The organism is Enterobacter cloacae complex sp. IR5458 (genome assembly GCF_049238025.1).
Lineage (GTDB): Bacteria > Pseudomonadota > Gammaproteobacteria > Enterobacterales > Enterobacteriaceae > Enterobacter > Enterobacter kobei.
Genome location: NZ_JBMKIF010000009.1, coordinates 111956 through 167322, shown reverse-complemented (window position 1 = coordinate 167322; position 55367 = coordinate 111956). Strand labels below are relative to the sequence as shown.

Annotated in this window: 58 protein-coding genes (2 of these 58 running past the window's edge); 26 read left to right on the top strand and 32 right to left on the bottom strand. The window is 55.4% G+C overall.

Annotation, left to right across the window (positions count from 1 at the left end; genetic code table 11):
- Positions 1-452 carry the 5' portion of a MarC family NAAT transporter gene (locus tag ACOTYN_RS10345; protein ID WP_014883826.1) on the bottom strand. The gene continues 214 nt to the left of window position 1, outside the view, so only the first 452 of its 666 coding nucleotides appear in the window; the start codon lies at positions 450-452; its stop codon lies off the left edge, out of view.
- 256 nt (positions 453-708) lie between these two features.
- Between ACOTYN_RS10345 and marR the strand changes: the two genes are divergently transcribed.
- The 3 genes from marR to marB are packed head-to-tail and all read left to right on the top strand — an operon-like array spanning position 709 to position 1795.
- Positions 709-1143, top strand: coding sequence for a multiple antibiotic resistance transcriptional regulator MarR (marR, locus tag ACOTYN_RS10340; RefSeq protein WP_014883825.1), 435 nt, complete (start codon positions 709-711; stop codon positions 1141-1143).
- A gap of 19 nt (positions 1144-1162) precedes the next feature.
- On the top strand, positions 1163-1543 hold the full coding sequence (gene marA, locus ACOTYN_RS10335) for an MDR efflux pump AcrAB transcriptional activator MarA (RefSeq protein WP_008502237.1): 381 nt from the start codon (positions 1163-1165) through the stop codon (positions 1541-1543).
- A 33-nt stretch (positions 1544-1576) separates the two neighbouring features.
- A complete protein-coding gene (gene marB, locus ACOTYN_RS10330) occupies positions 1577-1795 on the top strand; it encodes a multiple antibiotic resistance protein MarB (protein ID WP_014883824.1) in 219 nt (72 codons plus the stop codon).
- 38 nt (positions 1796-1833) lie between these two features.
- On the opposite strand, the gene eamA is transcribed toward marB, so the two are convergent.
- A complete protein-coding gene (eamA, locus tag ACOTYN_RS10325; protein ID WP_332957505.1) occupies positions 1834-2733 on the bottom strand; it encodes an O-acetylserine/cysteine exporter in 900 nt (299 codons plus the stop codon).
- 194 nt (positions 2734-2927) lie between these two features.
- Here eamA and ydeE point away from each other — a divergent pair, with 194 nt between their 5' ends.
- A complete protein-coding gene (ydeE, locus tag ACOTYN_RS10320; RefSeq protein ID WP_063434401.1) occupies positions 2928-4121 on the top strand; it encodes an efflux MFS transporter YdeE in 1194 nt (397 codons plus the stop codon).
- Positions 4122-4168: 47 nt separating this feature from the next.
- On the opposite strand, the gene zinT is transcribed toward ydeE, so the two are convergent.
- From zinT to ACOTYN_RS10280, 8 genes are all read right to left on the bottom strand, one after another.
- Positions 4169-4810, bottom strand: a complete 642-nt coding sequence (zinT, locus tag ACOTYN_RS10315) for a metal-binding protein ZinT (protein ID WP_071922243.1) — start codon at positions 4808-4810, stop codon at positions 4169-4171.
- A 52-nt stretch (positions 4811-4862) separates the two neighbouring features.
- Entirely contained in the window at positions 4863-5561 is a 699-nt protein-coding gene (gene urtE, locus ACOTYN_RS10310) for an urea ABC transporter ATP-binding subunit UrtE (RefSeq protein ID WP_332957509.1), read from the bottom strand.
- 9 nt (positions 5562-5570) lie between these two features.
- Entirely contained in the window at positions 5571-6368 is a 798-nt protein-coding gene (gene urtD, locus ACOTYN_RS10305; protein WP_023330407.1) for an urea ABC transporter ATP-binding protein UrtD, read from the bottom strand.
- On the bottom strand, positions 6368-7441 hold the full coding sequence (urtC, locus tag ACOTYN_RS10300; RefSeq protein WP_023337281.1) for an urea ABC transporter permease subunit UrtC: 1074 nt from the start codon (positions 7439-7441) through the stop codon (positions 6368-6370). The genes urtD and urtC overlap by 1 nt, the downstream gene beginning before the upstream one ends.
- Complete coding sequence (urtB, locus tag ACOTYN_RS10295; protein ID WP_047344234.1) at positions 7441-9015, bottom strand: urea ABC transporter permease subunit UrtB; 1575 nt, start codon at positions 9013-9015, stop codon at positions 7441-7443. The genes urtC and urtB overlap by 1 nt, the downstream gene beginning before the upstream one ends.
- A 24-nt stretch (positions 9016-9039) precedes the next feature.
- On the bottom strand, positions 9040-10311 hold the full coding sequence (gene urtA, locus ACOTYN_RS10290) for an urea ABC transporter substrate-binding protein (protein WP_014883816.1): 1272 nt from the start codon (positions 10309-10311) through the stop codon (positions 9040-9042).
- A 202-nt stretch (positions 10312-10513) separates the two neighbouring features.
- Complete coding sequence (locus ACOTYN_RS10285) at positions 10514-11617, bottom strand: cobalamin-independent methionine synthase II family protein (RefSeq protein ID WP_063614274.1); 1104 nt, start codon at positions 11615-11617, stop codon at positions 10514-10516.
- Positions 11618-11773: 156 nt separating this feature from the next.
- Positions 11774-12187 carry a rhodanese-like domain-containing protein gene (locus ACOTYN_RS10280; protein ID WP_014883814.1) on the bottom strand — a complete coding sequence of 138 codons (414 nt, stop codon included), beginning with the start codon at positions 12185-12187 and terminating at the stop codon, positions 11774-11776.
- A 73-nt stretch (positions 12188-12260) separates the two neighbouring features.
- Between ACOTYN_RS10280 and ftrA the strand changes: the two genes are divergently transcribed.
- Entirely contained in the window at positions 12261-13268 is a 1008-nt protein-coding gene (ftrA, locus tag ACOTYN_RS10275; RefSeq protein ID WP_071922244.1) for a transcriptional regulator FtrA, read from the top strand.
- Between the two features lie 228 nt (positions 13269-13496).
- Here the strand turns inward: ftrA and ACOTYN_RS10270 are convergent, their stop codons facing one another.
- On the bottom strand, positions 13497-13859 hold the full coding sequence (locus ACOTYN_RS10270) for a hypothetical protein (RefSeq protein ID WP_023330401.1): 363 nt from the start codon (positions 13857-13859) through the stop codon (positions 13497-13499).
- Between the two features lie 243 nt (positions 13860-14102).
- On the opposite strand from ACOTYN_RS10270, the gene ACOTYN_RS10265 reads away from it, so the two are divergent.
- Complete coding sequence (locus ACOTYN_RS10265; protein ID WP_063943331.1) at positions 14103-14333, top strand: DUF2554 family protein; 231 nt, start codon at positions 14103-14105, stop codon at positions 14331-14333.
- Here ACOTYN_RS10265 and ACOTYN_RS10260 read toward each other — a convergent pair whose 3' ends face one another.
- The gene (locus ACOTYN_RS10260) at positions 14334-16298 is read right to left on the bottom strand and encodes a U32 family peptidase (protein ID WP_332957517.1); all 1965 of its coding nucleotides are present in this window, start codon (positions 16296-16298) and stop codon (positions 14334-14336) included.
- Positions 16299-16378: 80 nt separating this feature from the next.
- Positions 16379-16906: a helix-turn-helix domain-containing protein gene (locus ACOTYN_RS10255; RefSeq protein WP_014883809.1), complete on the bottom strand. Its 528-nt coding sequence runs from the start codon at positions 16904-16906 to the stop codon at positions 16379-16381.
- Positions 16907-16998: 92 nt separating this feature from the next.
- Here ACOTYN_RS10255 and ACOTYN_RS10250 point away from each other — a divergent pair, with 92 nt between their 5' ends.
- Positions 16999-18255: a benzoate/H(+) symporter BenE family transporter gene (locus tag ACOTYN_RS10250; RefSeq protein WP_332957519.1), complete on the top strand. Its 1257-nt coding sequence runs from the start codon at positions 16999-17001 to the stop codon at positions 18253-18255.
- Here the strand turns inward: ACOTYN_RS10250 and ACOTYN_RS10245 are convergent.
- Positions 18145-19017: a helix-turn-helix transcriptional regulator gene (locus ACOTYN_RS10245; RefSeq protein ID WP_014883807.1), complete on the bottom strand. Its 873-nt coding sequence runs from the start codon at positions 19015-19017 to the stop codon at positions 18145-18147. The two genes, ACOTYN_RS10250 and ACOTYN_RS10245, sit on opposite strands and share 111 nt — an antisense overlap.
- A 174-nt stretch (positions 19018-19191) precedes the next feature.
- On the opposite strand from ACOTYN_RS10245, the gene ACOTYN_RS10240 reads away from it, so the two are divergent.
- Positions 19192-20088 carry a DMT family transporter gene (locus ACOTYN_RS10240; RefSeq protein ID WP_014883806.1) on the top strand — a complete coding sequence of 299 codons (897 nt, stop codon included), beginning with the start codon at positions 19192-19194 and terminating at the stop codon, positions 20086-20088.
- Positions 20089-20122: 34 nt separating this feature from the next.
- Here ACOTYN_RS10240 and ACOTYN_RS10235 read toward each other — a convergent pair whose 3' ends face one another.
- Complete coding sequence (locus tag ACOTYN_RS10235) at positions 20123-20797, bottom strand: DUF3313 domain-containing protein (protein ID WP_023330395.1); 675 nt, start codon at positions 20795-20797, stop codon at positions 20123-20125.
- A 135-nt stretch (positions 20798-20932) separates the two neighbouring features.
- Positions 20933-22528 carry an ABC transporter substrate-binding protein gene (locus tag ACOTYN_RS10230; protein WP_071922247.1) on the bottom strand — a complete coding sequence of 532 codons (1596 nt, stop codon included), beginning with the start codon at positions 22526-22528 and terminating at the stop codon, positions 20933-20935.
- Positions 22529-22639: 111 nt separating this feature from the next.
- Here ACOTYN_RS10230 and pepT point away from each other — a divergent pair, with 111 nt between their 5' ends.
- Positions 22640-23869 (top strand): peptidase T, encoded by a 1230-nt coding sequence (gene pepT / locus ACOTYN_RS10225; protein WP_332957521.1) that lies wholly within the window; start codon positions 22640-22642, stop codon positions 23867-23869.
- On the opposite strand, the gene tehB is transcribed toward pepT, so the two are convergent.
- Entirely contained in the window at positions 23866-24459 is a 594-nt protein-coding gene (gene tehB / locus ACOTYN_RS10220) for a tellurite resistance methyltransferase TehB (protein ID WP_045268131.1), read from the bottom strand. The two genes, pepT and tehB, sit on opposite strands and share 4 nt — an antisense overlap.
- Complete coding sequence (gene tehA / locus ACOTYN_RS10215) at positions 24459-25460, bottom strand: dicarboxylate transporter/tellurite-resistance protein TehA (RefSeq protein WP_071922248.1); 1002 nt, start codon at positions 25458-25460, stop codon at positions 24459-24461. Before tehA ends, tehB begins: the two co-directional genes overlap by 1 nt.
- A 122-nt stretch (positions 25461-25582) precedes the next feature.
- Here tehA and ydcK point away from each other — a divergent pair, with 122 nt between their 5' ends.
- The gene (ydcK, locus tag ACOTYN_RS10210) at positions 25583-26563 is read left to right on the top strand and encodes a YdcK family protein (RefSeq protein ID WP_023330392.1); all 981 of its coding nucleotides are present in this window, start codon (positions 25583-25585) and stop codon (positions 26561-26563) included.
- Here the strand turns inward: ydcK and rimL are convergent.
- The 4 genes from rimL to ACOTYN_RS10190 form a co-directional block, all read right to left on the bottom strand.
- Positions 26558-27097 carry a 50S ribosomal protein L7/L12-serine acetyltransferase gene (gene rimL, locus ACOTYN_RS10205; protein ID WP_045134045.1) on the bottom strand — a complete coding sequence of 180 codons (540 nt, stop codon included), beginning with the start codon at positions 27095-27097 and terminating at the stop codon, positions 26558-26560. The two genes, ydcK and rimL, sit on opposite strands and share 6 nt — an antisense overlap.
- Before the next feature lie 105 nt (positions 27098-27202).
- Complete coding sequence (locus tag ACOTYN_RS10200) at positions 27203-28858, bottom strand: glucan biosynthesis protein D (protein ID WP_014883798.1); 1656 nt, start codon at positions 28856-28858, stop codon at positions 27203-27205.
- 242 nt (positions 28859-29100) lie between these two features.
- On the bottom strand, positions 29101-29874 hold the full coding sequence (locus ACOTYN_RS10195; protein ID WP_023330389.1) for a transporter substrate-binding domain-containing protein: 774 nt from the start codon (positions 29872-29874) through the stop codon (positions 29101-29103).
- Between the two features lie 10 nt (positions 29875-29884).
- Entirely contained in the window at positions 29885-31054 is a 1170-nt protein-coding gene (locus tag ACOTYN_RS10190) for a pyridoxal phosphate-dependent aminotransferase (RefSeq protein WP_063434409.1), read from the bottom strand.
- A 114-nt stretch (positions 31055-31168) separates the two neighbouring features.
- Between ACOTYN_RS10190 and ACOTYN_RS10185 the strand changes: the two genes are divergently transcribed.
- On the top strand, positions 31169-32011 hold the full coding sequence (locus ACOTYN_RS10185) for a LysR family transcriptional regulator (protein ID WP_023330388.1): 843 nt from the start codon (positions 31169-31171) through the stop codon (positions 32009-32011).
- Here the strand turns inward: ACOTYN_RS10185 and ACOTYN_RS10180 are convergent.
- Complete coding sequence (locus ACOTYN_RS10180; protein WP_063434410.1) at positions 31998-33503, bottom strand: carboxylesterase/lipase family protein; 1506 nt, start codon at positions 33501-33503, stop codon at positions 31998-32000. The genes ACOTYN_RS10185 and ACOTYN_RS10180 overlap by 14 nt on opposite strands.
- A gap of 43 nt (positions 33504-33546) precedes the next feature.
- Entirely contained in the window at positions 33547-34890 is a 1344-nt protein-coding gene (gene hglS, locus ACOTYN_RS10175; RefSeq protein ID WP_071922250.1) for a 2-oxoadipate dioxygenase/decarboxylase HglS, read from the bottom strand.
- A gap of 527 nt (positions 34891-35417) precedes the next feature.
- Between hglS and ACOTYN_RS10170 the strand changes: the two genes are divergently transcribed.
- From ACOTYN_RS10170 to ACOTYN_RS10135, 8 genes are all read left to right on the top strand, one after another.
- Entirely contained in the window at positions 35418-35603 is a 186-nt protein-coding gene (locus ACOTYN_RS10170; RefSeq protein ID WP_014883792.1) for a general stress protein, read from the top strand.
- 94 nt (positions 35604-35697) lie between these two features.
- Positions 35698-36192: a ferritin-like domain-containing protein gene (locus ACOTYN_RS10165; RefSeq protein ID WP_023337266.1), complete on the top strand. Its 495-nt coding sequence runs from the start codon at positions 35698-35700 to the stop codon at positions 36190-36192.
- A gap of 23 nt (positions 36193-36215) precedes the next feature.
- Positions 36216-36419, top strand: coding sequence for a hypothetical protein (locus ACOTYN_RS10160; protein ID WP_023335667.1), 204 nt, complete (start codon positions 36216-36218; stop codon positions 36417-36419).
- A gap of 24 nt (positions 36420-36443) precedes the next feature.
- Positions 36444-36950 carry a ferritin-like domain-containing protein gene (locus tag ACOTYN_RS10155; RefSeq protein ID WP_014883791.1) on the top strand — a complete coding sequence of 169 codons (507 nt, stop codon included), beginning with the start codon at positions 36444-36446 and terminating at the stop codon, positions 36948-36950.
- Between the two features lie 15 nt (positions 36951-36965).
- Positions 36966-37838, top strand: coding sequence for a manganese catalase family protein (locus ACOTYN_RS10150; RefSeq protein WP_008502274.1), 873 nt, complete (start codon positions 36966-36968; stop codon positions 37836-37838).
- A 68-nt stretch (positions 37839-37906) separates the two neighbouring features.
- Positions 37907-39310 (top strand): cytochrome ubiquinol oxidase subunit I, encoded by a 1404-nt coding sequence (locus ACOTYN_RS10145; RefSeq protein WP_014883789.1) that lies wholly within the window; start codon positions 37907-37909, stop codon positions 39308-39310.
- Positions 39310-40320, top strand: coding sequence for a cytochrome d ubiquinol oxidase subunit II (cydB, locus tag ACOTYN_RS10140; protein ID WP_014883788.1), 1011 nt, complete (start codon positions 39310-39312; stop codon positions 40318-40320). The genes ACOTYN_RS10145 and cydB overlap by 1 nt, the downstream gene beginning before the upstream one ends.
- 8 nt (positions 40321-40328) lie before the next feature.
- Complete coding sequence (locus tag ACOTYN_RS10135) at positions 40329-41954, top strand: alpha-amylase family protein (protein WP_087529312.1); 1626 nt, start codon at positions 40329-40331, stop codon at positions 41952-41954.
- Here the strand turns inward: ACOTYN_RS10135 and ACOTYN_RS10130 are convergent, their stop codons facing one another.
- The 4 genes from ACOTYN_RS10130 to ACOTYN_RS10115 are packed head-to-tail and all read right to left on the bottom strand — an operon-like array spanning position 41955 to position 44448.
- Complete coding sequence (locus ACOTYN_RS10130; protein ID WP_014883787.1) at positions 41955-42941, bottom strand: SDR family oxidoreductase; 987 nt, start codon at positions 42939-42941, stop codon at positions 41955-41957.
- A 17-nt stretch (positions 42942-42958) separates the two neighbouring features.
- Entirely contained in the window at positions 42959-43477 is a 519-nt protein-coding gene (locus tag ACOTYN_RS10125; protein ID WP_014883786.1) for a 2-oxo-tetronate isomerase, read from the bottom strand.
- A gap of 11 nt (positions 43478-43488) precedes the next feature.
- Positions 43489-43935, bottom strand: coding sequence for a DUF421 domain-containing protein (locus tag ACOTYN_RS10120; RefSeq protein ID WP_014883785.1), 447 nt, complete (start codon positions 43933-43935; stop codon positions 43489-43491).
- Between the two features lie 9 nt (positions 43936-43944).
- The gene (locus ACOTYN_RS10115) at positions 43945-44448 is read right to left on the bottom strand and encodes a hypothetical protein (protein ID WP_014883784.1); all 504 of its coding nucleotides are present in this window, start codon (positions 44446-44448) and stop codon (positions 43945-43947) included.
- Positions 44449-44587: 139 nt separating this feature from the next.
- On the opposite strand from ACOTYN_RS10115, the gene ACOTYN_RS10110 reads away from it, so the two are divergent.
- The 4 genes from ACOTYN_RS10110 (at position 44588) to ACOTYN_RS10095 (ending at position 49664) form a co-directional block, all read left to right on the top strand.
- Positions 44588-44977 carry a YdeI family stress tolerance OB fold protein gene (locus tag ACOTYN_RS10110; protein ID WP_014883783.1) on the top strand — a complete coding sequence of 130 codons (390 nt, stop codon included), beginning with the start codon at positions 44588-44590 and terminating at the stop codon, positions 44975-44977.
- Between the two features lie 64 nt (positions 44978-45041).
- Positions 45042-45926 (top strand): SDR family oxidoreductase, encoded by an 885-nt coding sequence (locus ACOTYN_RS10105; RefSeq protein ID WP_014883782.1) that lies wholly within the window; start codon positions 45042-45044, stop codon positions 45924-45926.
- Positions 45927-46108: 182 nt separating this feature from the next.
- A complete protein-coding gene (locus tag ACOTYN_RS10100) occupies positions 46109-47032 on the top strand; it encodes a LysR substrate-binding domain-containing protein (RefSeq protein ID WP_014883781.1) in 924 nt (307 codons plus the stop codon).
- A 250-nt stretch (positions 47033-47282) separates the two neighbouring features.
- Complete coding sequence (locus ACOTYN_RS10095) at positions 47283-49664, top strand: glucose/quinate/shikimate family membrane-bound PQQ-dependent dehydrogenase (RefSeq protein ID WP_047027361.1); 2382 nt, start codon at positions 47283-47285, stop codon at positions 49662-49664.
- An 89-nt stretch (positions 49665-49753) separates the two neighbouring features.
- Here the strand turns inward: ACOTYN_RS10095 and ACOTYN_RS10090 are convergent, their stop codons facing one another.
- The 3 genes from ACOTYN_RS10090 to ACOTYN_RS10080 all read right to left on the bottom strand — a co-directional run bounded on the left by ACOTYN_RS10090 (position 49754) and on the right by ACOTYN_RS10080 (position 53030).
- A complete protein-coding gene (locus tag ACOTYN_RS10090; RefSeq protein ID WP_045282085.1) occupies positions 49754-51445 on the bottom strand; it encodes a methyl-accepting chemotaxis protein in 1692 nt (563 codons plus the stop codon).
- Between the two features lie 160 nt (positions 51446-51605).
- Positions 51606-52724: an S-(hydroxymethyl)glutathione dehydrogenase/class III alcohol dehydrogenase gene (locus tag ACOTYN_RS10085; protein ID WP_014883778.1), complete on the bottom strand. Its 1119-nt coding sequence runs from the start codon at positions 52722-52724 to the stop codon at positions 51606-51608.
- A 30-nt stretch (positions 52725-52754) separates the two neighbouring features.
- Positions 52755-53030 (bottom strand): metal/formaldehyde-sensitive transcriptional repressor, encoded by a 276-nt coding sequence (locus ACOTYN_RS10080; protein ID WP_003857256.1) that lies wholly within the window; start codon positions 53028-53030, stop codon positions 52755-52757.
- A 145-nt stretch (positions 53031-53175) separates the two neighbouring features.
- On the opposite strand from ACOTYN_RS10080, the gene ACOTYN_RS10075 reads away from it, so the two are divergent.
- Positions 53176-53466, top strand: coding sequence for a hypothetical protein (locus tag ACOTYN_RS10075; protein WP_023330379.1), 291 nt, complete (start codon positions 53176-53178; stop codon positions 53464-53466).
- 88 nt (positions 53467-53554) lie between these two features.
- On the opposite strand, the gene gcvA is transcribed toward ACOTYN_RS10075, so the two are convergent.
- Complete coding sequence (gcvA, locus tag ACOTYN_RS10070) at positions 53555-54454, bottom strand: transcriptional regulator GcvA (protein WP_071922255.1); 900 nt, start codon at positions 54452-54454, stop codon at positions 53555-53557.
- 119 nt (positions 54455-54573) lie between these two features.
- Here gcvA and ACOTYN_RS10065 point away from each other — a divergent pair, with 119 nt between their 5' ends.
- Together ACOTYN_RS10065 and ACOTYN_RS10060 are read left to right on the top strand one after the other, a co-directional pair.
- Positions 54574-54900 carry a gamma-glutamylcyclotransferase family protein gene (locus ACOTYN_RS10065; protein ID WP_071922256.1) on the top strand — a complete coding sequence of 109 codons (327 nt, stop codon included), beginning with the start codon at positions 54574-54576 and terminating at the stop codon, positions 54898-54900.
- A gap of 120 nt (positions 54901-55020) precedes the next feature.
- Positions 55021-55367, top strand: the beginning of a protein-coding gene (locus ACOTYN_RS10060; protein WP_014883776.1) for an AraC family transcriptional regulator. The gene runs 520 nt beyond the window's last position; only the first 347 of its 867 coding nucleotides appear in the window; its start codon is at positions 55021-55023; its stop codon lies off the right edge, out of view.

The following is a 55367-nucleotide window of genomic DNA, read 5'->3' as shown; positions in this document are numbered from 1 at the left end:
AAGGTGGCGCTATCACGTACCGTAGAGGCGGAACTGATGATCATCGCGATGGTACCCGGCCCCGCCGTGCTCGGCATAGCCAGCGGCACAAAGGCAATATTTGCACTCGGTTCGCTTTCCAGCTCTTCGGATTTGCTTTTGGCCTCCGGCGACTCATGCGCTTTCTGCGCCGGGAACAGCATGCGGAAACCGATAAAGGCGACAATGAGTCCCCCGGCGATGCGCAGGCCAGGGATGGAAATCCCGAAGGTGTTCATCACCACCTGTCCCGCATAGTAAGCCACCATCATGATGGCAAACACATAGACGGAAGCCATCATTGACTGATGGTTACGCTCGGCGCTGTTCATATTCCCTGCCAGCCCGAGGAAAAGCGCAACAGTCGTTAACGGGTTTGCCAACGGCAGCAGCACCACCAGCCCAAGACTCACTGCTTTAATTAAATCCAACATAATGCATCGTCGTCCTTATCCATATTCATCCCCGCAAGTATAGGGGGAAAGTGTGACGTTAAGCCATCTGCGCAACGTAACGATTATTTTCCGTAAGTAAGGATAACCCTGAGTTATCTATATGATTTGAAAGCGTTCAAAAAAAGTTCATGAAACGTTTTAGCAATACGTGGCATCGGCTGATTCATTCAGTTGACTTATACTTGCCTGAGCAATAATATCTGCCGTGACTAAACTACTTGCCAGGGCAACCATTGTGAAAAGCACCAGTGATATCTTTAACGACGTTGTTCCGCTGGGTCGTCTTATTCATATGGTTAACCAGAAAAAAGATCGCCTGCTCAATGACTATCTGTCACCGCTGGATATCACCGCAACACAGTTCAAAGTGCTGTGTTCCATTCGCTGCGAAGTGTGTATCACGCCGGTTGAGCTGAAAAAGGTGCTCTCTGTCGATCTGGGTGCGTTAACCCGCATGCTGGATCGTCTCGTCTGCAAAGGATGGGTAGAACGAAGCCCTAACCCGAATGACAAACGCGGCGTGCTGGTCAAGCTCACCTGCGATGGCGCGGCCATGTGCGAGCAATGTCATCAATTAGTAGGACAAACACTGCATCAGGAACTAACAAAAAACTTAACGGCAGATGAAGTGGCAACCCTTGAGCTTTTGCTGAAGAAAATACTGCCGTAAACAGAAAAGAGGTATGACGATGTCCAGACGCAATACTGACGCTATCACCATTCATAGCATTTTGGACTGGATCGAAGATAACCTGGAATCGCCGCTCTCCCTTGAAAAAGTGTCAGAGCGTTCAGGTTACTCCAAATGGCACCTGCAACGGATGTTCAAAAAAGAGACCGGCCATTCACTAGGTCAATATATTCGCAGTCGCAAGCTGACGGAAATTGCCCAGAAACTGAAAGAAAGCAATGAGCCGATCCTTTATCTGGCAGAGCGTTACGGATTTGAATCACAGCAAACCCTGACGCGTACGTTTAAGAACTATTTTGACGTGCCGCCTCATAAGTACCGAATCACCAGCGTACCCGGAGAATCCCGATACCTGTATCCGTTAAAACATTGTAGTTAATCATCGCCTGTAAAAGACGTAACCGAGGAAATCATGAAAGTTATCGCCTCCGCCGCCCTCGCCTTGCTGGTGCTGTTTTCCAGCCAGACCTTCGCGGAGCAAACCCCAGGTGCAACGCAGCAAAATAATCGTGGCACGATGATTTTGCCGTCAGCACATGACCAGTCACCCTATGATTTCAACCACATGGGGACTGGTAGCGACAAATCCGACGAATTAGGCGTGCCTTATTATAATCAGCACGGCTTCTGATTCGTTTTTGCCCCGCCACTGCGGGGCTTTTTTATGCTCTAGCCTCTGACGCGCGCCGCCCGCCGTACCCGCAAGCCAAACACGTTGATATACAGCCCCGCCATAATCAGCACGGCCCCCAGCAACTGCTGCGCGCTCAGCGTTTCATCCAGCAATAGCGCCGCACTGGCGAGCCCAACCACCGGCACCAGCAGAGACAGGGGCGCCACGCGCCAGGTTTCATAACGCCCCAGCAGCGAACCCCAGATCCCATAGCCCACAATCGTGGCGACAAAGGCCAGATAAATCAGAGAAAGGATCGTGGTCAAATCGATATCGACCAGGCTTCTCAGCATCACATCCGGACCATCCAGAATAAACGACGCCGCCAGAAACGGGATGACCGGAATTAACGCGCTCCAGACCACCAGCGACATCACCTGCGGCCGCGCCGCGTGCTGCATAATCAGCTTGTTGAAGATATTCCCGCACGCCCAGCTCAGCCCCGCTGCCAGCGTAAGCATAAAGCCCAGCAGCGCCACATCCTGACCATTCAGGCTGGCTTCAATCAGCACCAGTACGCCAACCACCGCCAGCGTAATCCCCGCCAGCTGTTTGCCCTGCAAACGTTCGCCAAATACGAACGCACCGAGAATGATGGTAAAGAACGCCTGCGCCTGCAAAACCAGCGAGGCAAGACCGGCAGGCATACCAAACTTGATGGCGCAGAAGAGAAACGCGAACTGGCCAAAGCTGATGGTCAGGCCATAGCCCAGCAGTAATTTGAACGGGATTTTTGGACGCGCAACAAAAAAGATCGCCGGGAATGCTACTAACATGAAACGCAAACCGGCCAGCATAAGCGGGGGCATATTGTGCAATCCCAGCTTAATGACGACAAAATTGAGCCCCCATACTACGACCACCAGCAACGCCAGCAGTCCGTCTTTACGCGTCATACCCTGCCCCTGAATTATTAATAATTTGTTAACACTTCAAGGTAACAGAAAAAAGGACGCTGCGAGAAGATCATTAATTCTGGCAGGCAGCTGAAGCACTTACGGATAAACCAGGTGCTATACAAGCCCCTTATGTCATGGTAATCCTGTTAACACACCTCTAATAAAAGCATAAGCAACTGTCGGGCAGAAATATGAAACCATCTCTCAGGCGCTCAACCGCAGCGCTGCTGGCATCGTCATTGTTGTTAACCATCGGTCGGGGAGCGACGCTGCCGTTCATGACCATTTATCTCACGCGCGTCTACAACATGAGCGTCGAGAATATTGGTTATGCCCTGACGATTGCGCTGACCATCGGCGTGGTGTTCAGCCTGGGATTTGGCATTCTGGCGGATAAGTTTGATAAAAAACGCTACATGCTGATTGCGATCGTGGCGTTTATTGCCGGATTTGTCGCGATCCCGCTGGTGGATAACGTCACGCTGGTGGTGCTGTTCTTTTCCCTGATCAACTGCGCCTACTCCGTATTTTCGACGGTGCTGAAAGCCTGGTTCTCCGACGTGCTCACATCAAGCCAAAAAGCGCGTGTTTTCTCGCTCAACTATAGCTTCCTGAACATTGGCTGGACGGTCGGCCCGCCCATCGGCACCCTGCTGGTGATGTACAGCTTACAGCTGCCCTTCTGGCTGGCCGCTTTTTGCGCCGCGCTGCCGCTCGCGTTTATCCATTTCTTTGTGCAAAAAAGCGTCGCGCTGGATACCGCCGAGGAAAAAATGCCCTGGCAGCCGTCGGTGTTGCTGAAAGACCGCGCCCTGTTCTGGTTCACCCTCTCCGGCCTGCTCGCGTCGTACGTGGGCGGATCGTTCGCCAGCTGCATTTCGCAGTATGTTCTGGCCGCCCACGCCGACAGCGATTTCGCGCAGAAGGTCGTCGCCGTGGTGCTGCCCGTTAACGCCGCCGTGGTGGTGACGCTGCAATACGCGCTTGGGCGCAAGATTTCCGCCAGCAATATTCGCCCCCTGATGACCGCCGCGACGCTGTTTTTTATCGTGGGGCTGGGTGGCTTTATGCTCTCCGGGGAGAATCTGATTTACTGGGGTATCGCCGCCGCGATCTTTACGCTGGGTGAGATTATTTATGCGCCCGGTGAATACATGCTGATCGACAACATCGCCCCGCCGGGGATGAAGGCAAGCTATTTCTCCGCACAGGCGCTGGGCTGGCTGGGCGCGGCCGCAAACCCGATGATCACCGGGATTATCCTGACCAACCTGCCGCACTGGTCGCTGTTTGTGATTATGATGGTCGCCATCGTCATTGCGTGGCTGATGATTTTGCGTGGGATGAGCGTGAAGGCGTGGTGCGAGTCACCCAAGGTAGCGTAGCAACGTGTAGGCCGGGTAAGGCGTAGCCGCCACCCGGCAATAAAGCATCAATGGTGCAACATTTCTTCTACCACCTGCTCTTTGTACATCTCATTCGGATAATAGGTCGGCCAGTTATCCATCTCTTTCAGCAGCGCCTCGTGGGAGGTGTTGCCCATAAAAATATGGAAGTGCGAGGACGCTTTCGGCCCGATGGTATGGTCGCTGAACTGCACAAACTTCGGCGCCGTGCTGCTGGCATCCTGACACTCAAACAGATAGCGAACGCCTTTTTTGTCTGACGCATAGGTCAGAATTTTGTAGCCGCTGTAATTATAATGGCAACGGCTAACCGCTTTGCCCTTGTGGAACTCCATCACGTTATTTTCAATGCCAATGGCATCCACGTCCGTCGCATAGCCTTTACGATAATAGGCTTTCACCTCGTCGAAGGTTTTGCTTTTATCCTTCTGCGCTTTCTGTTTGAAGACCGGATCCAGCGATCCATCCAGCAGGAAAGGATAAACGGACTGCCAGGTACCGTCCCAGTCAGACAGCGCTCTGTCCTTCACGTCTTTATCCTCAAACACGCCGTTCGCCGCTTTCTGCTCCGCTTCGGTCATCTGATGACCGTGCGAGTGCGCTAACAGCTGGCCGCTGACCAGCAGCGCCCCCAGAGTCATGATCCATTTACCAAAATGTGCAGCCAAAATAACACCCTCATTCCGTTTAATAAGAATGAGAATGTTATATTATAACATATCAAATCGCAACCAGCCCGCGAACGCCCTCCTGCGCCATGTTTTCCCCCCGTCCACGCTGGATAATGGTGCCGCGCGACATCAGGAGATAGCTGTCGGCCAGCTCAGCGGCAAAGTCGTAAAACTGCTCGACCAGCAGGATCGCCATATCGCCTCTGTTCGCCAGCGTGCGGATCACCTGGCCAATCTCTTTTATCACCGAAGGCTGAATGCCTTCCGTCGGTTCATCCAGAATCAGCAGCTGCGGGCGGCTTGCCAGCGCACGGCCAATCGCCAGTTGCTGCTGTTGTCCGCCGGAGAGATCGCCACCGCGGCGGTGCTTCATCTCTTTGAGCACCGGGAAAAGCTGCCAGATCTCCTCCGGTACCTGCTTCGCCTCGTGGGCGGAAAAGCGCGACAGCCCCAGCAGAAGATTTTCTTCCACGGTCAGGCGCGGAAAAATCTCGCGTCCCTGCGGGACATACGCCACGCCAGACTGTACCCGCTGGTGCGGTTTGCTGTGGGTGATCGTCTTACCCTGCCAGATGACCTCCCCGGTTTTCGCCGGGATCAGCCCCATCAGACACTTCAGCAACGTCGTTTTCCCGACGCCGTTGCGCCCCAGCAGGCAGGTGACTTCTCCGGTGACGGCCTCAAAACTGACGCCGCGCAGGATATGGCTGCCACCGTAATACTGATTCAGTTCGTTAACCTGTAACATCTTCTCTCCTTAGCGCCCCAGATAGACCTCAATCACCTGCTCGTTGGCCTGCACCTCGCGAAGCGAGCCTTCGGCCAGCACGCGCCCCTGATGCAATACCGTCACGTGGTCGGCAATGGTTTCGACAAAGCCCATGTCGTGCTCCACTACCATCAGGGAGTGCTTACCCGCCAGGGTTTTGAACAACTCGGCGGTGTATTCCGTCTCTGCGTCGGTCATCCCGGCGGCGGGTTCGTCCAGCAGCAACAGATGCGGATCCTGGACCAGCAGCATACCTATCTCCAGAAACTGCTTTTGACCGTGCGACAGCAGCCCGGCGCGGCGATCGCGTTCGTTGCCAAGACGCAGTAAAACCAGCATCTCATCAATGCGATCGCGTTGTTCACCATTGAGTTTTGCCCGCAGGCTCGCCCAGACGGATTTATCGGTTTTCATGGCGATCTCAAGGTTTTCCCACACCGTCAACGCCTCAAAGACCGTGGGTTTCTGGAACTTTCGCCCAATCCCCTGACGGGCAATGGCCGCAGGCTCCAGCGCGGTCAGGTCGATCGATTGATCGTAAATAGCCCTCCCGCTTTTTGGTCGCGTTTTGCCGGTGATCACATCCATCAACGTGGTTTTACCGGCTCCGTTGGGGCCAATCACGCAGCGCAACTCGCCCACGCCGATATTCAGCGAGAGATCGGTCAGCGCCTGGAAACCGTCGAAATTGACGTTAATGGCCTCAAGCTGAAGCACCGGATCCGTCTGGTCACGGTAGCGGTCGCCGGGCAACTGGCGGGTAAATAATCCTTCCGTTGGCTGCATTATTTCTCTCCCTTACGAAACAGACCGTAGACACCGCGTGGTAAGAACAGCGTGACGGCGATAAAAATCAGCCCCAGGAACAGCTGCCAGTACTCCGGCATGGCGACGGTGAAAAAGCTCTTCGCCCCGTTCACCAGCGCCGCGCCAATTACCGGCCCCACCAGCGTGCCGCGCCCGCCCAGCGCCACCCAGATGGCGGCTTCTATCGAGTTCGTCGGCGACATTTCACCGGGGTTGATAATGCCCACCTGCGGGACATAGAGCGCCCCCGCCAGGCCACACAGCACCGCGGAGAGCGTCCAGACCAGCAGTTTGAACCCGCGCGGGTCGTAACCACAGAACGTCAGACGGTTTTCTGCGTCACGAACGGCGGTCAGGATTCGGCCAAATTTGCTTTTTGCCAGCGCAAATCCCGTCCCCAACGCCAGGAGCAGCAACAGTACGGTCGCCAGAAACAGTGCAATACGCGTGGAGGTTTCCGTCACCGAAAATCCGAGCAGCGTGGTAAAGCCGGTGAAACCGTTATTGCCGCCAAAACCGGTCTCGTTGCGAAAGAACAGCAACATCCCGGCATAGGTCAGCGCCTGGGTCATAATCGAGAAATAGACCCCTTTGATCTTCGAGCGGAAGGCAAACCAGCCAAACACCAGCGCCAGCAGCCCCGGCACCATGACAATCAGCACCAGCGCCCAGGCGAAGTGTTGGGTGCCCCACCAGAACCACGGCAGCTCACTCCAGGAGAGAAATGACATAAACGCGGGCAGACCGTCACCCGCCGCCTGGCGCATCAGATACATGCCCATCGCATAACCGCCGAGTGCGAAAAAGATACCGTGCCCAAGAGACAGCATACCGGCATAGCCCCACACCAGATCGAGCGCCACCGCAACGGTGGCATAGCAGAGGATCTTGCCCGTCAGCGTCAGCATCCAGGTCGATAACGCCAGCGGATGCGTTGCAGGCAGTAAGGCGAAAAACGGTAATATCAGCAGACACGCCACCAGCAGGCTGCCTGCGATCTGCGTTGTGCGTGGCGCTTTGCGCGCCAGCGTTAAGGTAAGCGGCTGGCTCATCAGTCAATAACCCTCCCTTTCAGCGCAAATAACCCCTGAGGACGCTTCTGAATAAACAGCACGATCGCCACCAGAATCACGATCTTGCCCAGCACCGCGCCCATCTGTGGTTCAAGGATTTTATTGAAAATGCCCAGACCAAAGGCCGCGGCCACGCTCCCTGCCAGCTGGCCCACGCCACCGAGCACCACCACCAGGAACGAGTCGATGATGTATCCCTGGCCCAGCTCCGGTCCGACGTTACCCAACTGGGATAATGCCACGCCGCCTAACCCGGCAATGCCGGAGCCCAGCCCGAATGCGAGCATATCGACACGCCCTGTCGGCACCCCACAGCAGGCAGCCATGCTGCGGTTTTGCGTCACCGCGCGCACGTTTAGCCCCAGACGGGTTTTATTCAGAATCAGCCAGGTAAAGAACAGTACCAGCAGCACAAAACCCAGCACCACAATACGGTTCCACGGCAGCGTCAGGTTGGCGAAAACCTGTACCCCGCCGGAAAGCCATGCCGGGTTCGCCACCTCCAGGTTCTGGGCGCCAAACGTCATGCGCACCAGCTGGATAAGCATCAGGCTGATGCCCCACGTTGCCAGCAGCGTTTCCAGCGGACGACCGTACAGATGACGGATCACGGTGCGCTCCAGCACCATTCCGATTGCCGCCGTCAGGCAGAACGCGACCGGTAAGGCGATAACCGGATAGAGCGCCAGCCACTGTGGCGCGAGGCTGGTCATGGCCTGCTGCACCATCCAGGTGGCATACGCGCCCAGCATCAGCATTTCACCGTGCGCCATATTGATGACGCCCAGCAGGCCGTAGGTGATAGCCAGCCCCAGCGCAGCCAGCAGCAGCACCGAACCGAGGGAAAGCCCCATAAACGCCTGACCCAGCAGATCGCCCCACATCAGGCGGTGCGTAATCTGGTTAAGGCTCTCTTCGGCAGCGGCGCGAACGCCGGCGTCCGGCTCGGTCTGCGCCTGGGTATACGGGGTGAGTCGGGACACCACGTCCGGATCGTCGGACTGGCCTAACAGTTCAGCAGCGTGGCGACGCACCTCCGCCTGCGGGCTTGCCAGCTGGAGATTCGCCACCGCCAGCAGCAGCGTCTGACGCGCTACCGCATCCGTTTCACGGTTTACCCGATTTTCCAGAAAAGCGAGCATCGCAGGTTGCGCATCTCGCTGCAGTTGACGGGCCGCCGCCCGCCTTTCCGTGACACTGTCACTGACCAGCTGATGCGTAGCGATAGCCGTGGCAGCAAGTACGCGCAGTCGGTTCGTCAGCCGTACCGCTTTGGTCTGCCCTTCAGTCGCCTTTGCTTCACCGAGGGGAACCATTCCGCCATTACGCTGCGCAAAAGCGTGCTTTTGGCTGTCGGTATACAGGTTTTCCTTTTGCAACGCCTGAAGCAGCGGCAGCCTGGCGGCATCCGGCGCGGCGGCCCACTGCGTCAGTAATTCCGCCTGCTGGGTGCGGCTGGCAGCAACGAAACGATCGGCATCCGATGCCTGCGCCATCCCTGGCAGCAGTCCGGTAAGCCATATAAGAGCGACGATCGTGCGCATGACGTTCATGGCTTGTCTCCCTGAGGTGATGGCTTAGTTGCTGGCGGTTTTCATCGGCTGGTCGGGCTTTTTGTCATTCCCGGCGATGAACGGACTCCACGGTTGTGCGCGGACCGGCTGTTCCGTCTGCCACACCACGTTGAACTGGCCGTTGCCTTCAATTTCACCGATCATGACCGGCTTATGCAGATGATGGTTGGTGGCATCCATGGTGAGCGTAAAGCCGGAAGGCGCTTTAAACGATTGGCCGGCCATTGCGGCACGCACTTTATCTACGTCGGTCGTGCCCGCTTTTTCCACCGCCTGCGCCCACATATGGATCCCTACGTAAGTGGCTTCCATTGGGTCGTTGGTGACGACAGTGTCGGCATTCGGCAATTTGTGTGCTTTCGCATAGGCTTTGTAATCCGCCACGAAGGCCTGGTTAGTTGGGTTGTCCACGGACTCAAAATAGTTCCACGCCGCCAGGTTACCCACCAGCGGTTTGGTGTCGATACCGCGCAGCTCTTCTTCACCGACGGAGAACGCCACTACCGGCACGTCGGTTGCTTTCAGCCCCTGGTTTGCCAGCTCTTTATAGAACGGCACGTTGGAATCGCCATTGATGGTCGAGACTACGGCAGTTTTGCCGCCTGCGGAGAATTTCTTGATGTTGGCGACAATCGTCTGGTAGTCGCTATGACCAAATGGGGTGTAAACCTCTTCGATGTCCTTATCCTCAACGCCTTTCGAATGCAGGAACGCACGCAGGATCTTGTTGGTGGTGCGCGGGTAGACGTAGTCGGTGCCCAAGAGGAAGAAGCGTTTCGCCGCGCCGCCGTCTTCGCTCATCAGGTATTCCACCGCCGGGATGGCCTGCTGGTTCGGTGCGGCACCGGTATAAAAGACGTTGGGTGACATTTCTTCACCCTCATACTGCACCGGATAGAACAGCAGGCCGTTCAGTTCCTCAAAGACAGGCAGCACCGATTTACGCGAAACGGAGGTCCAGCAGCCAAACACCACCGCGACTTTATCCTGGCTCAGCAGCTGACGCGCTTTCTCGGCAAACAGCGGCCAGTTTGAAGCGGGATCCACCACCACCGGCTCCAGTTTTTTCCCCAGTACGCCCCCTTTGGCGTTGATCTCGTCAATGGTCATCAGCGCGACATCTTTAAGCGGGGTTTCGGAGATGGCCATCGTGCCGGACAAAGAATGCATGATCCCCACTTTGATGGTATCGGCCGCCTGCACACCAAAACTCATTCCCATCGCCACGACGGACGCGGATAACGCAAAGGCTTTTAATAAGGTACGACGCTGCATATTTTCACTCCTGAAAAAGAACGCTGTGCAAAAACGTCCGTTACGGCATGGACGCGGAAAAAAATGTGTCAGCGAAGCAGGAGCAAAAAGGATGCCAGAATGAACATTGCGCTATGGCGGGGGATTGAACGCGGGATGTAAAGAGAACGACTCAGAATGGCACAGCGCTGCACTTTTATAATGCAGCGCTGGGGCGGTGTTTTTACCAGACTTCACTGGCGATCTGTGTCACCAGACGGACTTTGTCCCACTGCTGAGTTTCACTCAGGCTGTTGCCCTCTTCGGTCGAGGCAAAGCCGCACTGCGGGCTGAGGCAGATCTGCTCTTTGGCCACGTATTTTGCCGCCTCTTCCAGACGGGCTTTAACCCCTTCCGGGTTCTCCAGCTCTCCGTTTTTGGTGGTTATCAGCCCCAGCACCACCTGCTGCTTGCCCGGGCGAATAAAGCGCAGTGGCGCAAAATCACCGCTGCGGTCGTTATCATATTCCAGGAAGAAGGCATCTACGTTCACCGTACCGAACAGCACTTCCGCCACCGGCTCGTATCCCCCTTCCGAAATCCAGGTTGAACGGAAGTTGCCGCGGCAGACATGCAGCCCGATGGTCAGATCGTCCGGTTTACCTTCCAGCGCCTTGTTCAGCACGCGGGCGTAGATCTGCGCCAGCTCATCGGCATCATCGCCGCGCTCGCGGATCTGACGACGCTGATCGTCCGAACAGAGGTAGGCCCAGACGGTGTCGTCAAGTTGCAGGTAACGGCAGCCTGCATCATAGAAGGCCCGGATAGCGTCGCGCCAGGTGGTCGCCAGATCGTCAAAATAGTCGTTCAGGTCCGGGTAAACCGTCGCGTCGATATCTTTGCGGCCGCCGCGGAAATGAAGCACGCTTGGGCTGGGAATGGTCATCTTCGGCTGCGCATTACCGCTGATGCTTTTCAGATAGCGGAAATCGTCCAGCATCGGATGATCGCCAAAGCCCAGCTTGCCGGTGACGCGCACGCCGTGGGCTTTGGTCTGTACCCCGTTGAACTGAATACCCTGCTGCGAATCGTAACGCTCAACCCCCTGCAGGCCATCGAAGAAATCGAAGTGCCACCAGGCACGGCGAAATTCACCGTCGGTCACCACATGCAGACCGCACGCACACTGCTGCTCGACGACGTGGCGAATGGCATCGTCCTCCACCGCGCGAAGCTGTCCGGCATCTATCTCACCGCTGGCGAACTTCAGGCGGGCCTGTTTAATGGCATCAGGACGTAAAAAACTGCCTACTACATCGGCGCGGTATGGGGCGTGCTGTCGTTGCATGGAAATCTCCTCTGTCTGACGGTAATAATTGCCGGCAGTGATAATTCATTATTTGAATATTTAGACTTCTGGATGTCTAAATGTCCAAAAAAGATGTCATACCTCACCGGCTCCGGCAAACGAGAAAATTTCACGGGTGTTGAAAAAAATTCATCTTCACAGGGCGGAAACGGATCCCTGACTGGCAAACGCGTAGCGTTCATCTTCCCAGCCGGTGATACCGCCCAGCATGATTTTGACCGGCAACCCGAGTCGCGCCAGCTTCAGCGCAGCCCTGTCCGCGCCGTTACAGTGCGGCCCCGCACAGTAAACGACAAACAGCGTGCCGTCCGGCCACCGGGCCATGCGTTCAGCAGTAATCTGGCTCCACGGCATGTGCAGTGCCCCGGGGACATGACGACGTGCGAATTGTTCCGCACTCCCTACCACATGCAGCAGCACGAAGTCCTGCTCATGACTGGCGATGGCATGATGCACATCGGCACAGTCGGTTTCGACACTCAGGCGACGCAGAAAATGGGTAACGGCTTCCTGCGGCTCGGCAGCCGGAAATTCAGTAACATAGCTCATGATCCTTCCTCATCTTTGGCGTTTGTGTTAACACTACTCTATCCACAAATTCAGCCCATGAATGCGCTTGCTTATGCCAGAAAACAGCAAAAAGATGACAAACTTAAGACAGGTTACCCGCCCTCAGGTGGTGGTGCTGGCGTATGACGGCCTGTGTACCTTTGAGTTTGGCGTGGCGGTTGAGATTTTTGGCCTGCCACGTCCTGAGCTGGGCGACGCCTGGTATCGCTTTGCTGTGGCAGGTGTGGATAGCGGAGAATTGCGGGCGACGGGCGGGATCCGCATGGTGACTGATGGTGATTTGAGCCTGCTTGAGTCTGCGGATCTGATCGTGGTTCCCGGCTGGCGGGGGCTGGACGCGCCGGTTCCCAGGGCACTGTGCGACGCATTGCGCCAGGCCAGCGCTCGTGGATGCCAGCTGCTGTCCATCTGCTCGGGTGTGTTTGTGCTGGCCGCAACGGGACTGTTGAACGGGCGCAAAGCCACAACCCACTGGCGCTACATTGAGGCGCTTAAAGCCCGCTACCCTGACATCGACGTGGTTGAAGACGTACTCTATCAGGACGAGGGGGATATTCTGACTTCTGCTGGTAGCGCGGCGGGCATCGATCTCTGTCTGCACGTCGTCCGCCGGGATTATGGCATGGAAACCGCCAACAGCGTGGCGCGTCGGCTGGTTATTCCTCCCCACCGGGATGGTTCGCAGCCGCAACAGCTGAGCCGCCCGGTGGCACAGCTACGGGAGAGCCAGCGTCTGGGGCAGCTGTTTGATTTCCTGCACAACCATCTCGTTGAACCGCACAGCGTCGACTCGCTGGCGCGTCGGGTGGGCATGAGCCAGCGTACCTTCCTTCGTCGCTTCGAGGCGGCAACGGGAACGACACCGTCGCGCTGGCTGATCAATGAGCGTCTGTTGAGAGCAAAAGATTACCTGGAAAGCAGTCGGATGAGCATCGACAGCATCGCTGAACAGACCGGTTTTGGACAGGCGGCGACGTTGCGCCACCACTTTCGTCAGCAATTTGCCCTTTCGCCGGCCCAGTACCGCAAGCAATTTTCGCGTCCAGGTCCTGCCCGCTGAGGGATCCCCACAACATAATACCGACACAGACGCCCCTCTCCCTGAGGGAGAGGGCTGGGATGAGGGGCACATACGCGAAATGGCAAAAAAAAACCGCCATTATCTGGCGGTAAATGCTTGCATGGATAGATTTGTATTTTGGTCTCTACGTCCCCGACGCTCCATGGTCGGGCTGCGGATCCCTTACAAACTAACACTGATTAACTTAACGAAAGCTAAACAGCTCTATTAACTCGCTTTCGTGTTGATTTGCAAATAACGCATCAGACCCTGTTCGGCGCTCTGTTTTGCTTCATCATTAATCGCTTCGAGATAAAATGAACGCGAAACACCATAGGGGGCTTTTTCAGAAGGATACACCGCAAACTGGAATACTTTTCCTCTTGCCTGATGCAGGCAATCTAATTCCCAGCGCTGATCGTCTACTTGTTTGCTATTGCAGGCTACACGCCCGTAATCGCTGGTTAAATATGAACCAACACGGGTTTCTGCGGACTGAATATATTCTGGTTCGTCATTCCCGATATAGCGAACCCCTGCCGTAGCACCCACAGCAGCCACGAGGAGCGCAAACGCGATTATTTTTTTCATTTATTAAGACTCATTCCTTAGCCAGAGAATCCCTATTATATAGGATTATCCCTAATTCAAACGCCTGTTTATGGTCCAGAAGTGGTAGTTGACAGTGCTTTAGGCGCATTTAGGATATTTCTTAAAAACAATTCTGAGCCAACACTATTTGACATTTTCTTTGCCGTACTTTGAATTATTGAATAATAACACTAAGAAATAATCGCCATGATTATCCCCGCAACGTCACTCAGCGGTGAAACCATGATTAAAAAAGGGTTATCTCTCGTCATGCTTATTTGTGCGCTGTTTTCAGGGCAGCTTATAGCCGGGCACAAAGGGCATGAATATGTATGGGTAAAGAATGTGGGGCATCAGCTGCGGCACGAGGCCGACAGCGATGAATTACGCAGCGCAGCGGAAGAGTCAGCGGAGGGTTTGCGCGAACACCACCTGTGGCAGAAATCGCGCAAACCGGAGACGCACGTAAGGTAGTTAGCTCCCCTTACGTTTTGGCAGGGTTTTCATCAGATCGTCAGGACTGACGGAAGCGACAATGCTGCCCGGCTGCGGCATTTTGAAAATATGGTTTTTCATCTTGCCAATAACATGCATTTCGCAGGGACGGCAGTCAAACTTCAGGGTAAGGACTTCATCAACGTTGACCAGCTGCATGGGCGTCGCTTTCCAGCTCTTAATATTGCCTTTTGCCTGTTTCGGGCACAGATTGAAGGCGAAGCGGAGACAGTGCTTGGTGATCATCACCGGCACGTCGCCCTTCTCTTCATGCGCTTCATAGGCCGCGTCGATCAGCTGCACACCGTGGCGATGATAGAATTCACGCGCCTTATGGTTGTAGACGTTCGCCAGGAAAGATAAATGCGTATCCGGGTATACCGGGGCCGGAACAACTTCCGCTTTACGGCTACCGCGTGGATACTGGGCCAGACGCGCTTCATCCAGCAGCTCTGCCGTTTCACGGCGGAACTGGTTAAGCAGGCTGTTCGGCACAAACAGCGCGTCCGGCAGGTTAACCTCGATAGCGCGCGCGTAGTAAATCGTCTGCCCCAGCTTCGCCACGCCCTCCTTCAGGCTGTTAAGCGCTTTTTCCGCGTTGTTTGCCACCTCGAACAGGCCATCCAGCGTATGCGTCACGCTGATACCGTCTTCACAGGTCATGGTCAGAATCAGCTGTTCTTCCCAGCCGCCAAGCTCGATATCCACCGCGATACGACGCTCGCTGGAGGTTTTCAGCAGCGCCTGCTGCCAGTTATGATCGAGATTACGGTTAAGTGGCGCGTTCGGACGCGCCTTGTAGAGATCGGCAGGCATTTCATTCGGCCATACGCGATAGCGATTTTCACCGGTTTTTTCGACCGTATTAGCCCTGAAGCCCACCACTTCACGCTTAATCATCACGTTCAGGCCATCGCCATTCGCCAGCGGCTCCGTCACTTCAACATCAAGATGATCTTTCGCCACCTTCAGCACTTCACCGACCGGTAAACCGATGAACTTCGGTGAGTCGAACGCGCCGATATCGCCTTTACGGGCGTTCACGAAATAGTCCGTGCTGCCGCGGTGGAAGGTTTTTTCCGTCGACGGAATAAAGAAATGCTCGGTACGACCTGCCGACGCGCGCGCCAGATCGCCGCGGTCTTCGATGATGGCGTCCAGCATCTGACGGTAGTGCGCGGTGATGTTCTTCACATAGCTCATGTCTTTATAACGCCCTTCAATCTTGAAGGAACGGACGCCCGCATCAATCAGCGCGCCCAGGTTGGCGGTCTGATCGTTATCCTTCATGGAGAGGAGGTGTTTTTCGAACGCCACTACGCGGCCCTGATCGTCTTTCAGGGTATACGGCAGACGGCAGGCCTGCGAACAGTCGCCACGGTTGGCGCTACGGCCCGTCTGGGCGTGGGAAATGTTGCACTGACCGGAATAGGCCACGCACAGCGCGCCGTGGATAAAGAACTCGATCGTCGCGTCTGTCGCCTGGTGGATATCACGGATCTGATTCAGGTTCAGCTCACGGGCCAGAACGATCTGCGAAAAGCCGACGTCGGAGAGGAACTTCGCCTTCTCCACCGTGCGGATATCACACTGGGTACTGGCGTGCAGTTCAATCGGCGGAATATCCAGCTCCAGAACCCCCATGTCCTGAACAATCAGGGCATCGACGCCGGTCTGATAGAGATCGGCGATCAGTCGTTGCGCAGGCTCCAGCTCATCATCATGAAGAATGGTGTTCAGGGTCACGAACACTTTCGCCCCGAAACGGTGGGCGAACGGCACCAGGTCGGCAATATCGCGCAGGCTGTTGCTGGCGTTATGGCGGGCACCAAAGCCAGGGCCGCCAATGTAGACGGCGTCCGCGCCGTGAAGGATCGCTTCGCGGGCAATGGCGGCGTCACGGGCCGGGCTTAAAAGTTCAAGATGATGGGATTGCAGGCGCATACTTCGTCGTTATCCGTTATGGTCAAAATGGCGGCTATTGTAGTCAGAAGTCTACGACAGCGAAACAGTTTTGCGTAGCCTCAGCGGGGATAATGGATCAGAGAGTGAAAATGCACCGGCCGGTCGCTGCTGTTGCGGTAGGCATGCGGTTTATCACCGGCAAAACGGACGCCCGAGTCGGCATAAACCGTCTGCCATTCGCCGTCGATTTTCATCTCCAGCTCTCCGCTAATGACCACCACATGTTCAATCACGCCCGCCTCATGGGGCGTGGATTCGCTCAGGGCACCCGCCGCCAGCGTAATAGAGAAATGATCGAACCTCAGGGTCTCATCCCACGGAAAGAGCGGTTTGACGACCATCGCCTGCTGCTGCGGATCAAACACAGCCTGCCTGTCTGCCTCTGGCGTGATGAACGCGGAAAACGGAACGTTCAGCCCGGTGGCGATTTTCCACAGGGTCGATACCGTCGGGCTGGATTCATTGCGCTCAATTTGGCCGAGCATCGCTTTCGACACGCCGGCCTCGTCCGCCAGCTTTGACAGGCTCCAGCCACGTGCCTGACGCAGTGTTTTCAGTGTTGCTGCAAGATGTTGTGTGATGTCCATGTTCCCTCCTGGTGCCGATGATCATACCACTTGTACGCTATAACGCACAGTGCTACCGTAATACGGACGTTATAACGCACAACGGAGTTGCCATGCGCCCTTCCTCTCATCTTATTCCAGTCACACTGGCTGGATTTGTCGCCGTCCTGGTGGGTTATGCCAGTTCGGCCGCCATTATCTGGCAAGCCGCCGCCGCGGCAGGTGCCAGCGCGCAGCAAATCGCGGGCTGGATGACCGCGCTGGGGATTGGGATGGGGGTCAGCACGCTGGCGCTCTCCTGGTGGTTTAAAGCGCCGGTACTGACGGCCTGGTCAACCCCCGGGGCCGCCCTGCTCGCCACCAGCCTGCAAGGGGTGACGCTGTCTGAAACTATCGGTGTGTTTATCTTCGCTAACGCGCTTATTTTACTCTGCGGTATTACGGGGCTTTTCGCTCGTCTGATGACGCTGATCCCCCATTCGCTCGCGGCCGCCATGCTGGCAGGCGTGCTTCTGCAGTTTGGCCTGCTCGCGTTTGCACATCTTGACGGCCACTTTCTGCTGTGCGGTAGCATGATTGCCGCGTGGCTGCTGGCAAAAGCGCTGGCGCCGCGCTATGCCATCGTGGTTACGCTGCTGGCAGGTGGTCTCGTGGCATGGATAAGTGGTGACGTTGCCACCGATAAAGTCAGCCTCTCCGTTGTGATGCCTGAGTTTATTGCCCCCGACTTTACTTTTACCAGCCTGGTGAGTATCGGTTTGCCCTTCTTCCTGGTGACCATGGCCTCACAGAATGCGCCGGGCTTCGCCACGATGAAAGCCTCCGGCTACTCGCTGGCGGTCTCACCGCTCATCATCGTTACCGGTGGCCTGGCGCTGCTGCTTTCCCCCTTTGGCGTCTTCTCCATCTGCATCGCGGCCATTACCGCCGCCATCTGTCAAAGCGCTGATGCCCATCCGGATACGACTAAACGCTGGCAGGCGGCCATTGCAGCCGGTGGGTTTTATCTGCTGGCTGGAGTTTTCGGCGGGTCTATTACCGGGATCATGGCTGCACTGCCGCTGAGCTGGATCCAGACTCTGGCGGGGCTGGCGTTGCTTGGAACCCTCAGCGGGAGTTTATTTCAGGCCCTGAATCATGAAGCCGAACGTGACGCAGCCATCGTCACGTTTCTGATGACCGCGAGCGGCGTCACCCTTCTGGGCATCGGTTCGGCATTCTGGGGGCTGGTGCTGGGCGGGATATGCTATGCCCTGTTTTCACGCGCTCGCCGCGCGCAGCTGGGACGGCGTCATACCCATCACGCTGCGGAAACGGTTACTGAAGTGGCTGGCGGAGTTAAATCCGCAGGCCAGCGCGATGTCCGTTAGTGGCATTGCGCTATGCTGCACCAGGTTTTTTGCTTTTTCCATGCGTCGCTGCATCACGTACTGATGCGGTGCCAGCCCCGTCGACTGGCGGAACATGCGGGCAAAATGGTATTCGCTGAGGGCTGCCTGCGCCGCCAGCTCGGCCAGGGTTAACGGCTGGCCAAGATGCTCTTCTATGAAGGCCAGCACGTTGCGCAGAACGAAAGGCGATAACCCGCCGGTGACGACCGGCAGCTTCCACTGAACGTTGGAGTAGTTTTGCAGCAGATGGGTCATCAGCAACGTGGATGCTGTACTCAGGGTGAGCTGATTGGCCTGCTGCTGCCAGTCGCAGCCAAGTAAAAACTGGCGATACAGCGCGGTGATCTTCGGGTCACTGCCAAAAATGCGTTCGTCCAGCGTCAGCGACAGCGGCCGCTTATCCCAGATTTTTTCGCCCACGTCGCGCAGGTGTTCATCGGTGCAGTAGAGATGGACAAACGACAGGTCATCACGGATATCCCACGTCGATTCACTCTCTTTCGGCATCAGGCAGAAACGGTCCGGTCCCCCGCCGTTCTTCCAGCCTCCCGGCGTTTTTTGATAGCTCTCATAACCGTCGGCCACGTACAGGCTCAGGGTGTGATGATTGCTTTTAACCGTTATCGTATCGTGCTTGTTGTACCACGCCGCCAGTTGAATACCCGAGTTCAGCGAGACCGTCTCCCGCAGGACGGCATTCTGCTGACTAAGCGTTTCAAAGGTATCGTAAGCGTGAGACATAACCGTTAGCGCGTGAGTGATCGAACTGTCAGTCTAAGAATTGTTGTTCCCCGTTGCCAGTCCCCCGGAGAGAAAAAAGCGCAAGATTTTGCAAGTCTGCCGCAAGCCGGTGAAAGCCCACGGCGCTTTTCAGCGCCATACTGCGGGCTTTCGTGGTTTGAGAAGAGAAATGATATGAACGCATTATTATACGGACTGGTCGTGGTCATCTGGGGAACCACCTGGATTGCCATTTTCCTGCAGCAAGGTCCCGTGGCGGCCCCGGTGTCGATTTTCTGGCGTTTCGCCGTGGCCAGCGCCACGATGATGGTGGTGTTACTTGCCCTGCGTCGACTGCGTAAGCTGGCGCTACGGGATCACCTTTTTTGCATGCTTCAGGGATGCTGCGTTTTCTGCTTTAACTTCTGGTGCTTTTATACCGCGGCCGCGCACATCAATACCGGGCTGGAATCCGTCATCTTCTCCATGGCGGTGCTCTATAACGCCATTAATAGCTTTATTTTCTTTGGGCAGCGCCCGCCCGCGCGTTTCTGGACGGCGGCGGCATTGGGTCTGGTCGGGATTATTACCCTTTTCTGGGACGATCTACTTGCCAGCGGCTGGAGCGTATCGCTTCTGACGGGCATTGGCCTTTCTGCGCTCGGAACCTATGGTTTCTCGCTGGGCAACATGATCAGCATGCGCCATCAGCGCAGAGGCCTGGAAACCATGACCACCAACGCCTGGGCGATGCTTTACGGTACGCTGGTGATGGGCTGCATTGCCCTCTTCAGAGGGGACAGCTTTACCCCGGAATGGACGGTAACCTACATCGGCGCACTGCTCTATCTGGCTCTGTTTGGTTCGGTGATTGCTTTCGGCGCTTACTTCACGCTGGTCGGGCGTATTGGCCCCGGGAAAGCGGCGTACAGCACGCTACTCTTCCCGCTGGTAGCGCTCTCCATCTCAACGGTGTATGAGGGCTACGTCTGGCATCTCAACGGTATCGTCGGTTTACTGCTGATTCTGGGCGGGAATATGGTGATGTTCACTAAACCCGAAACCTGGTTCAGGCGTTTACGGACGGCGTAAAAAAACGGCCTGCAATCTGCAGGCCGTGCATGATTTATTTTGCTGTTTTATGCACATCAAACATGGTGGCATCTGTCGCCATATCATCCACAACCTGCTTCAGCGTCGCAAAGGTCATTGGCGTACTTTCGTTGCTCAGCTCTTTACCTTCGCCCTTACGAACCACCTTCATCACCGGTTTGTTGGTGGCTGCGTCGATCAGCTCACCTTCAAAGAAGAGATGGGTATCCATGGTGCGATGGCCGGTTGCCATCTGCGTCCCCGCCACTACCAGCGCGACAGGCACCACTTCGTAGAACTGCAGGCCTTCTTTCTGCGAACTCACCCCTGTAATGGCACCCCGGAAAATCAGGCTATGTTTACCTGGTGTCGCCACTATAGGCTTACGAGTACCAATAGCCGTTTTCATTTTGGTATTGGTGTAGTTCAGCAGCTCATCAAGGGTTTTCTGCCCAATCTGAGTGGTCGGTTTAGGCGTAGGGTAATAGGTAATCGGCGTCCAGATAATACTGTCGTAATTCGCTTCGTTATAATTAGGATCGACCCAGCGCAGCGTCGGTTTGCCCGTCGCAGATGTCGTCTGTTGCAAGCCGGAGTAATCTTTTAAAAAGCCTGAATATTGTTCGGGGGCGGCGACTTTTGAAGAACAGCCTGCCAGGGCCAATAAACCAGTAAGCACTGCAACTTTAAAAAAAGTTTGAGTACGCATGATAGTTTTCCATGTTATCTGCAAGTATGCATTTGAAGTTATAGCAAAAGTCAGGCGGGTTTGTTGTGACAAAAAATGATGTAAGTAGCACAAATTGCAAAAAGAAGGCCCGGCTTCATACCGGGCAGCGAAAAATTACGGATTGATATCCACCTGCCAGAAGATATGTTTGCCAAACGGATCGATTTCGTAGCCTTTCACCTCCTTGCGCACCGGCTCGAAAATCGTTGAGTGGGCAATCATGACCGCTGGCATCTGGTCATGCATCATCTGCTGGGCCTCTTGATACAGCGCCACACGTTTATCGTGATCGGTTATCGATTTTGCTTCGGCGATGAGGTTATCAAACGGTTTATAGCACCATTTCGCCGAATTGGAGCCGCCATTTGCCGACGTACAGGTAAACAGCGGACCAAAGAAGTTGTCAGGATCGCCCGTTGCGGTCGTCCAGCCCATCAGCGCAGCCTGATGCTCCCCGCCCTTCACCCGCTTGAGGTATTCTCCCCATTCGTAAGTGACAATGTGGGTTTGTACGCCGATTTTCGCCCAGTCAGCCTGAATCATCTCGGCCATACGTTTCGCATTCGGGTTATAGGGCCGCTGCACCGGCATCGCCCACAGGTCAATGCTCACGCCGTTAGCAAGACCCGCCTCTTTCAGCAACGCTTTTGCTTTTTCAGGATCGTACGCGTAATCCTTTAGCTCGCTGTTGGCGCTCCAGACGCCGGGCGGTAACAGATTTTTCGCGACGGTTCCGGTGCCGTGGAACACCGCGTCGATAATGGCGGGCTTATTGATGGCCATCGCCAGCGCCCGGCGGACGTTCACATTATCCAGCGGCGGTTTTTGCGTATTAAACGCCAGGAAACCGGTATTCAACCCGGCCTTGTTCATCAGGTTAATATTTTTATTGGCTTTCATGCGCGGCAGGTCCGCCGGGTTCGGGAACGGCATTACCTGACACTCGTTCTTTTCAATTTTGGCAAAACGTACGGAGGCATCCGGCGTGATGGTAAACACCAGCCGGTCCAGCTTTGATTTGCCCTGCCAGTAGTCGGCAAACGCCGTGAACAGGATGCGGGAATCTTTTTGATACTGCGCCAGCTTAAACGGCCCGGTGCCGATCGGCTCCATATCCACCTTCTCCGGCGTGCCTGCTTTCAGCATCGCATCGGCATACTCGGCAGAGAGAATCGAGGCAAAATACCAGGCCAGATCGGCGACAAACGGCGCTTCCGGGTGTGCCAGGGTAAAGCGCACGGTGTGGTCATCGACTTTATCAATGGCGGTTATCAGGCTGCCAAACTCCAGGCTTTCAAAGTTGGAGTAGCTGCCGTTAGAGACGTTGTGATAAGGATGATTGACGTCTTTCTGGCGCATAAACGAGAAGATCACGTCATCGGCGTTAAAGTCCCGGGTCGGCGTGAAGGATTTATTGCTCTGAAATTTCACGCCCTGGCGCAGATGGAAGGTATAAACCTTACCGTCATCGCTCACCTCCCAGCGCTCTGCCAGGCTCGGCACCAGTTCTGTGGTGCCGGGTTTGAAATCGACCAGCCGGTTATAGACCGGTACGGCGCTGGCATCCACGCTGGTGCCTGAGGTATATAACTGAGGATTAAAATTTTCCGGTGACCCTTCGGAGCAATACACCAGCGTTTTCGCGGCAACGGAGGAACTGACCGTAAGCGCAGCAAGTGCCAGCATTAATGTTGTGCGTTTGCTTGTCATCATTTATTCCTGTCTTTTTAATTCGACGGCTAATTAATTCTTTTGCCATTTCATAAATAACATTAAAGTGATGTGGCAAACACCCGAAAAATAAATAAGGAAGAAAACGCTATGGGCACGCCGCTTTCCAGACAATTAACACATCGCTTTTTCCGTTACCTCGCCATCACCAGTCAGAGCGATCCCAGCGTCAAAACCTTACCCTCAACACCGGGGCAGCACGAGATGGCACGAGAGCTGGCGCAGGAGCTGGCACAGCTGGGTTTAGACGACATTGTGATCGACGAATTCGCCACGGTAACGGCGGTTAAAAAAGGTAATGTACCCGGCGCACCGCGCATTGGATTTATTACTCACATTGATACCGTGGACGTGGGATTATCACCGGATATTCATCCACAAATATTAACGTTTACCGGTGAAGATCTCTGTCTGAATAAAGAGAAAGGGATCTGGCTACGGGTAAGTGAGCATCCGGAAATTCTGTCTTACCCGAATGAAGAGATTATTTTCAGCGACGGTACCAGCGTATTAGGCGCAGATAATAAAGCAGCGGTGACCGTGGTCATGACCGTGCTGGAAAACCTGACCTCTGAGCATAAACATGGCGACATTGTGGTCGCGTTTGTACCCGACGAAGAGACTGGCCTTAAGGGGGCAAAAGCGTTAGATCTGAAACGCTTCGACGTCGACTTTGCCTGGACCATTGACTGCTGCGAGCTGGGGGAGATTGTCTATGAGAATTTTAATGCGGCAGCTGCTGAGATCCGCTTTACCGGCGTAACGGCGCACCCGATGTCTGCTAAAGGGGTGCTGGTAAACCCGTTATTAATGGCGACCGACTTTATCAACCAGTTTGACCGCCAGCAAACGCCAGAGTGCACGGAGGGCCGTGAAGGCTACATCTGGTTTAACGGCATTCAGGCCGGGCAGAACGAGGCCGTTCTGAAGGCCAATATCCGGGACTTTGACAAGGACAACTTTGCTTCCCGCAAGCAGCAGATTGCTGATGTCACCGCACGGATCGCCGCCCTGTATCCGACGGCAAAAGTGGACTATCGCATTGAAGAGACTTACAGCAATATCAGCAATGCGATTGGCGAAGACAGGCGTGCCATCGATCTGATGTTTGCGGCGATGGAATCACTGGGTATCACCCCAAAACCGACGCCGATGCGCGGCGGTACAGACGGCGCAGCGCTCTCGGCAAAAGGGTTGCTCACCCCGAACTTCTTCACCGGCGCGCATAACTTCCATTCGAAGTTTGAATTCTTGCCGCTGTCGTCGTTCGAGGCGTCTTACCACACTGCCCTGCAACTCTGCCTGCTGGCCGCGCGTTAAGCAGACTTGCGCGCCAGCATCGTAGCAAAGCGCAGCTTGATGCGGTTGCCGTGTTCATCGGTGCGGTGCAGTTCGCCAACCTCTTCGTTGTATTTGAGCAACTCCCAGCCTTCATAGTAGTTGCTCAGTTCACCGCTTTTAAACGCAAACGGGAAGCCGACGGTGCACGGATAATCCGCCGTGTCCATCGCAGCAACGATCAGGTTATAACCGCCAGGTTTGGTGCAACGCTGCATATTGGCGATAAGACCCGGAATGGTTTTTGCCTCCAGGAACATCAGCACCACGGTAGACAGAATAAAGTCATACTCGCCGTCAATGCTCAGGTTGTTGAGATCCTTGATGGCCGAGTGAAGATTCTCAATGCCTTCTGCCGCTTTGATGCGCTCGATATTATCGATGCTCATCGGATTTTTATCCCAGGCAGTGACCTCGTACCCGTTGGCCGCCAGATAAAGGCTGTTACGGCCATTGCCACAGCCCAGATCCAGGGTTTTACCCGGTTTCACGATCCCCGCGCTGTACACCACCTCTGAGTGTGTACGGGTTAAACCATATTTCTCTGTGAAGTAATTTTCATCGACGGACATTATTTTTCCTCAGATTGCATAAGCAGTGCTTTTTCAGTGCGCAGCAGAAGTTTGCCCTGAAGCAGCAGAATAAAAGTACGGACCAACAGGATCCCAATGATGACGTTGGTGAAGATAAAAAGCGGTACGGCAATCACGTGGAAAAAGCCCGACGGGCTGCTGTGCCCCAGATGTAGCCCGGTGGTTGCCAGTGCGGATATACCAAAGGAGAAACTCCAGAAAGAAGCATTAAACGGCTGGGATACGTACCATGGCAACAGACGCAGCATAAACAGCAGTTGCAACAGGCCATAACCGAACAACATTTTGGCAAAGGTGTCGGCTTCACCGCCGTTAACGCTAAACCAGGCGCTACAGGCCACCAGCGCGGGCGCAAGCTGAATCCCCAAAGAGGTGCGCTGCGCGGTCGGAAGTTCTCCGGCACTGCGAAGGCGCTGAAGAATAACCGGCTCCAGGCTGAGCCAGGAGAAGACACCCGCCCCCAGGAACACGAAACCGGCGTCGTTAAACCCCAGGGCGCCGCACGCCATGGCGCTAATAAAATTATTCGCCACGGTTGGCAAATATAAACCCGGCGTCGTGGCTTCTTGCGGATGGTTGCCGCGCCAGAGTCCCGCGCTTTGCCAGGCGGAATAAGACAGCTGTGTCACCACCCCCACGCCAAAAAGCGCGACTGAAATCGGGCGGCACCAGGGCACAAAACCGATGGCGACCAGCATCGTCGTCGCCGGAAAAAGGCTGACAAAGCTACTCATCACCGGATGCCTCATCTCTGCCAGCACGCTGCGCGGGAAACGGATCGCGCGGATGATAAAGGCCACCGTCAGCAAAAACCAGCACGTAACGGCAAGGGCCACCAGCGCATCACCCGGCCACCGTGTCACCGGCCAGAGCGTGCTGGCGTATCGCCAGGCGAAACCCATGCCAATGATGCCAAGCACCATGCCAAAATACCCAGCGGGCAAGTTAAGCACTTTCTGTGGGGGATTGAGTTTATCCATTAATTTTAATTTTTAAAATGTATTTTAAATGCCATTTTAAGGGGTTTCCGCAACGGAAGCCAGCACAACGAAAAACCAAAAGTTTGCTACGTTTAGTGAAGACGCTTATCAGGGATCACACGATGAAAAAGTATCGGCTCAGCGATGAAACCCGCCTCTGGCAATGGAAAAGCGGCGAAACAACCCACACGACAACCTTACGACAGATCATCGCCACGGCAGATTTTAACGATGTCACGGCCGGTACGAAAGGTGGCTGGATTGATGACGCGCGCGCCCTGTCACAGAATGGGGATTGCTGGATCTATGACGAGAACAGCGTGGTGTTCGCCGGTGCTACCGTGTCGGATCACGCGCGCCTGACCCTGCCCTGTACCGTCAGCCATGACGCCCGCATCAGCGGTCACTGCTGGCTGGACAGCGCCGAAGTCAGTCACGGCGCGCGGATAAGTGACAACGTCACCATTCAGCACTCCTGCGTGCGGGGCGAGTGCCACATCTTCGGCGACGCGCGCATCCTGCATAACAGCGTCATCATCGCCGCCAAAGGACTGACGCCGGACCACGACCAGATCCTGCAAATCTATGACAAAGCGACGGTAAGCCGGTCGCGCGTTGTGCATCAGGCACAGATCTACGGCGAAGCGATGGTGAACAATGCGTTTATTGAACACCGCGCTGAGGTATTCGACAGTGCGATCCTCGAAGGGAACGATCTCAATAACGTCTGGGTGTGCGACTGCGCAAAGGTATATGGTCACGCCCGTCTGATTGCCGGTTTCGACGACGACGCCATCCCCACCGTGCGCTACAGTTCGCAGGTGGCGGAAAATGCCGTCGTGGAAGGCAACTGCGTCATTAAGCACCACGTCCTGATCGGCGGTCAGGCATGGCTGCGCGGGGGGCCGATCATGCTTGACGATAAAGTGGTGATTCAGGGACGCGCCCGGATCAGCGGCGATGTGTTGATCGAGCATCGGGTTGAAATCACCGACGATGCGGTCATTGAAGCCTTTTCGGGTGAGAGCATTCACCTGCGTGGCGAAAAGGTGATTAACGGCGACCAGCGTATCACCCGCACACCGCTGCTGGGGGCGTTATAGGGTAAAAATCTTCCCGTAGATGTTCACATCGTCAAAGCGGCCATTCAGGTATTCCGCTTCCCGCAGGCACCCTTCCAGCGTAAAACCGTTGCGCCGGGCAACGTTGTTGCTGCTCTGATTCGCCACCCGACACTTAATCACAAAACGGCGGATCTCGCCGCGCTCAGCGTAGTAGCGCATAAACGCCTGTAATGACTGAGAGAGGATCCCCTTCCCCTGATGCGCCTCGTCCAGCCAGTAACCGATATAACCCGCTTTGTTGGCAGGCTCTATCGAATTAAACGACAGCACGCCGACCAGCGCATCATCCCGGAAGATCAAAAACATTTTGGCATAGCCGCGCTGGTGCAGCATCTGGTTACTTAGCACATTGCGGCGGGTATCCTCTTCCGCGCCCACGTGCTGCGCCCAGTCAAAGGCGGTTTGCAGCCAGGTTTTGTTTTTGACGACGAGGTGATGGAGATCGGCGGTATAGCGCTCTTCGACGGCGCGAAGCTCGATATTCTGGGTAACGGGGATAATTTCTGCAGACATGGTGCCCCTCAATTGCCGGGTGGCGGCTGCGCCTTACCCGGCCTACTCTGGACGCATTTGTAGGCCGGGTAAGCGTTAGCGCCACCCGGCACAATCCCACAAGGATTAACGCATTATCCGGTCATCAACGTAGTGACGTTTATCCGGCGCTGGCGGGAAATACTGATACAGCCAGGTTTCACTGATGGCATCCCCCTGACAGCGCAGGAACAGGCGCATATCTACCGGCTCGGTCGAATCCGAGGTTGGGTACCAGTCAAACAGAATGCGATAACCGTCAAACGGTTCTACGTACAGGATCTCAACCTGCTTCGCCTCACCGCTGGAGAGAGTAATCACCGGCTCGATGCCTTTTGGCGCAGCGGCCTTCAGGTCGCCACCGACAAAGTCGATAGCAAAGCGGCGCGCCCACACTTTCGGGTAATTTTCACCCGGCGCCCAGCCTTCCGGGAAACCGCCCATGCCGGTGCGGGTGGCGAAAACATTAGCCAGCGGGGAACGCACCGGCGGCATTGCGCTCCAGTACAGGCGATATTTAAAGTCCAGCTCGTCGCCCGCTTTCACCGTTTTCTCCGGCTGCCAGAAGCAGACCACGTTATCCAGCGTTTCACCGGTGGTCGGGATCTCCATCAGACCAACCGCGCCTTTACCCCAGTCGTTGCGCGGTTCTACCCACAGGCTTGGACGCTTGTTATACCAGCCCATCACGTCCTGATAGTGCGAGAAATCACGATCCAGCTGCAGCAGACCAAACCCTTTTGGGTTTTTGTCCATATAGGCGTTGAACTGCAGCTTCTGCGGGTTGTTCAGCGGACGGCAGATCCACTCTCCGTTGCCGCGCCACATCGCCAGACGGTCTGAGTCATGGATTTGTGGGTGAATGGTGTCGCACATGCGTCGTTCGTTATTGCCGCAGCTGAACATACTGGTCATCGGCGCGATGCCGAGCTGTTTAATGTCTTTACGCGCATAGAGGTGGTTTTCCACCTCCATGATCACCTGGCTCTTCTCGCAGTGGATCACGAACTTATAGGCACCGGTAATGCTCGGGCTGTCCAGCAGCGTATAGACGGTAAACGTGGTGTCACCTGGCTTAACGGTTTCAAACCAGAAGGAGGTGAAGTCCGGGAACTCTTCCGGCGTGTCAGTAAAGGTGTCTACCGCCAGACCGCGCGCGGAAAGGCCGTACTGGTAGGTATCGTCAACCGCACGGAAATAGCTTGCGCCGAGGAAAGAGACGATATCGCGACGCGCCAGTTCCGGCGCCTTAAAGGCGCGGAAGCCTGCAAAGCCAAGATCGCTTTGCCCTTCCAGCTGTTTGGTATCCACACCGGTTTCACCGTAGCTGAACAACTCCGGTCGGAAGTGGATCTCACGCGCCATAGAGGTCGACTGGTCCAGCGAGAACATCCGCACGCGGCGGCGGAACCCCATTCCCATATGGAAGAACTGCACGTCCAGCTGACGCCCTTCAATGTTGTTCCACAGAGACTGCTTCTCATCGTAGCGGATGGCGTTGTACGCCTGCGGCGTCATGGTGGCCAGCGTGTCCGGCAGCGGACGTGGCGCACCACCCCACGGGGTTTTCGCCAGGTCATGCGCCATGGATTGCAGTACGGAGAAGTCAAAACGACGGCTCTGACCGTCAGCGATGTCAGAGTCAGCAGCGTATGCCGCTTTGGAAAACAGGGAAGCAAGGCCAGAGGTGCCGCTCAGGGCTGCCACTGCCAGCGAGCCTTTTAGAAAACGTCTGCGATTCATGCCTGGAAAAACGTCCTTATGGTCGTGTGAATGTGTTTCGCGCTCGGCGAAATGACGGCAAGAAAGAACGCACAGCCTAAACAAAAATGGTTAAGAATCCAATTGTTGCCCGGTGATTATATGAACAAAGTGAGAAATATTTTCTGTCGACCAGAACGGCCCGAAAGTGGTGTAAAGAAAGCCTGGAAAATGTGTAGAAAAATGCCCCGGTGCGACATCAGTCACCGGGGCTAATGAGGCGGTTATTTTACGCTGACATCGATACCCGGAAAGTACTTATCAGCGAGTTTAGCGATCGTGCCGTCGGCACGCACTTTATCAATCGCGGCATCAAGCTGCTTTTTGGTGGCCTCGTCACCTTTACGCAACCCAAAACCGATCCCACTCCCGAGGATAGTGTCGTCAGACACCGGTTTGCCGATGAAGCCAAACCCTTTACCCTGCGGCTTGCTGAGGAAACCTGCCTGCCCGGCCGCGGACATCACCAGCGAGGCGTCGATACGGCCATTAAGCAGGTCGCCCCAGGCCATATTCTGATCTTTATAAGACACCACGGTGACACCCTGCTTTTCCCAGTGCTCTTTCGCATAGGTTTCCTGAATTGAGCCCTGCAGCACGCCAATGGTTTTCCCCTTCAGCCCTTCTGGGGTCGCTTCTACCGCCGTACCGGCCTTGCCGACCAGCTGCGACGGAATGCGGTAAATCGGCTGGGTAAAATCAATGCTCTTGCGGCGCTGCTCGGTGATATTCATCGCCGAATTAATGGCGTCGAACTTCTTCGCCACCAGGCCCGGGATCAGCGCGTCAAACGAGGTTTCCACCCAGCTGCACTTCAGCGCTGCCGCTTTGCAAATGGCATTCCCCAGCTCAACGTCAAACCCTTCCAGTTCGCCTGAGGCATTACGGCTTTCAAACGGCGGATATTCCGCTTCCAGACCATAACGCAGCTCGGTCGCCGCGAAGGACGAAAAGGTACACAGCAATCCCATGCCGACGACTAACGCGCGTAATTTCATCTTATACTCCTCAGCGTGATTTAACCCGACACAGGGCCTGGGCACCTGCCCGTAACGTCGCCTCATCTTTCGCAAAAGAGAGACGAATCAATTTATTATCCGTACCGTCCGCATAAAACGCCGACAGCGGAATGGTGGCAATGCCGTACTCCACGATCAGCCGTTTCACCAGCTCGCTGTCGCGCTCATCGCTGAACGCGCTGTAATCCGCCAGCATGAAGAACGACCCGGCGCTCGGTAGCAGGGTAAACGGCGAATCGGCCAGCAGACCGTGCAGCAGATCGCGCTTACGCTGGTAAAACGCCGACAGCGACAGCCAGGTTTGCGGATCGACCATATGCTCCGCAAAGGCGTACTGCATTGGCGTATCGGCAGAGAACATTAAAAATTGATGGACTTTACAAATCTCATCCATCAGTACCGCCGGGGCGACACAATACCCTACGCGCCAGCCGGTGACGTGATAGGTTTTTCCGAAAGATGAAATAATCACGCTGCGCTCCGCCAGCTGCGGGTGCGTGGCCATTCCATGATGCGGTTCACCGTCAAAAACCACGTGTTCGTACACTTCGTCAGACAAAATAATGATGTCGGTCTGGCGCGTCAGCGCCGCCAGCTGTTGCAGGTCATTGGCACAGAAGACCTGACCGCTCGGGTTGTGCGGCGTGTTAATGATGATCATGCGCGTGCGCGGGGTGATCGCGGCACGCACCTCATCCCAGTTGACGGCAAAATCCGGCACCGTGAGTTTGATAGCAATCGGGGTAGCCCCCTGCAGACGGACAATCGGCGCGTAGCTGTCAAAGGACGGTTCAAAGTAGATCACCTCATCACCGGGGTGCACGAGACCGCTTATCGCTGAATAGAGCCCTTCGCTGGCGCTGGCTGTCACCAGCACCTCGCTGGCAGGGTCATACTGCGTGCCGTAGAGCGTGGCAATTTTATCGGCAATGCGTTCTTTCAGCGGCTGCAGGCCGGTCATCGCCGCGTACTGGTTATGCCCTGACGCCATCGCTCGGGTGACGCCTGCAATCAGTTTCGGGTCACAGGAAAAATTCGGTGCGCCCTGAGAAAGGTTAATGGCGTTATGCTGTGCCGAAAGCTGGCCGATAACGGTAAAAATGGTGGTCCCCACATCTGGCAGTTTGGAGCGCGTTTGTACCGGCGTTCGTAAAGTCATCCTCTTTCCCTTCTCATGGACATTGCATAACTATTCAAACAACAAGTGCGTTGCCGGGACAATCGAATTGTTGTCATAATAGCCATGAGAAAAATGCATAGCTGAGGTGCTTCAATGTCTCGCCGTTCGCTCCCCCTTAACGCCATTGACGCATTTTTAGTCACCGCGCGTCATCTGAATCTTACCCATGCCGCCGCAGAGCTGTGTCTGACCCAGGGGGCCGTGAGCCGTAAGATCGCCTCCCTTGAGGCGTGGTTTGGCTTTCCGCTGTTTGAGCGCCACGCCCGCGGGCTGCGCCTCTCACCGCAGGGCAGCGCCCTGCTTCCGGAGCTGCAATCCACTTTCGAACAGCTGCTGACCGTGGCCGACCAGGCCCGTAGCCAGCATACCGTGATCCGGCTTAAGGCCCCCACCTGCGCCATGCGCTGGCTGGTACCGCGCTTGCTGGAGGTGGAGCACGCGCATCCGGATCTGCAGATCGCGCTGACGACCACCACCGATCATAACGTCAATTTCAAAACCGAATCTTACGACGCGGCCATTGTGTTTGGCACGCATATGAGCGCAGGCGATCTGCTGTTCGAAGAGGCGCTCACGCCGGTCATCAGCCCGGTGCGGGCAGGTACAGCGCTGGGTTCACTGACGTTCCTTCACCCGACGCGGGATAAGACCGACTGGTCACTGTGGCTGGCGAAGCAGGAAGGTCCCGGGTTTGTTATGCACAAAAATCAACACTTCGATACGATGGATCTCGCCATTACCGCCGCCATTCAGGGGCTGGGCGTCGCCATTGCCGACGAAACGCTGGTGGCAGAAGATGTGGGTGCAGGAAGGCTGATGCGGCCCTATGAGACAAGCGTAAAAACCGGCGCGAGCTACCGGCTGGTGCTGCGCGAAACGCCTGACGAAGAAAATGGTCTGGCGGCGTTTCGCGCCTGTTTACTTAATCGAGGCTGACGTGGTGCTTCATCACCCGTTTAAAGAGGCTCATGCGCGCGCGCATAAAGCGGTTTTCAAGCCTGAAACCTGCATGTTTATTCACACCGATACGTAGCAGCACGTCCCGTCCTTTGCGGCACGCGGGCCAGTGCGTCGGCCCCGACAGGCTATCATGCGTTCCGGCATCGCGCGCAAAGCTTACCCAGTAATCGGCTACCCTGGCAGCAAACTGTAAATCCCGTTCGTTGACATACTGACGTGAAGGCTCCACCTGGCCGAGGGTATCGAACACGTAGGGCACTTCATTGCCATGCCACGCGCCGTTGATATAGGTGGCATGCTCCGCTTCAGCGACATAGTCAAACCAGTAACGCCAGCAAAGCCCGCCGACACGCTGCTGCGCCTGCATCACGACATAGCCCATGGTGGTAAACGCCATATCGCGACACACCTGTCTGCCCAGCTCTTCGTCGCCTTTCACACCCGGATAAAGCAGCTTGATGAGCCCCAGCCCAAAACGGCGCTCCCGGCGAAGCTTCTGGATTTGCCCGGCGAGATCGATGCCAAACACCGCCATGACGCTGGCTTCATCGCTGTTAGAACCTATCATCACCGGCACAGGGTGCTGGCGGGCAGCGAAAAAAACATCCAGCATGGCCTCCGGCAGGACGCAATCCCCGACGATCGGCGCCGGGGCGATGTTGAGTGGCGCGGTCAGCGGCCAGAATGACTCAGGCGGGATCGCGCGCAGCTGCTCTGCCGTCGCGTTTTCCAGCCCAAAATGGGCCGCCAGTGCTTCCCCTTTTTGCAGCGCCTGCTGGCGCGGCGTGTCGGGCAAGGTATATCCACTCTGGACTATCGCCTTGTGGAACAGCCCTTCCGCCAGCGGCGAGGCCAGCAACGACAGCACGCTGCGGGCGCCAGCGGACTCACCAAACAGGGTCACGTTATGCGGGTCGCCCCCAAACGCGGTGATATTCTCCCGCACCCATTCAAGCGCGGCAATCTGATCCAACAGAGCAAAATTATGCACTACCCGCTCTTCTTCCCCCTCCAGCGCGGGATGGGCGAAAAAGCCGAGATGGCCGAGACGGTAGTTAATCGTGACCACAACCACGCCGCGCGCGGCCAGCGATTTGCCGTGATACGGTGGCAGGCCACCGGCACCAATCGTAAACCCGCCCCCGTGCAGCCAGACCATCACCGGAAGCGATCCCGGGCGGTCGACGGGGGACCAGATATTCAGATAGAGACAGTCTTCAGAGAACTGGCCGGGATCGCCCCCGCCCAGCTCCTGACAATATTCACTGCTTTGCCAGCTTGAGGCCGAAAAGGCAGTGGCATCGCGAACGCCATCCCAGCGTTCTGGTGGGCGCGGTGAGCGCCAGCGCCAGTCACCCACTGGCGGTGCAGCATAGGGAATACCGCACCAGCGGTGGACATTTTCATCGGTTAAACCAGTCAGTGCGCCCTGGCGCGTTTCAACCACAGGGGCGGAAGGATTTTGCATAACGACCTTATTTTTTCCATCACACCCCTGCAGAGTAACGGTTTCAGAGCAAACCGCAACGCTGTTTGCTGCGCGTTTCAGCCTCCTCATAGAGGGTGAATTCGTCATACACCGGGCAGCCGAGCGCGGCTTCAAACGCGTCGCGGCTGGCATTACCGTGACTGCGCGCCTGAGTTTCATTCCCGAGATTGGACTGGAAAATCCCGGCGGCGCTGACCGGAAGAAAATCTTCGTAGGTAATCGGCTGGGCAACGACCCACCCGCGCTCAATCAGCGGCTGCGGATCGTCGCCGGGACGGAACGCATGACGATGGGCTTCCCCGGCGGGCGTCAGACGGTAGCGGAAATAAGCCAGTTCCTGGCGGCGCATTAACAGCTCGCTGTCCGGGAAGGCGCTGAAAATCTCACGCAAATGAAGCTGGTGCGTCAGGTTATCTTTGCCGGTACCGGCCTTAGCCAGCAGGCTATCGTACAGTTCACGGCCTTTCGGCGTCAGCGCCACGCCGCGCTGTTCTATTTCACCGAAGCGGGCGGTGTGGGTGCCCTTATGTTCACCGGCAAACAGCACCGGCTCTTCAAGCGCCTTGAAGCTGGTTTGACGCAATAACACGGGCACGTCACGACGCGGCGGCCCTTCGATCAGAATTTTGGGCTCAATACCATACTTCGGCATCAGCTCCTGCACCCGGTCAATATCCAGCGTGCGCGGCGTGAGGTGGTTAATATGGCACCCCGGGAAGCAGACCACATCCGCAATCAGGCGATGTTCGTTATGCAGTGCCAGATAAGTTTCCTGATCGACCGTCGCATGGCGGTGCCAGCGGAAGGTTTCCAGCGCTTCCTGAACAAATTCACGCGCCTGGGCGTCAGTAAACTGCCCTTCTGATTCCCAGAGATCGAGAAGTGCCAGACAGCGCGGGGTAAAAATGTTCCGCTGAGCAAGGATCTCCGCCGCGCGCTCGCGTAGCGGGACGTTTTCTATCAGCTCAAGGCGCAGCAGTGAGGTAAAGATACGAAACGGATTCCGGCACAGCGCCGCATCATCTACCGGACGAAACGCCGTTGAGTGGACCGGCACCCCCGCCTGGGAGAGATCGTAATAGCTGACCGGATACATGCCCATAATGGCAAACATACGACGCAGGGTGGAAAGCTCTTGCGCCGTGCCGACGCGGATCGCGCCGTGGCGCTCCACGTTCAGACGGGCAAGCTCATCGGCGTTCGCCAGTTGTTCATGTAATAGTGGGTTATTTTCCAGAACCGCCAGGTTTACGTCCGCGACCAGTTCGAGCAACGTGCCGTACTGCGGAACTTCCTGCTGGTACATCGCCGACATAGCCTGCGAAAAATGTTCCCGAATATCATCAGCCGTGATGGTGTTCGCCATGATGTCATGCCTCCAGTGAATATTACCTGGAGTGTAGAGAAACCCGTTCCTTCCGGGGGGAAGAATTTCTGATTTGTGATCTTAAGACGACAGTGGTCAAACCGTGTGCTACCGGAGCTTGAGCAGACCTTATCAGGACGGTTCTGCCGCCTCGTTATTTTTCTCTGGAATTTCCCTATGATTATTTTTGGTGCTGTTTTATAGCTATAAAGGAGTACGTTTTTCAGGTCTTACCGTCTGTAAAATAATCGGATTGAGCATACCGTGATTTTTACCCTCAGCTTTCAAATTTTTAGTGCAAACTTAGGACTAATCCCACCCTTCGCTTACAAGTCCTTCCCACCTCTTCATATTTTCAAGGTAAGCGAAGCGTAAAGCCTTCATTATTTCAAAATAACGATACCGCAAATAGCAAAGCGCATTTGACGAATGGCGCTCAGCGACTAGAGTTATTACTCGAACGACGAGTGATACGAAATATATTCGTATCGTACTGACATAACCAATATATGAACATGAGGTTTAATATGGCAGAGCATCGTGGTGGTTCAGGTAATTTCGCGCAAGACCGTGAAAAAGCATCAGAAGCTGGTCGTAAAGGTGGCCAGCACAGCGGTGGTAATTTTAAAAACGATCCGCAACGCGCATCTGAAGCGGGTAAGAAAGGGGGACAGAACAGTCACGGCGGAGGCCGTAAATCTGATAACTCCTGATCTTATTTAGTACTCTTTTAATAAAACCAGAGAGCATGCTGCGGGCTGAAAAGCTCGCAGTACCCTTTCTTTATTTTACCGGAGCGTAATAATTATGAATATGAAAAGTGTAGAGGATGTATTTATTCATCTTCTGTCGGATACCTACAGCGCAGAAAAGCAGCTTACCCGAGCGTTAAGCAAGCTTGCGCGTGCCGCGTCCAGTGAGAAACTGAGCGCCGCCTTTACCGCACACCTCGAGGAGACGCAGGGTCAGATCGAACGCATCGATCAGATTATCGAGCAGGAAGACGGTATCAAGCTCAAGCGCATGAAATGCGTGGCAATGGAAGGCTTAATTGAAGAGGCGAACGAAGTCATCGAAAGCACGGAAAAAAATGAAGTGCGTGATGCCGCGTTAATTGCCGCAGCCCAAAAAGTGGAGCATTACGAAATTGCCAGCTACGGTACCCTTGCCACCCTGGCAGAGCAGCTTGGCTATAAAAAAGCCGTTAAGCTTCTTGCAGAAACACTGGAAGAAGAAAAAGAGACCGACCTTAAACTCACCGATCTGGCCGTAGGAAATATTAACCAAAAAGCGCAAAAATGACGCTATAACACAGGTTAAATAAAATGAGCATCAGTCCCAGGACAATTAAACGGTGCCATTTAACGGCAGCTATAATATGGTTCATTCTCGCTATCCCTTCCGTAATATGGTGGAAGAGCAGCGTACTATGGGTCATTATCATCAGCATCTACGCTAATATTGTCGGCCATTTGTCTGGTTACAGTGCCGCGCGTGCCGATCAGGCTGCTGAAAGTGAGACCAAATAAGCGAACCCTAATGAGGATACAATGATGAATCACGTAGAACACTACCATGACTGGCTACGCGATGCCCATGCGATGGAAAAGCAAGCCGAATCTATGCTGGAATCCATGGCCAGCCGTATTGATAATTATCCTGATGTTCGCGCCAGAATTGAGCAGCATATTAATGAGACAAAACGGCAAATTACCTTGCTGGAAGAAATCCTCGACCGGAATGATATTTCTCGTTCAGTTTTAAAAGACTCGATGAGCAAAATGGCGGCGCTGGGGCAGTCCATCGGCGGCATGTTCCCGTCTGATGAGATCGTTAAGGGGTCGATCAGCGGCTATGTTTTCGAACAGTTTGAAATCGCCTGCTATACCTCCCTGCTCGCGGCGGCGAAAAAAGCGGGCGATACCGCCTCGATACCCGCTATTGAAACGATCCTCGCCGAAGAGCGCGAAATGGCCGACTGGTTGATTCGTCATATTCCGCAGACCACGGAACAGTTCCTGCTGCGTTCAGACGCATCGGGCGTCGAAGCAAAAAAATAATCAGGGAGAATCGCCATGTTCCGACACGTTAAACAGCTGCAATACACGGTTCGCGTTGCTGAACCGAACCCAGGCCTCGCCAATCTTTTACTGGAACAGTTCGGTGGGCCGCAGGGCGAACTGGCTGCCGCCTGCCGGTACTTTACGCAAGGATTGAGCGATGACGATCCGGGCCGTAAAGATATGCTGATGGATATCGCGACCGAGGAGTTAAGCCACCTCGAAATCATCGGTACCCTGGTGGGCATGCTGAATAAAGGCGCGAAAGGCGCGCTGGCGGAAGGGGTGGAAAACGAGGCCGAGCTGTATCGGTCCATGACCGAAAACGGCAATGACAGCCATATTACCTCCCTGCTCTACGGTGGTGGCACCCCGCTCACTAACTCTGCGGGCGTGCCCTGGACGGCGGCCTACGTGGACACCATCGGCGAGCCAACGGCGGACCTGCGCTCAAACGTGGCAGCAGAGGCAAGAGCGAAAATCATCTATGAACGTCTGATCAACGTGACCGACGATCCCGGCGTAAAGGATGCCCTGGCGTTTCTGATGACGCGCGAGGCGGCGCATCAGCTCTCCTTTGAGAAGGCGCTGCAGTCTATCCGTAATAATTTCCCGCCGGGAAAATTGCCGCCAATCGAGGAATTCACCAACAAGTACTACAATATGTCTGAAGGTGGAGAGGTTCGCGGAAGCTGGAACAGCGATAAACATTTCGATTACGTTGAGTCCCCCCAGCCTGCGGTTGACGGCGGCGATGGCAGCGCAAGCGTCACGCTCACAACCGAACAGGCAACCCTGGTCAAGGCGATGTCTGCCCGTACGAAGTCCGATCCACATTCCGACCCGCTGACCGGTGCCGAGCTGGGTGCCGGTAAGACTAAACCGTAATCGGTTTTGCCGGGCAGCCATAAACTGCCCGGCAATTCTCGTGCCCCATCGTTTCAGAGGTACGGACCATGTTCGAACTCGACGCGTTCCATCTGGCCAGAATTCAGTTCGCTTTTACCGTCTCGTTTCATATCCTTTTTCCTGCGATCACCATCGGCCTCGCCAGCTATCTGGTTGTGCTGGAGGGCATGTGGCTGCGCACCAAAAACGACGTCTGGCGATCGTTGTACCATTTCTGGCTCAAGATATTTGCCGTTAACTTCGGTATGGGGGTCGTTTCCGGATTGGTCATGGCGTACCAGTTTGGCACCAACTGGAGCGGATTCTCACAGTTCGCGGGCAGTATCACCGGTCCACTCCTCACCTATGAAGTCTTAACCGCTTTCTTCCTGGAAGCCGGTTTCCTGGGTGTAATGATGTTCGGCTGGAATAAGGTTGGCCCGGGCCTGCACTTCTTTTCCACCTGCATGGTCGCGCTCGGCACCTTAATGTCGACCTTCTGGATCCTCGCCTCCAACAGCTGGATGCATACGCCGCAGGGGTTCACCATCGAGAACGGACAGGTCATTCCGCAAGACTGGCTGGCAATCGTCTTTAACCCCTCCTTCCCTTATCGCCTGATTCATATGGCTATTGCCGCGTTTCTGAGCAGCGCGCTGTTTGTTGGCGCGTCGGGTGCCTGGCACCTGCTGCGCGGTAACGATACGCCCGCCATCCGGACCATGTTCTCGATGGCCATGTGGATGGCGCTACTGGTCGCCCCCATCCAGGCTGTTGTGGGCGATATGCACGGCCTGAACACGCTTGAGCATCAGCCCGCCAAAATCGCCGCCATTGAGGGACACTGGGAAAATCCGCCCGGCGAGGCCACCCCACTGCTGCTGTTTGGCCTGCCGGATATGGAGGAGGAACGCACCAAATACGGCCTCGAGATCCCCGCGCTCGGCAGCCTGATCCTGACGCATAGCCTGGATAAACAGGTTCCGGCCCTGAAAGATTTCCCGAAAGAAGATCGCCCAAACTCGACCATCGTTTTCTGGTCGTTCCGCATCATGGTCGGGATGGGGCTGCTGATGATTACCCTCGGTCTGCTCAGCCTCTGGCTACGCTACCGTCACCGGCTTTTCCACTCGCGCCCGTTCCACTGGTTTGCGCTCTGCATGGGGCCAGCGGGGCTGCTGGCGCTGCTCGCCGGCTGGGTAACCACCGAAGTGGGCCGTCAACCGTGGGTGGTCTATGGTTATCTGCGCACGATTGATGCGGTCTCCCTGCACAGTACTCTGCAAATGAGCATCAGCTTGCTGGCCTTCTTCGTTGTCTACTCGTCGGTGTTCGGCGTGGGGTATGTTTACCTCATCAGGTTGATTAAGAAAGGTCCGCAGCCCGTCGATACGCTGACGTCAAACACGTCGGGCACTCCCGCCCGTCCGCTGTCTGCCGCGGAGTCCGTTTCAGAACAGGAGAGAATCTGATGGGCGTTGATATCGCTGTTATCTGGTTTGCCATCATCGTCTTTGCCACGCTGATGTACATCATTATGGATGGCTTTGATTTGGGCATCGGTCTGCTGTTCAACTTCGTGGGCGATGCCAGGGAACGCGATGTGATGGTTAACAGCGTGGCCCCGGTGTGGGACGGTAACGAAACCTGGCTGGTGCTCGGCGGCGCGGGATTGTTCGGCGCGTTTCCGCTGGCCTACGCGGTGATTATTGATGCGTTGACCATCCCCCTCACCGCCATGCTCATCGGCCTCATCTTTCGCGGCGTCGCCTTTGAGTTCCGTTTTAAAGCGACGCCCTCACACCGCAAATTCTGGGACTACTCCTTCGCAGGCGGGTCCTTGCTCGCCACCTTCAGCCAGGGGATCGTCGTAGGGGCAGTGATCAATGGCTTTGACGTGGAAGGCCGGCGCTTTGTCGGCTCTGCGCTTGACTGGCTGACGCCCTTCAATCTTTTCTGTGGCATCGGGCTGGTCGTTGCCTATACGCTGCTGGGGACCACCTGGCTCATAATGAAAAGCGAAGGCGCACTGCAAAACCGCATGCGCGAGCTGACGCGCCACGTGCTGCTGGCACTGGTGGTGGTTATTGCGGTGGTCAGCGTCTGGACGCCGCTTGGCTGGCAGTACGTGGCCGACCGCTGGTTTACCTTGCCCAACTTCTTCTGGTTCCTGCCGGTTCCCCTGCTGGTAGGGCTGTTTACGGTGCTGATCTGGCGGCTGACCCGCAACCCGGCCAGCCACTCGCGTCCGTTCCTGCTCACGCTGGGGCTGATCTTCCTCGGTTTTAGCGGCCTGGGTATCAGCCTGTGGCCAAACATTATTCCGCCCCATATCACCCTGTGGGAAGCCGCGGCACCGCCCGCCAGCCAGCTATTTATGCTGGTCGGCACCCTGCTGATCATTCCGGTGATTCTGGTGTACACCGCCTGGAGCTACTACGTCTTCCGGGGCAAAGTGTCGGATACTGAAGGCTATCACTGAGGAACGCTATGACAGACTGGCATACACGGGCCATTATTTATCAAATTGATACCGCACTGTTTTATGATATGAACGGCGATGGTTGTGGAGACATCGCCGGAATTGCGGCCAAGCTGCGTTATATCCGCCGCATGGGCGCGACGGTTATCTGGATCACCCCATTTTACCTCACCCCCTTTCTGGACGAAGGCTACGACGTTAGCGACCATCTGCAGGTGGATCCGCGCTTCGGTAAACTGGCCGATATCATCGCCTTTATCGAACAGGCCCGGGAGCTGGGCATGCAGGTCATAATTGAGCTGCTGATCCAGCATACCTCAGACGCGCATCCGTGGTTCCAGCAGGCCCGCCGAAACCCGGCATCCCCCTATCGTGATTACTACCTCTGGTCGGACAACGACGATGACGACACGCCCCCAATGTTTCCCGGCGTGGAAAAGAGCGTCTGGAGCTGGGACGACGAGGCGGGACAGTACTACCGGCATATGTTTTATCGCCATGAGCCGGATCTGAACCTGACCTCGCCTGCGGTACTTAAAGAGATTGAGAACATCATTCTGTTCTGGCTTAAGCTGGGGGTGTCGGGCTTTCGCCTGGATGCCGCCACCCACCTCACCAGACAGGCAGGAAACGGTGACGAAAAAAAAGGGCTGTGGATCCTGGAGCATATGCGCCGTCTTATTGAGCAACGTAATCCAGACGCGATCCTGCTTGGTGAAGTCGACGTCGACGTCAAGACATATAAAGACTACTTCGGCAATAACGATCGCCTGAATCTGGTGCTCAATTTCTGGCTCAATAAGTATTTCTACGTCAGCCTGGCGAGGAAAAGCGCCCGTCCGCTGCGTAATGCGGTGAAAAAGATGATCGTCCCGCCCGACTCATGCTGTTTTGCCAACTGGCTGCGCAATCATGACGAGCTGGATCTGGAGGGCATTAGTCAGAAAGATAAGCAGTTTGTCCTTGATACCTTCGCCCCTGACGAAGAGATGAACGTCTATCAGCGCGGGATCCGCCGCCGCCTGGCGCCGATGCTGAATGGCGATCACAAGCGACTGGCGTTCTGTCACGCCGTGCTCTTTTCCCTGCCGGGTGTCCCGGTGATGCGCTACGGGGATGAGATCGGCATGGGCGACGACCTGGAACTGGAAGAGCGTTACGCCGTTCGTACGCCGATGCAGTGGGCCGGATCGGCGGGGGGCGGTTTTTCCGCGGCCAATCCGGAAAAATTTATTGCCCCCATCATCGATCGCGGCCCGTATCGCTATCAGAAAATCAACGTCGCTGATTCGCTGCTTCACCGCAACTCGCTTCTGCACCGAATCATGGATATTGCCAATACCCGCTCAGAGTTCCCCGAAATTGCCGTTGCGCCCTTTCGTCTCATTACCCTCGATCATGACGCGGTGCTGGGGCTGTATTACGAGACCGATGAACGCAGCATCCTGACCTTCGTCAACTTCAGCGACCAGCCGGTGAAGTTCGCCGCAAAAGGGATCCGCAATGCCACCTGGACTGCCTGTCTCTCGGACAAACGCTACGACGACGCGCTGGTGTGCGGCAAAACCGTCGAGCTCACTCTTGGCGGCTACGGTTACCGCTGGTTCTGGACCCACCGTAGCGCGCTGCGCTGATTATCTTCTCCCTCGAATTATCAGGCGGGTCAGCATAATCCCCGCCACCGCGAGGGCGCCCAGTGCCACCTTGCCAGGCATACCGGAGGTGACAGACGGGGCTCGGTTCTTCGCCTCGTCTGTAAAACGGCCATGGATTTTGTGCAGATCATTAACCGGCTGGTCAAGATAGTCCCGGCGATCCGGTGCGTTCAGATCGTCGGTCATCTGACCTTCCCAGGCTTTTTTAACCATCAGCCGGTCAAGTAAACCCGGGAAAAGAAATTGCCCGACGATCGACTGAATCGTGCTGCTTCCCACCCACAGTTCCCGTACCGGTTTTTGTGCAACCTTAAAGATGGCGCGGGCGGCGACTTCGGGCTCAAAAACCGGTGGCACCGGGCGCATCGCCCAGGCGAACTTATTCCTCGCCCATTCGAACTGCGGCGTGTTAAGCCCCGGCATCTGAACCATCGAAAGCTGAACCCGGCTGTTTTCATGCATCAGTTCGGTACGCACCGCATCGGTGAAGCCGCGGATCGCCGCTTTGGCGCCACAGTAAGCGGACTGCAAAGGAATGGAACGGTAGGCCAGCGCGGATCCCACCTGGATAATCACGCCTCTGTCGCGGGGCACCATCAGCTCCAGCGCGGCGCGAGTGCCGTTGACAAAGCCGAGGTAGGTCACGTCAGTCACACGACGAAACTCATCCGGCGTAAGGGTGCGAAACGGTGCCAGCACGGCGCCCATGGCATTGTTAACCCACACGTCAATCGCCCCAAGGCGATACTCAATCTCGTTAGCCGCATCCACCACCGCCTGACTGTCGGCGACGTCCGCCTGCACCGCGTGGGCATTGACCCCAAAGCGCTTTAATTCCTCCTGAGTGGAGTGCAGGCTGGCTTCATCGCGGGCGATAAGTCCCACATCGTAGCCCGCCTTTGCAAAGTGCAGTGCCGTGGCTTTTCCCACGCCCGCCGTCCCGCCAGTAATCACTATGACAGCCATACAACCTCCACGTGAATTTACCCGATATTGTCGTCCGACAAGGTTGTTACCAGTTCAGCCAGCGCAAAATGCACCGCTTTTTCCACCACGTCCTGACAGTCACCGGAGAAAAGAACGGTCCGGGTTTTCGTCTCGCCGCAAATATTCCAGCCAAAGCAGACCGTCCCTGCCGCCGTCCCATCGTCGCCCCCTTCAGGGCCTGCGTATCCGCTGATGGCAATGCTGATATCCGCCTGGGCCATATCGCGGATACTGGCGGCCATCTCGCCCACCGTCGGTTCGCTGACGGCGGTATAGCGCGCCAGCGTTTCAGAACGCACGCCGAGGATCCGCGCTTTTGCTTCATCGCTGAACACCACCAGCCCGACATCATAAAAATCGGCGGTGTTCTCTTCTGCGCACAACGCGACCGAGAGCTTTCCCCCCGTACAGGATTCCGCCGTGGTTAAGCGCAGCCCGGCATCGGTTAATTTACTCGCCAGCTTTTTCGTTAATTCACTTACGGTATAATGATCGTCGTGAAACAGATTGCTCATTTTGCCGCCTCTTATTTCTCAAAAGGAATGATTGAAATATGCCCATTACGTTCGAATATGGCATATTTGATTTCACTCATTTTTGTAATGCCATTATTCTGACGCGCTGACACCAGAATATCATCACAGGATACGTCGACTTTTTTAAGTTTATCCGCTAACGGCACGCCATTCTCTACCAGAATGACGGGATTACCATCCAGAATATTTTCCACCGGGGAAAAATATTTCTTCATCAACCCAAAGAGAATATCCACTACCACCAGCGTGGTAATCGTTATCATCGCCCCGGTGACAGAAAAGTCCTGCCCCAGAAGCGCCTGCTGCGTGGCTTCACTAATAATTAACAGCAGAATAAGATCAAAGCTGGTCATCTGTAGCAGCGCGCGTCGCCCCGCCACTTTAAATACCACCACGAGAAACAGATAAATCGCCAGCGCACGAAAGACCATATCCATATCAGCCTCCTACGGGTAAATAAATTGCCAGACGGTGATCTCCGGCTCGTTGTTTGCGCGGATGACAGTATTCCACTTACCGGCCCGGGTCGGGGTCGTGAAGTACAACACGGAGAACCTGTCTGACTTCTGGAGCGTGTCATAGACGAAATAGAGGGTTTTCCCACGGCTATACATTCTGTCCGGCTGCGGCCAGACGCTGCCGGGTTCGTAAACGTCGCTGCGCTCGCTGGTGATGCTGAGCGTGAAGTGACCCGCCGTTTTCACCGGAAACGTAAATTGCATCCTTGACTCGGTCTCCCGACGGCCAAAGCGTTCATAGTGAATGGTCAGAGATTTAGCAGAATTGGTCCTGGACGTGTCGCTCACCATGCCGCTGGAAAACAGACCGGCCATCGCTGCGATGATAATACCTAAAAGCAGCACAAAACCCACCTGGCGAAATGCATATTCAAACCTGAGCAAGCGATAACTCTCATCTATCCCGGGTAACTTTTCATTTTCACGCTTCATGGTTGTCGTCACCGTTTCGCTTATTTTATGAGTGTTTTGATTTCAAAAGAGATTGTTTTTAAGACTTATCACATTTGCCACATAAAGGAATAGCAACAATACTTAATAAGTCAAGACACCCAAAAATGAAGGATATCAGATGAAATTATCACTTATTTCCGCTTTTTTGATATTTTTGGTTCCATCAGCATGGGCAGATAATAACGGCGGGTTACAAAAAGGTGACGCGCCGCCCCCGCCTCACGCGCTGGATAGCGGATATCGTGGAACCGATGATGCGCGTATTATGACCATCGATCAGGCAAAACAAATGCATGACGGTGCGACAATTTCATTACGCGGTAATCTTATTGACGGTAGCGGCGATAAGTTTGTATTCCAGGATAAAACCGGAAAAATCGACGTTATTATTCCCCAGGCAGTCTTCGACGGCAGAACGGTAAAACCCGACCAGATGATCAGTATCAACGGTTCGCTTGATAAAAAATCATCTCCTGCCGTCGTCCGTGTTGATCGTTTGCAGAAATAATTCAGCGAAGCGTTAACGCTGCAACTATCCATCAAATCTCACCCCTTGGCTTAAGGAGTCAGCTATGAGTGATACTACACAACGTACGAACGCTTACCCGCAACCCCCGTTCCCGGAACAGCCGCAAACGCCGCCGGGACTGGCATCAGAGATGCAACCTGTACCCGATCATGGGGAAAAAAGCTACAAAGGGCATGGCCGCCTTACCGGCAAAAAAGCGCTGATCACCGGGGGTGACTCCGGGATAGGTCGCGCGGTGGCTATCGCCTATGCCCGTGAAGGGGCTGACGTTGCCATCAACTATTTGCCTGAAGAGGAAAAAGACGCCGCAGAGGTGATCGCGCTGATCAAAGCGGAAGGACGCAAAGCCATCGCGCTGCCGGGGGATATCCGGGATGAAACCTTCTGTCAGAATCTGGTCGAGGAAGCCGTCTCGAAGCTGGGTGGCCTGGATATTCTGATCAATAACGCGGGCCGTCAGCAGTACCGGGAGTCTCTGGAAGAGCTCACCACCGAAGACTTTGACGCGACGTTTAAAACCAACGTTTATGCCCCCTTCTGGATCACCAAGGCGGCGCTGCGCCATCTGAAGGCGTCGTCCGTTATCATTAACACCTCCTCGGTTCAGGCAGTGAAGCCCAGCCCCGTGCTGCTGGACTACGCTCAGACGAAAGCCTGTCTGGCCGTATTTACGAAATCCTTAGCCAAACAGCTGGGCCCAAAAGGCATTCGCGTCAACGCGGTGGCGCCTGGACCGTACTGGACGGTGCTGCAGTCAAGCGGCGGTCAGCCAATGGAAAAAGTGAAGGAGTTTGGCGGCGATACGCCACTGGGGCGTCCGGGACAGCCGGTAGAAATTGCTCCGCTGTACGTCACGCTGGCCTCGGATGCGTGTTCCTATACGTCCGGTCAGGTGTGGTGTTCTGACGGCGGGGATGGCGTGATCTAATGGGTTACTGATGTAACCCCTCGGCAATGAGCAATAAATGAACAAGGACGTTCGCCTGCAGCCCCTCCTGAAAAACATGTTGTAACTCAAACAGATCAAATGTTAAAAATATTTTGCTATCAGGTTATCAAAATTAAACAACTTAACTTGTCACCCGCATCGCTCTGTTTTTAACATCGCCTATGGAAAAAAATGGTCTGTTCAGTCAGCGCATACGCTTGCGCCATTTGCATACATTTGTGGCCGTCGCTCAACAGGGAACGCTGGGGCGAGCGGCTGAAACCCTTAATCTGAGCCAGCCTGCGCTCTCAAAAACCCTTAACGAGCTGGAACAGCTCACCGGCGCCCGTCTTTTCGATCGCGGTCGGTTGGGCGCACAGCTTACCCTTGTGGGCGAACAGTTCCTGACGCACGCCGTTAAGGTGCTGGATGCGCTCAACACCGCAGGCCAGTCCCTGCACAGAAAAGAAGAGCACACCAGTGACGTGGTACGTGTGGGTGCCTTGCCTACCGCAGCGCTGGGCATTTTGCCGCCCGTGATTGGTCAATTCCACAAGCAGCAACGGCATACCACGATTCAGGTTGCCACCATGAATAACACCATGCTGCTCGCGGGGCTTAAATCGGGGGAACTGGATCTGGGTATCGGTCGTATGTCTGACCCTGAACTGATGGGCGGTCTCAATTACGAACTGCTGTTTCTGGAATCCCTAAAGCTGGTGGTGCGTCCCGACCATCCTTTACTGCAGGATACCGTGACGTTAAGCCGCGTCATGGAATGGCCCGTGGTGGTCTGCCCGAAAGGCACCGTCCCGCGCCAGGCCGCCGAAAACTTGCTGCAAATGCAGGGATGTACACTACCCTCAGGGTGTATCGAAACGCTGTCGGCCTCGCTGTCACGCCAGCTCACCCTCGATTATGACTACGTCTGGTTCGTTCCCTCCGGTGCGGTAAAAGATGATTTGCGTCAGGGAACCCTGACCGCTCTGCCGGTGACCGCCCCGGGTGCCGGTGAACCTATCGGCATTTTAACCCGCGTAGACACGCCGCTCTCAACGGGTGCGCAGACGCTGCTGAGCGCCATCCGTAAATCCATGCCGGTGTGAATTCTTCCCTTCACCCTAACCCTCTCCCCAACGGGGCGAGGGATCTGTCCTGTGCGCTAATCAAATAATGCGGAATGATTCATTAACAATTGCGTAAAACAATTTAACAGTTTTATCATAGCCACGAATTCACCAAATGGTTCGTAAATCTTTTGATAAAGATGAATTCACCCGTGTTAATCATTATTCCCGCCGATTTTATTACCCAACTGGTACACCCGGCATAGCGGCGGGATCTAAGGAGACAGAAATGGCATTTGGCAGCGCGCCACGTGGGATACCGCGTATCCTGCAGTGGCTTCTTGCCGGACTGATGTTGCTCATCGGTCTGGCCGTCGGCGGGCTGGGGTTTAAGCTCGCCACCGTGGGCGGAAGTTGTTACTTCCTGATAATGGGCGTGGTAATGGTGATTGCCGCGATCCTGATTTTCCTCAATCGCACCAGCGGGATTGTCCTTTACAGCATCGCGTTTATTGCCTCGCTGGTCTGGGCGGTAAGCGATGCGGGCTGGGATTTCTGGCCGCTCTTCTCCCGCCTGTTTACCTTCGCCGTACTGGCTTTCCTTTGTGCCATCGTCTGGCCTTACCTGCGTGGAGCAAACCACAATTCCCCCAACAAGGCGCCTGCTTTTAGCGTTGCGGCGGTCCTGGCCGTGGCGATGCTGGTCAGCCTTGGCTGGATGTTTAAGCCCCAGACTCTCGTGGCGGCGAATGAACCCGTTCCGGTTAAACCCGTCGCACCCGGTGAGCAGCAAAAGAACTGGGCGCACTGGGGCAACACCACACACGGTGACCGCTTCGCCGCACTGGATCAAATTAACAAGCAAAACGTCAGCGAACTGAAAGTCGCCTGGGTTGCCCATACCGGCGATATTCCACAGAGCAACGGCTCTGGCGCGGAAGACCAGAACACGCCTTTACAGATTGGCGATACGCTGTACGTTTGTACCCCGTACAGTAAAGTGCTGGCGCTGGACGTGGACTCCGGGAAAGAAAAATGGCGCTACGATTCTAAAGCCACCGCGCCTAACTGGCAGCGATGCCGCGGTCTGGGCTATTTTGAAGACCACCAGAACGTGACAACGTCACAGGAAACCGCGCAGCCTGCCGCATGCCCTCGCCGTCTGTTCCTGCCGACCACCGATGCCCGCCTGATTGCCATCAATGCGGATAACGGCAAGGTCTGCGAAGATTTTGGCGACCACGGCACCGTGGATCTGAGCATCGGTATGGGTGAGATCAAGCCGGGATATTATCAGCAGACCTCCACGCCGCTGGTCGCCGGGAACGTGGTCGTCGTCGGCGGTCGCGTCGCGGATAACTTCTCCACCGGCGAACCCCCGGGCGTGGTACGTGCGTATGACGTTCACACCGGTAAGCTGGCCTGGGCGTGGGATCCGGGTAACCCGAACCTGACCGGCCTGCCGCCGGAAGGACAGACCTACACCCGCGGTACGCCAAATGTCTGGTCGGCCATGTCTTACGACGCCAAACTGAACCTGATTTATCTGCCAACCGGCAACGCCACCCCGGATTTCTGGGCGGGTGAGCGTACCGCGCTGGACGATAAATACAGCTCTTCTATCGTCGCCGTTGATGCCACCACCGGCCAGGTGCGCTGGCATTTCCAGACCACCCACCACGATCTGTGGGACTTCGACCTGCCTTCCCAGCCGCTGCTGTACGACCTGCCTGACGGCAAAGGCGGCACCACGCCTGTACTGGTGCAGACCAGCAAGCAGGGCATGATCTTTATGCTCAACCGCGAAACCGGTAAGCCTGTCGCGAAGGTAGAAGAGCGTCCGGTACCGGCTGGTAACGTTGAAGGTGAACGCTACTCACCCACCCAGCCGTATTCCGTCGGCATGCCAATGATTGGCAACCAGACGCTGACTGAATCCGACATGTGGGGCGCGACGCCTGTCGACCTGCTGCTGTGCCGTATTCAGTTTAAAGAGATGCGTCATCAGGGCGTCTTCACCCCGCCGGGTCTTGACCGTTCCCTGCAGTTCCCTGGCTCGCTGGGCGGAATGAACTGGGGCAGCGTCTCGGTTGACCCGAACAACAGCCTGATGTTCGTCAACGATATGCGCCTCGGACTGGCAAACTACATGGTGCCGCGCGCTAACGTGGCGAAAGACGCCAGCGGCATTGAGATGGGCATCGTCCCGATGGACGGCACGCCGTTCGGCGCAATGCGTGAACGTTTCCTGTCGCCGCTCGGCATTCCGTGCCAGAAACCGCCGTTCGGCACCATGTCCGCGGTCGATCTGAAATCCGGCAAACTGGTGTGGCAGGTGCCTGTCGGTACGGTGGAAGACACCGGCCCTCTGGGCATTCGCATGCACATGCCTATCCCAATCGGGATGCCAACGCTGGGCGCGTCGCTCTCAACCCAGTCCGGCCTGCTGTTCTTCGCCGGTACTCAGGATTTCTACCTGCGTGCGTTTGATACCGCCACCGGAAAAGAGATCTGGAAAGACCGACTGCCGGTTGGCAGCCAGTCCGGCCCGATGACTTACGTCTCACCGAAAACCGGTAAACAGTACATCATCATTAACGCCGGGGGCGCTCGCCAGTCACCGGATCGCGGTGATTACGTTATCGCATACGCGTTACCTGATAAGAAATAAGCTGTGAAAAAGGGACCGAAGGGTCCCTTTTTTTGTAGGTCGATTTTGTAGGTCGGGTAAGCGAAGCGCCACCCGACACTGCTGGCGACTCAGAACGTCTCCCAGTTATCTCCGGAAACCGTCGCCGCCGGGCGCAACGGCGCGTTCTTCGCCACTGGCACAGACGTCACCGCGCGGCCAGGCTTCGCGCCGCTTAAACGAAATGCCCCCACAGCCTCGGTCAGACGTGCGCCCTGTTCTTCCAGGGATGCCGCGGCTGCGGATGCTTCTTCCACCAGCGAGGCGTTCTGCTGGGTCACTTTATCCATCTCCGAAATCGCCTGGCTGACCTGCACAATACCGCGGCTCTGCTCATCCGATGCGGCGGCAATTTCCAGCATGATGTCGGTCACGCGCTTAACCGCGTCGACGATTTCATTCATGGTGTTACCCGCAGCCACCACCTCACCCGACCCCTGATCGATAAGGGAAACCGACTCATTGATCAGGCTTTCGATCTCTTTTGCCGCGTTGGCGCTACGGCTTGCCAGCGTACGCACTTCACTGGCTACCACCGCAAATCCACGCCCCTGTTCACCCGCGCGCGCCGCTTCTACCGCCGCGTTCAGTGCCAGAATATTGGTCTGGAAAGCAATGCTGTTAATCACGGCGGTAATCTCAGAGATCTTCTTCGAACTGCTGGAGATGTTGCCCATCGTTTTGACCACGCCGGAGACCATCTGGCCGCCACGGCTGGCTTTTCCGGAGGCATCTTCCGCCAGCTTGCTGGCATGATGCGCGTTATCAGCGTTCTGTTTCACCGTGGCGGTTAACTGTTCCATGCTCGCGGCGGTCTGCTCAATGGCCGCGGCCTGCTGCTCGGTGCGCGAAGAGAGGTCAGTATTACCGGCAGAAATCTCGCTGGTTCCGCGATAGATCTCCTCCGCGCCCTGACGCACGGTGCCAACCGTTGTTTCGAGGGAGTGCTGCATGGTTTGCAGATCGCGCGTCAGACGGCCAATTTCGCTGCGTCCGGCCACATCGTCCGGCATCGTCAGGTCACCTTTTGCAATATTCTCGATACGTTTCGCGGCACGCTGTAGCGGATGAATGACCGTGCGGCGCAGCACAACGAAGGTCATCGCGGTCAATACCAGCGCCAGCACAAACGCGCCCACCATAAACATCAGCCCCAGCTGCGTGCGGCTGTGCGCCTGCGCCGTTAGCGCATTGGCACGGTCGGTGCGGATCTTAATCGCCTTCAGCAGCACGGCATTGTAAGCGTCATCCAGCGGGCGCGCGGTTTCATTTTCGTGGTTGATGATAGCTTCGAACATGCCGTTTTTGGCAAATTTGACCATCGGCTGCATGCCCGCGATATAGGCGTCGTAGCGCGCTTTCAGGTCAGCATCCAGCGCTTCGTCTTCAGCGGTACGCACGGAGCGATTCATATACGCGTTAAAGCTATCCTGGGACTGCTTGATACGCGTTTCCGCCTCGCTGATGTTCTGCTTCATCGCATCCATCTCTGCGATACGGCTTGCCGCGCCGGCGTGGATCAGATTGATACGCGCGGTGCGCAGATGGTTTGAGCTGTTCGACAGCCCCATACGCACCTGAATCTCAGATGTGACATCCTGCAGATCCTTATCGGCCTGCAGCAGGAAATATCCCGCCAGACCCGAGCTCAAGGCAAACAGCAAAATAATGCCACCGAGAATGGAGGAAAACAGCGGAACCAGCCTGATGTGATGCAAGAAGCCCAGCTTACGCTGCGCCTGCATCGAAGTAGTGTTGTCCATGACCGTCGACTCTCTTATAGGTAAGATGCGTAAAAACACGCCTGTTAGATAGTCATCGGCACGGCAGAGATTTAGATTACGGCTAAAAACGCCGCACTGGTCACACTTTAGAGAAGATTATTAAAGAAATGCCAGCGGCTAAAAACCGCTGGCAGAAGAGTTACTTGTCGCCGAAATGAATAACGGTACGGATAGATTTTCCGTCGTGCATCAGATCAAACGCTTCGTTGATCTGCTCTAGCGGCAAACGGTGAGTAATGAACGGATCGAGCTGAATCTTACCGACCATCGCATCTTCAACCATCCCCGGAAGCTGTGTACGGCCCTTCACGCCGCCAAACGCGGAGCCGCGCCACACGCGTCCGGTGACCAGCTGGAATGGACGGGTTTTAATCTCCTGACCCGCGCCGGCCACACCAATAATGATGCTCTCGCCCCAGCCTTTGTGGCAGCATTCCAGCGCGGAACGCATGACGTTAACGTTGCCGATACACTCAAAGCTGAAGTCCACGCCGCCGTCGGTCATCTCAACAATGACATCCTGAATCGGTTTTTCGTGATCTTTCGGGTTAACGAAATCTGTCGCGCCCATTTCACCCGCCAGTTTGAATTTCTCCGGGTTAGTGTCGACCGCAATAATACGCCCGGCCTTCGCCTGCACCGCGCCCTGAATCACCGCCAGACCAATGCCGCCGAGACCGAACACCGCCACGGTATCCCCCTCTTTGACTTTTGCCGTGTTATGGACCGCGCCAATGCCGGTCGTCACGCCGCAGCCCAGCAGGCAGACTTTATCCAGCGGCGCCTGCGGGTTCACCTTCGCCAGAGAGATCTCCGCGCAAACGGTATACTCGCTGAAGGTGCTGGTGCCCATGTAGTGGTAAATCGGCTCGCCGTTATAAGAGAAACGGGTCGTCCCGTCAGGCATCAGCCCTTTGCCCTGCGTGGCGCGAACAGCCTGGCAGAGGTTGGTCTTGCCGGATTTACAGAACTTACACTCGCCGCATTCCGCCGTGTACAGCGGGATAACGTGATCGCCAGGCTTCAGGCTGGTCACGCCCTCGCCCACCTCCACCACGATCCCGCCGCCTTCGTGTCCCAGTACCGCCGGGAAAACACCTTCCGGATCGTCGCCGGACAGCGTGAACGCATCGGTATGGCAAACGCCGGTATGGGTAATTTTGATCAGCACTTCGCCTTTTTTCGGTGGTGCGACGTCGATTTCAACGATTTTCAGCGGCTGGCCGGGGCCAAATGCAACAGCAGCGCGAGATTTCATAGGTCTTCCCTTTTTGTCAGGTGTGTGGGTTTATTTTAGATAAGAGCGCAGCAAATGGCCGACTTCTGCCATGCGCACGGCTCGCTGATCCGGCGTTGTCTCTCCCGTCACCAGCTCATCTTTGAGATGAATTTCTACCATTTCGCCCATCAGGCCATTGGCAGCACCGCGCACGGCGGCAATTTGCTGCAGGATAGCCAGACAGGGATCGCCCGACTCCAGTGCGCGTTCAAGGGCATCGACCTGGCCCCGAATGCGACGGACGCGAGTAAGAATACGTTTTTTATCTTCGGGTGAATGCGGCATACGCCCTCCTAATACTATAGGGGGGTATGGTATCAATGAAATCAACTTTCTGTAAACATTAAGTTTCAAACGAGAATCACATCTTTTATGAATAACCACCCTAAGAGAATGGGTAATATCTCTCAACGTGAAATAAGGAGGTTGTATGACGTATTACAATTTTACTGATTGTGAACAACAAAGTCGCTTTAGCAAAAATAAGCACGTTCCCGTTCCACACGCTGCAATGCGCAAATACTACGAGTGGCGGAGAAAGGTCCGGGATTTTGGACATGATCCGAAGACGGCGGCTAACTCTGTGTGTGATGCAAATCCAGAGAAGCTGCACGGGGATACCTATTCGTTCAGGCTGACCCAAGAACATCGCGTTGTTTATACAAAAATCGGTTGCAACATCACCGTACATTCCATCGGTGGACATTACGTAAGACAATAACATCCTGGTGAGAAATCCATATAAAAAAGCCCTGACTTTAATCAGGGCTATAAAATGCGTATATAGCGGGCTATTCTGTGTTCACTTTTTACTCTTTTAGCACGCGTATTTCATCAAGCAGCCACTGTCTAAGAATTCGTATTTTATATGAATCCTTATTATCTGAACGGTAAACGAGATCGTATCCCCGCTCCGCCTGAAGTGTGTATTGCGGAAACGGCACAACAAGCCTTCCGGCAGCGACATCATCGGCAATCAGAACACTGCGGCCAAGAGCCACACCTTCACCCCGTATAGCGGCTTCAGTCGCCATGCTGCCGAGGGTCCATACGGGTCCCTGATGGCATTTGAAATTTTTTTCTCCGGCCATTTCAAACCATGCCTCCCAGTTCGCCAGCATTCTGTATTCATGAAGGAGAACGCAGTTTGAAAGTTCCTTAATGTCTTTCAGACCGTTATGTTCCCTTAAAAAACCCGGGCTACAGACAGGGGTGACGGTTTCATTCAAGATACGCTCAGAAGTCACGTCGCGATAATTGCCCAGGCCGTAACGAATTGCAGCATCTACCTGACCGTCGTTGAGATCCACATTAATGTCAGTGACGTCGAGCTCAATATCAAATTCAGGATATTGCTGCCTGAAACGACTAAGACGCGGGGCCAGCCACTTACTGGCAAAGGATACCGTTGTACTGATACGCAAACTTTTTGCCGGATTTCTTCCGCGCAAACGCTCGGACTCCCTCAATAAATCACTAAGAAGGCGGGTAACCGCAAGGTGGAATTCAGCCCCCTCCTCCGTCAGGATTATCTGTCGTGTAAGTCTTCGAAATAGCTTCATCCCCAGATGCTCTTCGAGCTTCCGGATTTGCCGGCTTATCGCGCCATGCGTAACGTGCATCTCCGCTGCCGCCAGCGTCATGCTGGAGAGCCTGGCAGTGGCTTCAAAAGCCCGGAGAGTTTGCAGTGGTGGGAGACGATCTAACATCATACGTGTGATAATAATTCACACGTAGTGTGAGAACAAATGATTTGTCAGGCCATCGTCCCAAAATCAAAATCGGCAAAAACAACCATTTCATTTTCATAATGATAATCGGAGGGATAGTGGAAAGTTTGTTCGTATACGGGACGCTTGGCCCTGGTCGGCCTAATGCTCATATTCTTGAGAGTATCGGTGGTACCTGGCAGAAAGGGCACGTTGGCGGTTCTCTGATAAATAAAGGCTGGGGTGCTGAGATGGGGTATCCGGGGATCGTGCTGGATGATTCAGGTAATCGTGTTCAAGGTTTTATTTTTACTTCAGTGAATTTGCCTAATCACTGGGATGTACTCGATGAATTTGAAGGCGCTGAATATGAGCGTGTACCGGTAGACGTGACGACTTCTAGCGGGCAGACAATAAAATCGTGTGTTTATATGCTTAAATCCTGAGCTCACAGGCGGCGCAGATGCCGGGCACGCTGTGACCTTGCACGGAGAGAGGAACATTGCGCAAGATCGGTCAGGATCCTGCCCTAACGCTCGGGCAAAGTAGATCATCAGGAGGATGTCATGAACGATGCAGCCAAATCGGCATACCGTGAGCGCTTATACAGGGTGTGCGACTATATTGCCCACCACCTGGATGAACCGCTCACGCTGGAAAAGCTCAGCGCGATAGCCAGCTCTTCACCTTATCATTTTCATCGTCAGTTTCTGGCGTTCAGTGGTCAGCCGCTGTATCGCTATATCCAGTGGCTACGCCTGCGCCGAGCCTCCTGGCGACTGGCCTTTAATCCGCAGGATAAGGTGATTGATATTGCGCTCGATGCCGGTTTCCAGAACCCCGAATCGTTCAGCCGCGCCTTCAAAACCGCGTTTGGAAAGAGCCCGCGTCAGTTCCGGCAGCAGCCGGACTG

Bases quoted from the DNA above. Each gene is read 5' to 3' on its own strand.
- ACOTYN_RS10115 (WP_014883784.1), bottom strand. From the start codon at position 44,448: ATGAAGCGTGAAAATGAAAAGTTACCCGGGATAGATGAGAGTTATCGC.
- tehA (WP_071922248.1), bottom strand. From the start codon at position 25,460: ATGGATAAACTCAATCCCCCACAGAAAGTGCTTAACTTGCCCGCTGGG.
- urtA (WP_014883816.1), bottom strand. From the start codon at position 10,311: ATGCAGCGTCGTACCTTATTAAAAGCCTTTGCGTTATCCGCGTCCGTC.
- ACOTYN_RS10265 (WP_063943331.1), top strand. From the start codon at position 14,103: ATGATTAAAAAAGGGTTATCTCTCGTCATGCTTATTTGTGCGCTGTTT.
- ACOTYN_RS10170 (WP_014883792.1), top strand. From the start codon at position 35,418: ATGGCAGAGCATCGTGGTGGTTCAGGTAATTTCGCGCAAGACCGTGAA.
- ACOTYN_RS10085 (WP_014883778.1), bottom strand. From the start codon at position 52,724: ATGAAATCTCGCGCTGCTGTTGCATTTGGCCCCGGCCAGCCGCTGAAA.
- ACOTYN_RS10110 (WP_014883783.1), top strand. From the start codon at position 44,588: ATGAAATTATCACTTATTTCCGCTTTTTTGATATTTTTGGTTCCATCA.
- ACOTYN_RS10235 (WP_023330395.1), bottom strand. From the start codon at position 20,797: ATGCGTACTCAAACTTTTTTTAAAGTTGCAGTGCTTACTGGTTTATTG.
- ACOTYN_RS10075 (WP_023330379.1), top strand. From the start codon at position 53,176: ATGACGTATTACAATTTTACTGATTGTGAACAACAAAGTCGCTTTAGC.
- ACOTYN_RS10245 (WP_014883807.1), bottom strand. From the start codon at position 19,017: ATGTCTCACGCTTACGATACCTTTGAAACGCTTAGTCAGCAGAATGCC.
- urtE (WP_332957509.1), bottom strand. From the start codon at position 5,561: ATGTTACAGGTTAACGAACTGAATCAGTATTACGGTGGCAGCCATATC.
- ACOTYN_RS10150 (WP_008502274.1), top strand. From the start codon at position 36,966: ATGTTCCGACACGTTAAACAGCTGCAATACACGGTTCGCGTTGCTGAA.
- ACOTYN_RS10100 (WP_014883781.1), top strand. From the start codon at position 46,109: ATGGAAAAAAATGGTCTGTTCAGTCAGCGCATACGCTTGCGCCATTTG.
- hglS (WP_071922250.1), bottom strand. From the start codon at position 34,890: ATGGCGAACACCATCACGGCTGATGATATTCGGGAACATTTTTCGCAG.
- ACOTYN_RS10160 (WP_023335667.1), top strand. From the start codon at position 36,216: ATGAGCATCAGTCCCAGGACAATTAAACGGTGCCATTTAACGGCAGCT.
- ACOTYN_RS10105 (WP_014883782.1), top strand. From the start codon at position 45,042: ATGAGTGATACTACACAACGTACGAACGCTTACCCGCAACCCCCGTTC.
- ACOTYN_RS10190 (WP_063434409.1), bottom strand. From the start codon at position 31,054: ATGACTTTACGAACGCCGGTACAAACGCGCTCCAAACTGCCAGATGTG.
- urtB (WP_047344234.1), bottom strand. From the start codon at position 9,015: ATGAACGTCATGCGCACGATCGTCGCTCTTATATGGCTTACCGGACTG.
- ACOTYN_RS10095 (WP_047027361.1), top strand. From the start codon at position 47,283: ATGGCATTTGGCAGCGCGCCACGTGGGATACCGCGTATCCTGCAGTGG.
- ACOTYN_RS10200 (WP_014883798.1), bottom strand. From the start codon at position 28,858: ATGAATCGCAGACGTTTTCTAAAAGGCTCGCTGGCAGTGGCAGCCCTG.
- ACOTYN_RS10180 (WP_063434410.1), bottom strand. From the start codon at position 33,503: ATGCAAAATCCTTCCGCCCCTGTGGTTGAAACGCGCCAGGGCGCACTG.
- ftrA (WP_071922244.1), top strand. From the start codon at position 12,261: ATGCCAGAAAACAGCAAAAAGATGACAAACTTAAGACAGGTTACCCGC.
- pepT (WP_332957521.1), top strand. From the start codon at position 22,640: ATGGGCACGCCGCTTTCCAGACAATTAACACATCGCTTTTTCCGTTAC.
- ACOTYN_RS10195 (WP_023330389.1), bottom strand. From the start codon at position 29,874: ATGAAATTACGCGCGTTAGTCGTCGGCATGGGATTGCTGTGTACCTTT.
- ACOTYN_RS10135 (WP_087529312.1), top strand. From the start codon at position 40,329: ATGACAGACTGGCATACACGGGCCATTATTTATCAAATTGATACCGCA.
- ACOTYN_RS10230 (WP_071922247.1), bottom strand. From the start codon at position 22,528: ATGACAAGCAAACGCACAACATTAATGCTGGCACTTGCTGCGCTTACG.
- ACOTYN_RS10270 (WP_023330401.1), bottom strand. From the start codon at position 13,859: ATGAAAAAAATAATCGCGTTTGCGCTCCTCGTGGCTGCTGTGGGTGCT.
- ACOTYN_RS10090 (WP_045282085.1), bottom strand. From the start codon at position 51,445: ATGGACAACACTACTTCGATGCAGGCGCAGCGTAAGCTGGGCTTCTTG.
- ACOTYN_RS10125 (WP_014883786.1), bottom strand. From the start codon at position 43,477: ATGAGCAATCTGTTTCACGACGATCATTATACCGTAAGTGAATTAACG.
- ACOTYN_RS10280 (WP_014883814.1), bottom strand. From the start codon at position 12,187: ATGAGCTATGTTACTGAATTTCCGGCTGCCGAGCCGCAGGAAGCCGTT.
- marA (WP_008502237.1), top strand. From the start codon at position 1,163: ATGTCCAGACGCAATACTGACGCTATCACCATTCATAGCATTTTGGAC.
- ACOTYN_RS10165 (WP_023337266.1), top strand. From the start codon at position 35,698: ATGAATATGAAAAGTGTAGAGGATGTATTTATTCATCTTCTGTCGGAT.
- ACOTYN_RS10260 (WP_332957517.1), bottom strand. From the start codon at position 16,298: ATGCGCCTGCAATCCCATCATCTTGAACTTTTAAGCCCGGCCCGTGAC.
- ACOTYN_RS10250 (WP_332957519.1), top strand. From the start codon at position 16,999: ATGCGCCCTTCCTCTCATCTTATTCCAGTCACACTGGCTGGATTTGTC.
- rimL (WP_045134045.1), bottom strand. From the start codon at position 27,097: ATGTCTGCAGAAATTATCCCCGTTACCCAGAATATCGAGCTTCGCGCC.
- tehB (WP_045268131.1), bottom strand. From the start codon at position 24,459: ATGTCCGTCGATGAAAATTACTTCACAGAGAAATATGGTTTAACCCGT.
- urtC (WP_023337281.1), bottom strand. From the start codon at position 7,441: ATGAGCCAGCCGCTTACCTTAACGCTGGCGCGCAAAGCGCCACGCACA.
- eamA (WP_332957505.1), bottom strand. From the start codon at position 2,733: ATGACGCGTAAAGACGGACTGCTGGCGTTGCTGGTGGTCGTAGTATGG.
- ACOTYN_RS10285 (WP_063614274.1), bottom strand. From the start codon at position 11,617: ATGCAACGACAGCACGCCCCATACCGCGCCGATGTAGTAGGCAGTTTT.
- urtD (WP_023330407.1), bottom strand. From the start codon at position 6,368: ATGCAGCCAACGGAAGGATTATTTACCCGCCAGTTGCCCGGCGACCGC.
- ACOTYN_RS10255 (WP_014883809.1), bottom strand. From the start codon at position 16,906: ATGGACATCACACAACATCTTGCAGCAACACTGAAAACACTGCGTCAG.
- ydcK (WP_023330392.1), top strand. From the start codon at position 25,583: ATGAAAAAGTATCGGCTCAGCGATGAAACCCGCCTCTGGCAATGGAAA.
- ydeE (WP_063434401.1), top strand. From the start codon at position 2,928: ATGAAACCATCTCTCAGGCGCTCAACCGCAGCGCTGCTGGCATCGTCA.
- ACOTYN_RS10130 (WP_014883787.1), bottom strand. From the start codon at position 42,941: ATGGCTGTCATAGTGATTACTGGCGGGACGGCGGGCGTGGGAAAAGCC.
- ACOTYN_RS10185 (WP_023330388.1), top strand. From the start codon at position 31,169: ATGTCTCGCCGTTCGCTCCCCCTTAACGCCATTGACGCATTTTTAGTC.
- gcvA (WP_071922255.1), bottom strand. From the start codon at position 54,454: ATGTTAGATCGTCTCCCACCACTGCAAACTCTCCGGGCTTTTGAAGCC.
- ACOTYN_RS10240 (WP_014883806.1), top strand. From the start codon at position 19,192: ATGAACGCATTATTATACGGACTGGTCGTGGTCATCTGGGGAACCACC.
- ACOTYN_RS10080 (WP_003857256.1), bottom strand. From the start codon at position 53,030: ATGCCGCATTCACCCGAAGATAAAAAACGTATTCTTACTCGCGTCCGT.
- cydB (WP_014883788.1), top strand. From the start codon at position 39,310: ATGGGCGTTGATATCGCTGTTATCTGGTTTGCCATCATCGTCTTTGCC.
- ACOTYN_RS10155 (WP_014883791.1), top strand. From the start codon at position 36,444: ATGAATCACGTAGAACACTACCATGACTGGCTACGCGATGCCCATGCG.
- ACOTYN_RS10145 (WP_014883789.1), top strand. From the start codon at position 37,907: ATGTTCGAACTCGACGCGTTCCATCTGGCCAGAATTCAGTTCGCTTTT.
- ACOTYN_RS10120 (WP_014883785.1), bottom strand. From the start codon at position 43,935: ATGGATATGGTCTTTCGTGCGCTGGCGATTTATCTGTTTCTCGTGGTG.
- marB (WP_014883824.1), top strand. From the start codon at position 1,577: ATGAAAGTTATCGCCTCCGCCGCCCTCGCCTTGCTGGTGCTGTTTTCC.